The following is a 55499-nucleotide window of genomic DNA, read 5'->3' on the forward strand; positions in this document are numbered from 1 at the left end:
CGGGCCTGAGTCAGGCGAACAAACCATGTAGGTACCACGCGTGGGTGCGCAAGTCCTGATAGACCCACATTAAGGTGCCGTTGTGCCAGGCGACTTGATAGTCCCGGCGCACACCTTGGTCATGCCACCAGCGGCTTTCGATACGCTCGGGCCCACGCACGCAGTGCATTTGTTGGACTTGGTGTGGGTTTAACGGGCGTGGCTCGTCAAGTAACCAGGTGGGCCGAATCAGTGGTGTGCTGTGATGTTGGTCGGGCTGGGCGCCCCAGTGGTTGATTTGGTTGGCGTCTTCGGGCACCCACCCGCTGTTGCAGCTAAGGCCAAGCAAGGCGTCGTCACCTAAGCGTGCGCGCAGGGCATTGAGCAGGCTGGTTTGGGTGTCTTGGCTTTGCGGCGCCATTAGGTCTGGTGTTTGTGCATGCCAGGCTTGGAAGCTGCGGCTTTGCAAGCGCAAGTCACCGACTCGATCGCTTAGAGCCAGGGTCGGCAACTTTATTTTAAGCGGTTCCAGCAAGTCGCTGAGTTGGTTGCTGCCGCCGCCCAAATCAATGCGCAGCGTCAATTCGCTGCGGTTTTCTTGGCGGGCCGTTACGCTAAGCTGGGTGCATTGCAATTGACGCGCTTTGAGGTAGTCCTCGAATTGCTCTAGCAAGTGACGCAGCGGAAATATCAATGCGGTGCTGGTGCGACAGGGCTGTTGTAGGTGCAGCCAGGCATCGAAGTGTTCGCGCGGTTGCCATAACGGGCGTGGATCCGGGCGCTGGCCGAGTAAGCGCTGAAGGTAGTCAATTAAGCTGTGGGGGAAGCGCCGGGCTAAATCGGCGCCGCTGAAGGCCATCAGTTCGCCGACCGTTTTCAGCCCCATGCCCTGCAATTTTAGTAACAGGGGCGTTTCCAGCGGCAGGCTGTGCAGCGGAATATTAGGCAACCACTCGCGGGTTTGCTCGACATCCAAGGTCTGCCACTCCAAGGTCGCAAACTGTAGCGCGGCGGCGGGCGTCGGCCCTAAGCCCATGCGACAGCGCCCGATGCGGTGCAATACGCGGGTTTGCATGCGTTGCCATAGGGTTTCCAGGTCGCCGAATAATTTCAGGCTGCCGCCGACTTCCATGATCAAGTGTTGGTCGTGGCAGTGAACCCAGCTGCTGTGGCGGTAGGCCCAGTCGGCGCTGGCGCGCATCAATGAGCGTTCGGTGTTGCGGCAACGTGGTGACAATGTGATGTTGGCCAGTGCCAAGGCGGTGTCGGCGCTTTGTCCGGCCAAAATGCCCAGGTTTTCAGCCTCGGCATCGGCGGCAATCACATGGCGATTTTCGACCACCACACAGGGGCTGAGGGCGCCGCCTAAGCGGGCGGCGGCGAGAGCCAAGTCGTCGATGCACAGGGCTAGGTATAGGCTACTCATAGCTGCGCGTGCCGATGTGGCTCCAGCCATGACAGTTGCGCGTGGTCGGGTAGGTTGCTGGGTTTTGGCTTGGCGTGTTGGGCGGCTTGCAGGGCCAGCAGCGGCAGCCGGATCGGGTTGTAGCCGCGGCCATTGCGCTGGCGCTGTAGATGGACATCGACTTGGCCCATGGTTTCGCTGGGGTGCAGGTAAATGCGGGCGTGGGTGCCGGCATCCAGCTGCCAGTTGGCATGATGTATTAAGTGGCCAAGCGAATGTCCGCGTTCGGCGGCCATTTGCAGTCGCCGCAAGGCCGCGCTGGAGGGTGCGTGACGTAACCAGGCCATGGCGCTGTCGACGCAGCCGGACTGTAAGCATCGTTCAAAAGCCCACAGTGCATCGCCTGAGTTTTGAGTGCGGATAAGCAGGCAGTTGGCTAGATTAATACCCTGCGCGGCCAAGGCTTGTGGCATGGGGGTGTGTGGCGGATCGAGCCAGACCCAAAGTTTGTCGGTGTCGCCGCGTTTTTGCAGTCCCGGCAGTATCAGTTGAAGTTCGCCGGCGCCGGGTGTTTTGCTGTGTATTTCGGTGATGCCGTGCGCCGGCCAGCCGCCTTGTGCAAGCTGGTCGTCGAGCTGGGTGAATCCGCTGGGGCGCTTGCCCGCGGGCTTTGTGCGCAAGGACGAGCCGTCCGCGGTCCAGACCTGGCCTTGTTCAAGGATGGAACCGAGTGTGATGGTTTGCATACTGTCATTATATACAGTAATTGAGGGCGCGTGATATACCTGGGTCGGTGGTATAGTTAGATGTAGTAATAAAACAATATTTTAGAAGGTGAGTTCAGATGTCATTGCGCCGCACAAAAATCGTAGCCACTTTGGGACCGTCAACGGACTCGCCCGAGATGATCGATCGGATCATCAAGGCGGGCGTTAATTGCGTTCGCCTGAACTTCTCGCACGGCGAGCCGGAAGATCATCGCCAGCGCGCGGAGTGGGTGCGTAAAGCGGCCTCTGACAACCAAGTGCAGGTCGCGATTTTGGCCGACTTGCAGGGTCCTAAGATCCGTATTGCACGCTTTGCCGATGGCCACATTGAGCTGGCCCCCGGCGACACCTTCGTGTTGGATGCCAGCCTTGAACGCGATGCCGGCACACAAACCGAAGTTGGTATTGATTACAAGGCATTGCCCAGCGATTGCACCGCCGGCGACTTGTTGTTGCTAGACGACGGCCGTATCACCTTGCGCGTTCAGTCGATCAGTGGCGAGCGCATCACCACGGTGGTTGAGCGTGCCGGCACGCTGAGCAATAACAAGGGCATTAACCGCCAAGGCGGCGGTCTGTCGGCGCCTGCGCTGACCCAAAAAGACTTGAGCGACCTGCGCAGCGCGGTCGAAATCGGCATTGATTATATCGCCGTGTCCTTCCCTCGCAGCGCTGCGGACATGCGAGAAGCGCGCCGCGAAATGAAGGCCGTGGGCGGCACCGCAGGTTTGATTGCCAAAATCGAACGCGCCGAAGCGGTCGCCGACGAAGCCACCTTGGACGCGATTATTCGTGAATCCGACGGTGTCATGGTGGCGCGTGGTGATTTGGGCGTGGAAATTGGTGACGCCCACTTGGTCGGCGTTCAAAAACGCATTATCGCTCGGGCCCGTGCCTTGGATCGCATCGTCATTACGGCGACACAGATGATGGAATCAATGATTTCAAGCTCACTGCCGACGCGTGCCGAAGTGTTTGACGTCGCCAACGCGGTCTTGGACGGTACCGATGCGGTCATGTTAAGCGGTGAAACGGCCGCTGGCAGTTACCCGGTTGAAACTGTCGAGGCTATGGCGCGCACCGCCGAAGGCGCCGAAGTTGAACGCGAAGCGCGTATTTCCGAGGAGCGCCTACAGCAAGCCTTCACCAGCCATGACGAGGCGATTGCCTTGAGCGCCATGTATGCGGCCAACCGCCTCAAAGGCGTCGCGGCGATTCTGTGTTTGACCGAATCCGGTTCAACACCGCGTTGGATGAGCCGGATCGGCTCGCATTTGCCGATTATTGCGATGACCCGTGAGCCCTCAGCGCTGGGTCGGATGGCCCTGTATCGTGGTGTTTTCCCGGTTGCACTGGATTACCAGTCCACGCCGAGTCTGCGCGTTGACGAGCAAGCCATCCAGGCGGCCGCTACCTTGGGCTACCTTAAGGCCGATGATTTGGTGATCTTTACCAAAGGCGATCGCTTGGGGCTGCACGGCGGCACCAACACCATGAAAATTTTGCGCGTCGGCGATTTTCTCTAAGTCGCTGGAACCCATCACCTCTTTTGGGCTCTAATGGGCCCATGCGATGGCTCTTACTGATTGCTGCGGTTGTCCTTAGCACAACCGTTCGCGCCACTACCTTGCCCGCCGGCACCGTGCCGGCGTTGGTGTCTGAATCTGGCCAGTTAACGGCCGGCCAAACGCATTGGGTCGGTTTGCACCTGCGCTTACAGCCAGGCTGGCACACCTATTGGCGCAACGCTGGGGCGTCTGGTGCGCCCGCGCAGATCGATTGGGCGCTGCCGCCGAGTTGGATTGTCGGATCGACTCGCTGGCCGACCCCCGAGGCCAAAGTGTTTGCCGGGCTCAACGTATTTGGTTACGAATCCGAGGTGCTGTTGATGGCCCCGATTCAGGTCCCGTGGGACTACCAGGGCGCGTCGGTGACGGTATCGGCTGACGCTAACTGGCTGACCTGTCGTGACATCTGTGTGCCTGAATCCGCCACCCTTAGCTTGACCTTGGGGCCGGACGGTATTGGCCAGCCCCGCCTGTTTGCCCAGACCCGTGCCGCGCTGCCGGCCAGTGAGCCGCTGGACGCCGTGTGGGATGCCCGCGGACGGCTCGCGGTCAGCCTGCCGGCGGGTATCCCGTCGGGTTCGCGCTGGCAGCTATTCCCCTACAGCAACGACGTTATCGCCGCGGCGGATTTCGCCCCGGTTGCCGCCGTGGGTCAGCGCGCGGTGTTTTCGGCGTCGCCGGGCGATGTCCGTCCGCGGGCCTTGGTGGTCCACCAGGCCAGCGGCCAAAGTTGGCCGTTAGCGGTCAGCGCAGGCGCGGTCCAGCCCGCGCAGTCGCCGTGGCTGCAAATGTTGCTGTTTGCGCTGGTCGGTGGGGTGTTGCTGAATTTGATGCCCTGTGTGTTTCCAATTTTGTCGATCAAGGCGCTGGGCTTGGCTCAAAGCGCGGGCTTGTCACGCTCTGAACGCCTGACCAAAGGCCTGGTGTTTACCCTGGGCGTGCTGGTCAGTTTCGTAGTGTTGGCGGCGGGGTTGCTGAGCCTTCGTCAACTCGGCCTGAAAGTCGGTTGGGGTTTTCAGCTGCAATCGCCGTGGTTCGTCGGTGCGATGGCGCTGGTGATGCTTGCAGTCACCGCAGCGCTGGCGGGTGTGATCGAGTTGCGCGGATCGTGGGCCGGTGTTGGACAGGGGTTGACCCAATCTGCGGGCTGGCGTGGCGATTTTTTCACCGGGGTACTGGCGGTCGTGGTGTCCAGCCCCTGTACGGCGCCGCTGATGGGGCCGGCCATGGGCTTTGCACTGGCCAGCGGCACCGGCATGACCTTGGCGACCTTTGTCGCGCTTGGACTGGGGTTGGCTTTGCCGATGCTGTTGCTTCACCTAAGTCCGGCGCTGGCCCGCGCGTTGCCGCGACCGGGTCCTTGGATGCTGCGGTTTAAACAGTTCTTGGCGTTCCCAATGGGGCTGACCGGGCTGTGGCTAGTATGGATTTTGGGGCGTCAAATTGGCGTTGGCTTTGACTTCCGCTGGGCTTTGGGCGTGGTGGTGGTGGCGCTGATCGTCTGGGTGTGGCGCATTGCCGAGGCGCCACGTTTGGCGGTGGGCTTGGTGTTGGCTGCACTGATCTGGGCTGGCTTTGGCATCCAGGGCGCGCTGCAACCGCGCCTACAATGGGCCCCATATTCGGCGCAAAGCCTGGCCGATCATCGCGCTGGCGGGCGTACGGTCCTGACTAACATGACGGCGGACTGGTGCATTTCGTGCTTGGCCAATGAGCAGTTGGTATTTAGCCATCCATCGTTAGCGGGCTTGGATGTCAGTTGGCTCAAAGGCGACTGGACTGATTACGACCCGACTATTACGGCGTATCTTGACAGCTACGGGCGCATCGGCGTGCCACTGTACGTGGTCTATCGGCCCGCTGCTATGCCGCAAGTACTGGGCCAGGTGCTAACGCTGGATGGGCTTACCGAGGCGCTGTCAGCTGAGCCTTGATCCAGGCTTGCTCGCCGGGATCGGCCCAATTGCGCACGCCGTCCGCACGTGCAATTAATTGGCCGTCGCGGATTAAAAACGTGCTGGGCAAGCCACGCAACGCCAGTGCCCGCATTTCGGCAAACCCGACGCCCACGGTGATTTGGTCCCGGCGCCATTGAATGGCGGGGTTGTCGGCGGCAAACCGTTCAATTTGTTCGACGCTTTCGCCGACATTGACCAGCCACAGCGACCCCGCGCTGCCCAATGACTGTTCCAGCGCCAATAGGTCAGGCAGCTCTTTGACGCAGGGGGCGCACCAGGTCGCCCAGAAATTGATCACCCCGGTGCTGGGTTGCGGGGACTGCTGTGGGTCGCTGAGGCGTTGCCCAAGCGCGCCGGGGGCGAGGGCTTGTTGTTCAGGCTTTGTCCATTCCGAGGCCGCAACAGAGGGACCTATTGCCGCCAAAATCCAAAACAAAAGCTTCACACGCGTCGCGTTTTTGGGCCATTTCACTATCTTGTTTCCTATAAATGCTCTAGCGTCGCCTAACTTAATACGATTCAGGCCGACTGTAATGATTCTTGAACGAATCCAGGCGCAAGCACCGGGGCTCAGCAAATCAGAGCGGCGTGTGGCGGACGTCTTTTTGAACGAACCGCACGCGGCTATTCACCTGTCAATCGCTAAAATGGCCATCCAAGCCGGTGTTAGTCAACCCACAGTAAACCGTTTTTGCCGGCGGGTGGGGTGTCTCGGTTACCCGGACCTAAAACTAAAATTGGCCCAAGAGCTCTCGTCCTCGCAGGACTATAGGCTGCGCGACATACATGAAGATTTAACTGGCGTCGCGATTTTCGAGCGGATGTTTGAATCCCACCTGGCCTTGGTCCAAGACGCCCACCGCCGTGTCCGTGAATGGCCAATCCGCACCTTGGTTGATTGGCTTTTCATGGCCCAGCGGGTGTTTGTATTGGCTGGGAAAAACGAGCACGCCGCGGCCCTTCGTCTGGTCGAAGCCTTTCGTCATCAGGGCATTCAGGCCAGCCTGTCGTTGCCGACGCCGCGTGAGCCGCTGGGTGCCAGTGACATAGTGCTCGCTCTGGATTTGACCGGTACCAGCGCGGCTAATACTGCGCTTGAACCGTATCGGGTGCGCGGTGCCCGTTTGGTCGCGGTGGCGCCGGAGTCACTGCCGCTGGCGGCCAATGCCGACATGACGGTGGCGCTGGTGAATGCGCCGGTCGTGCACGACGCGGATTATTGGATTACGCAGTCGTTGCTGACGTTATTCGCTGATTCGTTGATAATGGCGGCCAGCGCGCGCTCGGATCGGTCCTCGATCGGCTCGGCGACGTCGCTTTATCTTAATCGCGCCTGACGCCATGTCTTGGCGCCCTGGAGGTGCTCTTGGCTAAGGCCAAAACCCTGTTTACCTGTTCCGGCTGCCGCGCCAGTTACCCGCGCTGGCAGGGTCAGTGTTCGACCTGTGGAGAGTGGAATCTGGTGTCCGAAGCGGCCGCTCCACTACTGTCAAAGTCAGCCACGTCCTGGACCGGGTCGGCACCGGCACGGATGAAGCTGTCGGACGTCAAAACCGCAGATATCGCACGCATTCAAACCCGCTCACATGAACTTAACCGCGTCCTGGGTGGCGGCTTTGTGCCAGGTTCAGTGGTGTTGCTGGGCGGGCACCCCGGGGCCGGCAAATCAACTCTGTTGCTACAAGTCACCAGTGCGCTGGCGGCCGAGCGCCCGGTGCTGTACGTCAGTGGCGAAGAGTCGCTGGAGCAAATTGCCGTGCGCGCTCAGCGTCTGGGGCTGGATCCGGCGCACCTGGAGCTGATGAGCGAAACCCGGGTCGAGGGCATTTTGGCGGCGGCCGAGGACATGCAACCGGCAGTGATTGTGGTCGATTCGATTCAGGTCACTCGGGTTGCCGAGTTAACCGCCACGCCCGGTAGCGTCACCCAGGTGCGCGAGTCGGCGGCGTTGCTGACCCGACACGCCAAGCAAACCGGACAGGTGGTGCTGATGATTGGCCATGTCACCAAAGACGGCAATTTGGCGGGGCCTAAAGTGCTTGAGCATATGATCGATGCGTCGTTGCTGCTGGACGGTGATGCGGACGGCCGTTACCGCACCTTGCGGGCGGTCAAGAACCGCTTTGGTACGGTCAACGAGTTGGGCATTTTTGCCATGACCGACAAAGGGTTGCGCGAAATTCGCGAGCCCTCGGCCATTTTTCTGGACCGCCCCGACGAGCCCTCTCCCGGCAGCGCCGTGTCGGTCACGCGCGAGGGCACGCGCCCGCTTTTGATCGAGATTCAAGCTTTGGTCGACACCGCGCATGGACCGCCGCGGCGGTTGGCGGTTGGCCTGGACCAGGCCCGTCTGGGGATGCTGTTGGCGATTTTGCACCGCCACGGCAATGTTCTGATCGGTGATCAAGACGTATTCGCCAACGTCGTCGGCGGTGTCCGGCTGACCGAAACCGGTGCGGACTTGGCCTTGGTGCTGGCCTTGGTCAGCAGTTTTCGCTCGATCGCGCTGCCGTCGGATTTGGCGATGTTTGGCGAGCTCGGGCTGGGCGGTGAAGTTCGCCCCGTGCCCGGCGGTCAAGAACGCATCACCGAGGCGGTTAAACACGGATTCAAACGCTTACTGGTGCCGGCCGGTAATGCCCCCAAGAAAGCCCCTGCGGGGGCTGATATTGTGCCGGTGCGCACCCTCAGCCAAGCGCTTGATGCGTTGGCCAACTGGAGTTGATATGAACCGAGAGCTGTCTGACTTGCGTCAGGATTACCGTGCCGGCGAATTGCACCGGGACGAACTGTTGGACGATCCGTTGGATCAATTTAACCGCTGGTTTGACCAGGCCAAGGCGCAATGCCGCGAGGCCAACGCGATGACCTTGGCGACGGTGGCGGATGGGCGACCGCAAGCGCGGGTCGTGCTGCTCAAAGATTTGGATGCCAGTGGCTTTAGCTTTTACACCAATAAAGACAGTGCAAAGGGGGTGGCGTTGGCGTCGACACCATACGCGGCGTTGGTGTTTTGGTGGGAGGCATTGGAGCGGCAGGTGCGCATCGAAGGGCGCGTCGAGCACGTTCCGGACGCGGCTGCGGACGCGTATTTCGCGTCACGCCCGCGGACCAGCCAGTTGGGCGCGTGGGCGTCGCAACAATCGCAGGTGTTGGGTAGCGAAACCCAGCTGCAACGCCAGTTCGATGAAGCGGCCGAGCGCTTCCCCGACCAGATTGAGCGCCCGGCGCACTGGGGGGGATATCGGGTGGTGCCAGAGGTTATTGAATTTTGGCAGGGTCGCTCGTCACGTTTACATGATCGCTTTGAGTACCGCCGTGCCGGTGGCGGCTGGACGATTGACCGAAAATCCCCTTGAAAATGAAATTCGCAGTCCTCAGGTAGTCAGTAGGGTGCTCAATGGAGGCCCTATTAATCGCCCGCTCCATGTGAGGGGCAAGACTAATCAATTGCTCAACTGAGGATTGCACCATGACAATAGACTTTACACCCCTGTACCGTAGCTCCGTCGGTTTCGACCGCCTGGCATCAATGCTCGAAAGCGCGTCGCGTCAGGACGTATCCAGCGGTTATCCGCACTACAACATCGAAATCACCGCGGAAAATAGCTACACCATTTCGCTGGCCGTGGCCGGTTTTGATCGGGCGGAACTGAGCCTTGAAACCCATCGTGACGAGCTGCTGATCAAAGGCAAAAAAGCGCTGGTCGAGGACGGTGATACGCCGCGAAATTTCCTGCATCGCGGTATTGCCCAGCGCAATTTCGAACGCAAATTCCAGCTGGCCGAGCACGTCCGAGTGACCGGCGCTAACTTGGAGCATGGTATTTTGCATATTGAGTTAGTGCGTGAAGTACCCGAGGCACTAAAGCCGCGCCAAATTGAAATCGCCGGACCCGGCAATGATCATTTGATTGAATCGAACTAACCTCAACAACGTCAGGGCGACCCGTCGCCCTGACGCCTGAACTTGACTAGACGTAGTCCGCCAAATCGTCGATTTTTTCCTGTCCCCAGAACAACTGCTCGCCAACCTGATAGAAGGGGCTGCCGAATACGCCCGCGTCGATCGCCGCTTGGGTCTCATCAGTCAGCAACTGCGCAGCATCCGCCGCGGCGCTGAGCCAGGTTGCATCCATGCCCAGCTGTTCCGAGATCGCCGCTAAGGTGTCGGCGTCGGCAATGTTTTTGTCTTCGGCCCAGACCGCGCTCAGCAGTGCCCGCGCTAACGCGCCGATGTCCGCGCCTGCGTTTCGCGCAACCAGCATCCACTGGCATGCCAGCGACGCATCAACCGGGAAAAACGCCGGCTTCAGATTGACCGGCAGCCCTGACTTTTTGGCTAAACGCTCGATTTCCTGAAGGCGATACGCTTGGCGCTGGGGGCTGCGCTGGGGTACCGGCACTCCACCAGTCGCAGCGAATACCGCGGGTATGTTAAAAGGGCGGTAGTTAATCGTCAGCCCGGTCTTTTCTAAGCGGTCGCCTGCAAAGTAGGTGAAGGGTGAAATCGGCGAAAACCAGTAGTCAACTTGTGCCATTGGGCGTAATCCTGAGTCGGCGAATGAATGCGCCAGAGTCTGACACCTCGGCTGGCCGATGGCGAGCTGTAACCCCCTCGAATGATCAATAAGGATGGCCGGTTTTGGCTGCGCTAGAAATACACTGGATCGGCCTGCTGCTGGCCATTTTCGTGGGCTCCTATGTCCAGACCCTGAGCGGCTTTGCACTGGGAATGTTGGTGATGGGGTTTGCGACCGGCTTTGGCTTGGCGCCGATCGCGTTTACCGCAATGTTGGTCAGTGCCTCGGCCTTTCTTAATTCTGCGCTGGGCTTGCAGCGTCATTGGCGGCAAATCCCGTGGCGCAGCGCGCTATGGCTGTTAGCACTGCAAAGCCCAATGATGGTCGCCGGTGTTTATGCGCTGAATGTGCTGTCGGGTGATTCGGTTGCCTGGCTCGAAATACTGATGGGCACCATCTTCATGCTGACCGCGGCGACTTCGGTGATGACGCCGCCGCGCAACGCACGCACCAGTGGCCCCGGGGTGATGGCGCTGACCGGCGCCTTGTCGGGTTTCTTGGGCGGGCTGTTTAGCACCGGTGGGCCGCCTTTGGTCTTTACCCTGTATCGCCAGCCCTGGTCGCTGCCGGTGGTGCGCGCCTGTTTGTTTTTGATGTTCAGCGTCAGCTCCATCGTGCGCCTAGCGGTAGTGGGAGTTAACGGTGATTGGTCGGTTGAGCTGGGTTACGCCATTGCCATTGCGTTGCCGGCCATCGCCGCGGGTGCGTTCGCCGCCCGCCGGTGGTCGCCCGCATTGAGCGACACAAACTTTCGCCGCGCAGCCTATGCGCTATTGTCGGCGCTGGGCCTTTGGCTAGTGGTCTCGGGTATTGGTTTGCTTCGTGCGATTTGATTGTGTACTAATAGGTTGCGACTTTAGTCGCGGTGCCAGGCTGGCGACATAGGGGCGGTAAGCATGACAATAAAAACAAATGCAGGACGTTATGGGCTGATCGTGCACTGCATTGCGGTGATGATTAGTTACGGTTTGCTGCGTGAAACGCAGGCTTTTGCATTCGCGTGGGCCGCGGCCGCGTTGGCCGGCAGTGCCCTGGGTTGGTTCGTCAGCTCGGGCGAATGGCGCGCCTTGGGCGGTGACCTGGTGGCGGCGCTGGTTGGCATCGTATGTCTGTTGTTTGGTGTGCTGCTGCCACTGATTGCGCTGAACAAACTGGCCGAGCCGGAGCTGATGGTCGCGGCCGCATTGGGTGTGCCGGTGGGTGTGTGGTTGGCACTGTGGGTGGCGCGGCGTCGTTCGCCGGCGACTGACTCGTCGATGCGCTCGGTCTGAGCGATTAAAGGTCTGGTGTTCAACGAGGCCGATCATTAACCTGCGTGCTGCAGCTCAGCATCTAGGACGTTCGCCTTGGCCCAACTCGACAACGATATTGAATCCATTAAAACACCGCCGCACTCGCTTGAAGCCGAGCGCGCCGTCTTAGGCGGCTTGTTGCTTGAACCCCGTGTTTGGGAAGACGTCAGCACGATTGTGGTGGCCGAGGATTTTTACACCCAAGCGCACCGCCTTATTTTTGATGCCATTGTCGACTTGACGCGCTACGACCAGCCGTTGGATGCGGTGACCTTAGTGGAAACGCTCAAGCGTCACGATACGCTGGCCGACTCGGGCGGCGCGGCGTACATCATGGAAATGGTCGAAGAGACCCCGGGTGCGAGTAACGTCAAGGCCTACGCGCAAATCGTTCAAGAGCGCTCGGTACTGCGCAATATGATTGCCACGGCGCGCAACATTGCCGACTCGGCCTACCGGCCACAGGGCCGCCTGGCTACTCAGATCTTGGAAGAAGCCGAGCAACAGATCCTGCAAATCGCCGAAAACCGGCCCGGTGTTGGCGAGGCCGTCAACGTTGACCGTATTTTGGAATCAGCGATCGCCAAGGTCGAAGAGCTGTTTAAAACCGAGGGCACCATTACCGGTGTCAGTACCGGCTTTAAAGACCTGGATGAAAAGACCGCAGGCATGCAGAAGTCCGATCTGGTGATCGTCGCGGGTCGTCCGTCCATGGGCAAAACCACCTTCGCGATGAACCTGGTCGAGGCCGCCTTTATGCGTGACGTACCGGCGGTCGTGTTCAGCATGGAAATGCCATCCGAGGCCATCGTGATGCGTCTGATGGCATCGTTGGGTCGTATCAACCAGGGCAAGTTGCGAACGGGTGACTTGCAGCCGGAAGATTGGGATCGACTGACCACCGCGGTCCGTTTGATGCAGGGCAAGCCGCTGTATATCGACGACACGCCGGCACTAACACCGACCGACATGCGCTCGCGCGCGCGTCGTGTTGATCGCCAGGTTCGGCAAAAATTCGGTCGCGGCGTTGGCATGGTCATGGTCGACTACCTGCAATTAATGCGAGTCGCCGGCGGCGGCGAAAATCGAGCCACGGAAATTTCTGAAATTTCGCGGTCGTTGAAGGCGCTGGCTAAAGAATTGGAGTGCCCGGTGATTGCGCTGTCCCAGCTCAACCGATCGTTGGAGCAACGCCCGAACAAGCGGCCGGTGATGTCTGATTTGAGGGAGTCTGGTGCGATCGAACAAGACGCAGACATCATTATGTTTATTTACCGCGATGAGGTGTACAACGAAAACACCGAGGACAAAGGCGTCGCCGAAATCATCATTGGTAAACAGCGCCAAGGATCGATCGGTACCGTGCGCCTAGCGTTCATCGGTAAATACACCCGTTTTGATGACCTGGCCCAGGGCAACTATGAGGACTACCACGCCTAATGCGCCCGTTGATTGCACACCAAAGTCGCGGCGCGTTACGCCACAACCTTAGTCGATTTCCTAAACCTAGCTGGGCCGTGGTTAAAGCCGACGGCTATGGCATGGGTGCGCTCGAAGTCGCCCGCTCGTTGGATCAGGCGCCGGGTTTTGCCGTGGCTTCGGTGGGCGAGGCCATGGTGTTGCGCGAAGGCGGCATCAGTGCGCCCATTTTGGCCCTTGAAGGTCCGTTTGATCTTGAAGATTGCCGCGACGCGGCGGCCTATCAGTTGGACCTGGTGATTCACGACCTTGCACAGTTGGATTGGCTCGAAGCACTCGATCGGCGCCAGTGGAGCGGGCTGTGGATCAAGCTGGATACGGGCATGCACCGACTGGGCATGTCCGAAACGGCGGCCCGTGAAACCGCTCGACGTATCGAAGCGCTGTCGGTCGGACGTAAGGTGTGGATGAGTCACTACGGCCGCGCCGACGAAGTCGAACTGGCACTGCCGGCGCTTGCGTCACCGCCGCCGGGTTGGTCGATTAGCCTGGCCAATTCGGCGGCGTCGCTGGGGCACGCGTTGCCGGCGAATATTGGGCGTGCGGGGATCGCACTGTACGGCGCCTCGCCGATCAGTGGCGACTTGGGTTTAAATGTGGTCCAGCGCCTGACCTCGCAGGTGGTGGCGGTGCGCCATGTGCCGGCGGGCGAGGGCGTCGGTTACGGGGCGCGCTGGGTGGCGCCGCGTGATAGCGTGATCGCGACCATTCCGGGCGGTTATGCCGACGGCTACCCCCGGGCCATGCCTGACGGTGCGCCGGTGTCGGTGGCCGGGGTTATCTGCCCTTTGGCGGGGCGCGTGTCGATGGATCGAATGACCGTCGATGTGACGCTGGCGGGTGACGCGGTCAAACGCGGTGCGCCGGTCGAGCTGTGGGGACGCGAAGTCCCGATCGAGACCTTGGCCAGCCTGGCCAATACCATCCCGTATGAACTGTTTTGTAACGTCGCCCCGCGTGTGGCGAGAATCTGGAGTTAACGTGAGTAAGTCCCTGTCAGACCAACTGCAAAATTTGGGGTTGGTCGATAAGTCCAAAGCTAAAAAAGCCGCCCACGACAAGCGCGTGACGAAAAAGAAAAAAGCCAAGTCCAAGATCCCCGATGGCCCCAGTACGCATGAATTAACCGCCCAGGCGATGGCCGAGGCGCAGGTCAAAAAAGCCGAAAAAGACCGTGCGATCGAGGCGCAGCGCAAGGCCAAGCGTGAGCAAGCGGAACGCTTGGCGCAGGCCCGCGACATCGTTAAGTCCAATGGCACCTTGGCCAAGGGTGACGACCGCAAGTACCGCTTTACGCTGGACAAAAAGATCAAAGAGTTTTGGGTCTCCAATGCCGACTTCGAACGCCTGGCCAAAGGCTTAATCGGCGTGGTCCAGATGGACAAGCGCTGGATGCTGATCGATCCGGAGGCACTGATTCGCGTTCGCGAGCGTGCCCCTGAGCTGGCCAGCTTCTTGGCGGCGCCTGAAGTGGCAGATCCGGATGATCCCTATGCGGACTACCAGATTCCGGATGACCTTGACTGGTGATCTATGAACTAGCCGCCCTGGCTGCTGCGGTGCTGTGGGCTTGCACGGCAATCATTTCGACCGGCCCGGCTAAGGCGTTGGGAGCCGTTCATTTCAACCTGTTTCGCATGGCGATGGTGTTTGTCGGCTTGCTGGTGGTGTCCTTAATGACCGGTGGCTTTGACGCCGTGCTGTGGGCCCAGGCCGGTCCGTTGCTGTTAAGCGGGGCGATCGGCATTTTCTTGGGCGACACCTTGATGTTTTCGGGGTTGCGCCGGCTGGGGCCGCGCCGCAACCAGGTCATCTTCGCGACCAATGCGCCACTGGCGGCCATTATTGGTTGGCTGTGGCTCGGTGAAACCTTTCAGTGGATCGGCATTGCCGGTGTCGCCTTGGTCTCGATGGGTGTCGCCACGGCGGTCTTTTTTGGTCGTCGCAAGGACGAAACCCATGCCTTGGAGTCGACCGACGGGCGGCTACTGGTTGGCATTTGTTTAGCGCTGGGCGCGGCCTTGTGCCAAGCAGTTGGCATTGTCGTGTCGCGACCCGCCATGGAAGCCGGCGTTGACCCGATCGCGGCCTCGGTTTTACGTGTCGGAATTGCGGTTTTAGGCCTATTTGTGTCGTATTTGATCCACCATCGCGCCCTGCCCAGCATTCCGTCACGCCCGTTGTTGGTTCAAACCGCCATCAGTGGGTTACTGGGAATGGGTGTCGGAATGACGTTGGTTCAGTACTCATTAATTGGCGCAAAGGCCGGCGTCGTTGCGACACTTTCGTCACTTTCGCCCGTATTGATTCTCCCGGTGCTTTGGATTATCTATCGCCGTCGACCCGCGCTTGGCGCGTGGGTTGGCGCGGCCATTGCAGTGTCGGGTTCGGCGCTTTTATTTGCCCGTTAGCCCGATGGTTGCCATCCACGGTAAATGACGTGTACGGTAATAGGGTTAAGCGTTCGTCATTTTTGTGATCAAGCGCGTTGACACCAACAAAATTAAAAACAATTCCCAGTTTTAGGAGATCCTATGAAACTGATCAAGAAAACTGCTGTAGCCGCGATCGCTGCAGTGACCGCGTCTGCGGCAATGGCTGGTCCTGTTTTGGACAAAATCGTTTCACAGGGCCACGTACAGTGTGGCGTCAGCCAAGGCTTGCCGGGTTTCTCTAACCCTGACGCAAATGGCGACTGGACCGGTTTGGACGTTGACCTTTGCCGCGCCGTTGCTGCAGCTGTTTTGGGCGACGCTGACGCCGTTAAATACTCTCCTTTGTCAGCCAAAGAGCGCTTCACTGCGCTGCAGTCTGGCGAAATCGACGTGCTGTCACGCAACACGACTTGGACTGCGACTCGCGACACCGCGCTGGGCTTGAACTTTGCTGGCGTTATGTTCTACGACGGACAGGGCTTCATGGTTCGTAAAGACTTGGGTGTTGATAGCGCTCTGGAATTGGACGGCGCATCAGTCTGCACCAACCAGGGCACCACGACTGAGTTGAACATGGCTGACTACTTCCGCAGCAACGGCATGAGCTACGAGCCTGTTGTATTTGAAAAGGCTGACGAAGTTGTCGCCGCGTACGACGCAGGTCGTTGCGACGTCTACACGACTGACACCTCGGGTTTGGCTGCACAGCGCACCAAGCTGGCGGACCCTAACGCTCACAAAGTGTTGCCTGAAGTGATCTCGAAAGAGCCGCTGGGGCCTGTGGTTGCTCACGGCGACGACCAGTTGCTGGACGTGGTTAAGTGGAGCATCTACGCCATGCTGGAAGCCGAAGAAATGGGCTTGAACAGCAAAAACATTAAGAACAAGCGTGCAACGACGACTAACCCCGCCGTCAAGCGTTTTGTCGGTGACGAAGCTACACTGGGCGAAGGCTTGGGCCTGAGCGCAGACTGGGCGTTCAACATCGTTTCTCAGGTCGGTAACTACGCTGAACTGTATGAGAAAAACATTACTCCGATCGAATTGCCCCGTGGCGTTAACAGCCTGTGGACAAAAGGCGGCCTGATGTACGCGATGCCGTTGCGTTAATCGCGATTTGGCATAGTGATAAGGGTGGGGCGGAAGCACCCACCCTTTTTTATATATAAAACCGCTTGAGGAAAATCATGAGTCAAGCAACCCCACCTGCAGGTCAACGGCCTGCCAAGCCACCGATGTGGCGAGACCCCGAGAAACGGGCGCTGTTGTTTCAGGCGCTGGCCCTTGGGTTTGTTTTCTACCTAGGCTACTCCTTGGTGGTGAACACGATGACCAACCTCGAACGCCAGGGCATTGCCTCGGGCTTTGGGTTCTTGTCATCCAATACTGGATTCTCGATCGCCGAGACGCTGATCCCTTACAACGAGGACAGCTCCTACTTTGACGCCTTTTTGGTGGGTCTGGCGAACACCATATTTGTCAGTATCGTCGGTATTATTTTAGCGACGCTGCTCGGCTTTACGCTGGGCGTGGCGCGGCTGTCTAATAACTTTTTGATTTCGCGTTTGGCGGCGGTTTACGTCGACACACTGCGTAACATTCCGCTGCTGCTGCAAATATTCTTTTGGTATTTTGCCGTGCTGCGGCCGCTGCCAAAGCCCAAGCAAGCGGTTGAGTTTTGGGACGCGGTGTTTTTGTCTAACCGCGGCCTGGTCGGACCCAAGCCTATTTGGGAGGACGGCGCCGGCTTAATTGGTGCCGCTGTTATCGCAGCGTTGGTCGGCGCGGTCATGATCGGTCGCTGGGCGCGCAAGCGCCAGGCGGAAACCGGCCAGCCCTTCCCCGTCTGGCGAACCGGCTTTGCGCTGTTGATAGCGTTGCCAGTTTTGGCAGCCGCGGTGACCGGCTTTCCGTTTACCTTTGAAGTGCCGGTGCTGAAGGGCTTTAACTTCCGCGGTGGTATGACCTTGACGCCTGAATTTGCTGCCTTGGTGTTGGCCTTGTCGACCTACACGGCGGCATTTATTGCCGAGATCGTTCGTAGCGGCATCATGGCGATCAACAAGGGCCAGACCGAAGCGGCCTATGCGCTCGGCTTGCAGCCTGGCATCACCATGCGCTTGGTGATCATTCCCCAGGCGCTGCGTGTGATTATTCCGCCGTTGACTTCGCAGTACCTGAACCTGACCAAGAACTCGTCATTGGCGGCGGCGATTGCCTACCCCGATTTGGTGGCGATCTTCTCGGGTACGGCGTTGAACCAAACCGGTCAAGCGGTTGAAATTATGGCCATGACCTTGGCGGTATACCTGTTCTTGAGCTTGCTGATTTCAGCTGGCATGAATTGGTATAACGACCGCATGGCATTGGTGGAGCGATAGTATGAGTGAGCAATCTTACACACCGGGTCAGCACCCGGACCTGCCGCCGCCCAGTAGCCTGGTCGGCCCGGTCGCTTGGCTACGTAGCAACCTGTTTGATGGCCCCATCAACAGCGCACTGACGTTGCTGGCGATCTACTTGCTGTACATCATCATTCCCCCGATGGCGAGCTGGCTGTTTATTTCGGCCGACTGGGTCGGCACCAGCCGCGATGACTGTTCCAAAGAGGGCGCCTGCTGGGTGTTTATCGATGTTTGGATGCAGCAACTCATGTACGGCCGTTACCCCAGTGAAGAGCTGTGGCGCATCAATTTGTCGTACATCATGGTGGTAGTCACGGCCCTGCCGTTGTTCTTTAAGGCGGTTCCGACCAAGGTCAAAAGCGCGCTGGCGGTCACCTTGTTGGTGATCTACCCAATCGTGTTCTTCTACCTGTATGTCGGTGGCAGCTTTGGCCTCGAGTTCGTCGAGACGCCGCGCTGGGGTGGCTTGTTCCTGACCCTGGTGATCGCAGTCACCGGTATCGTCGCGTCACTGCCCCTGGGTGTGGTGCTGGCGCTGGGCCGGCGCTCGAACATGCCGGTGGTCAAGTCGATCTGTGTTGTGTTTATCGAGTTCTGGCGTGGCATCCCGTTGATTACGGTGCTGTTCATGGCGTCGGTCATGTTCCCGCTGTTTGTGCCCGAAGACCTTAGCCCGGACAAGTTAGTCCGTGCACTGGTCGGTGTTGCGCTGTTCAGTTCGGCCTACATGGCCGAGGTGATTCGTGGGGGGCTGCAAGCCATTCCCAAAGGCCAGTACGAAGCGGCCGATGCCTTGGGTCTGAGCTACTGGAAGTCGATGTGTCTGGTGATTTTGCCGCAGGCGTTGAAGCTGGTCATTCCCGGTATCGTCAACACCTTTATTGGCCTGTTCAAGGACACCACCTTGGTCTTAATTATTGGTCTGTTTGATCTGTTGGGCATGGCCCAGGCGGCGGCGACCAACACCGATTGGCTTGGCTTTACGATCGAGGGCTATGTGTTTGCAGCCTTTGGATTCTTTGTTTTCTGTTTTGGTATGTCACGTTACAGCCAGCGCCTTGAGCGCGAGCTGGACACGGGTCATCGTTAATTTTTGGAGCCTCATATGAGTGAACAACAACGACAAGTCTCCGACGAGTCCGTGATCAAACTGATCGGCATGCACAAATGGTATGGCGACTTTCACGTCCTCAAGGACATCAACCTGGAAGTGAAGCGTGGCGAGCGCATTGTGATTTGTGGGCCTTCAGGGTCGGGCAAGTCGACCATGATTCGTTGCATCAATCGCCTCGAAGAACACCAGCAGGGTCAGATCATTATTGAAGACACCGAGCTGACCAACGATGTCAAAAACATCGAAGAAGTTCGTCGCGAAGTCGGTATGTGCTTTCAACACTTCAATTTGTTTCCGCACCTGTCGATCTTGGACAACCTGACGCTGGCGCCGATTTGGGTTCGCAAGATGCCCAAAAAAGAAGCCGAAGAACTGGCCATGCATTACTTGGAACGGGTCAAGATCCCTGAGCAAGCCGACAAGTATCCAGGTCAGCTGTCCGGTGGTCAGCAGCAGCGTGTCGCGATTGCACGCTCATTGTGCATGAAGCCAAACATCATGTTGTTTGATGAGCCGACCTCGGCGCTGGATCCGGAAATGATTGCCGAAGTGTTGGACGTCATGGTGACGCTGGCCGAAGAGGGCATGACCATGTTGTGCGTCACCCACGAAATGGGCTTTGCACGCAAGGTGGCGGACCGTGTGATCTTTATGGACGGTGGCGAAATTATTGAACAGAACGAGCCAGAGGCGTTCTTCAATAACCCTCAAAACGAGCGTACACAGCTATTTTTGAGCCAGATTCTGAACCACTAATAAGGTTTTGGATCACACAGGGCGGCTTCGGTCGCCCTTTTTTATGCGCGCGCAGCACGGTGCTGTTACCATGCGCGGATGAAAGACCCCTTCGAGGACCGAGAGTCCGAAAACTACGAGCGACCGATCGCGTCGCGTGAATTCATCATTCAAATTTTGACCGACGCCGGCAAGCCTTTGTCCTTTGACGACATCGCAGACGACGTTGAAATTCAATTGGATCAAGAAGAAGCCTTGCAGCGACGGTTGATGGCCATGTGCCGTGACGCCCAGATTGCATCGGACCGTGAAGGCCGCTTCATGTTGGTGGACAAAACCGACCTGATTGCCGGTCGCTTTTCGGCCCACCCGGACGGTTTCGGCTTCGTCATTCGCGATGACGGTGAAAAAGACCTGTTCGTGCACGACAAGCAAGCCATGAAAGTCTATGACGGCGACCGGGTATTGGTGCGCGCCGTGCAATTCCGCGGCCGTAATGATTACGAAGCCAAAATAGTTGAAGTCACCGACCGCGCGCATACCGCCTTGGTCGGACAATTAAAACGTAACAGCGGCGTCTGGATGGTCGAGCCGCGCAACCGAAAGTTGGTCCACCCCGTGATCATGCAGCCCGACCAGATCGGTCAGGCCGAAGAAGGTCAGTTCGTCAGTGTCGAATTGACGTCACAGCCCAGCCACCGCGCCAGTCCGACCGGCCGTATCGTTCAAATCATCGGTCACGACGATGATCCGGGCATCGAAATTGCGGTCGCCGTGGGCACGCATGATTTGCCCCACGAATTTAGCCAGCAGGCGATCGACCAAGCCGATGCCTACGGTGAGTTTATTGATCAGGGCATTGCGGCGACCCGCAAAGACCTGCGCGCATTGCCGTTTTGCACCATTGACGGCGAGGACGCCCGTGACTTTGATGACGCGGTGTTCGCACAGCGTACCGATGGCGGCGGCTGGAAGTTGTGGGTCGCCATTGCCGACGTAGCAGAATACGTCAAGCCCGGTATGCAGCTGGACACCGAGGCGGTTGAACGCGCCACCAGCGTGTACTTCCCGCGCCAGGTTATTCCGATGCTGCCCGAGGCACTGTCCAATGGCCTGTGCAGTTTGAACCCGGACGTTGATCGCCTGGCGATGGTCGCTGAAATTAACGTCAGCGCCCGCGGCGCTATGACGCGAGTTAATTTCCACGAGGGCGTATTTCGCTCCCACGCACGCCTGACCTATAACCAGGTCAACGATGCCTTGGAAGATGGCGCGGCGTTCGCGGCGATTCCGGGTGGTGCGGCCGTCCAAACCAACATCACCGATCTGTACAGCCTTTATCACGTGCTCAAGAAAGTCCGCGCGGAACGCGGGGCGATTGAATTTGAAGCGCCGGAACCGATGTTCCAAATGGACGCGAATGGGCACATTGCGGGTATCACCGGTCGCTGGCGTGGTGATTCGCATAAACTGATCGAAGAATGCATGTTGCTGGCCAACGTGGCCGCGGCTAAGTACCTGATCAAACACGAAAAGCCGTCGCTGTACCGGGTCCACGAGGGGCCGTCGGTGGACAAGCTGATTGCCACCCGTGCCGCCTTGGCGCCGATGGGACTGCACCTCCAAGGCGGAGACGAGCCAACACCCGAGGACTACCAAGCGGTGATGGAGCAGGCCCGAGGTCGTCCGGACGAGTCGTTGATTCAAGTGTTGTTGCTGCGTTCGATGTCCCAGGCACGCTACGAGCCGGATGCGAAGGGCGGCCACTTTGGCTTGGGTTACGAGGCCTACACCCACTTCACCAGCCCCATTCGCCGCTATCCGGATTTGATGGTCCACCGTGCGTTGAAGTCGATTTTGCGCAAGGACCCATCGGTCTACCCCTACGACCAGGCGCGCTTGGAAACCATGGGCGAGCACTGCTCTAACTGCGAGCGTCGTGCGGATGATGCCAGCCGGGATGTGAATGCCTGGCTGAAATGTCGCTTTATGACCCAGCACATTGGTTCGGAATTTACCGGCGTTGTGACCGGTGTGGCGCCCTTTGGGCTGTTCATTACCCTCAACGACATGTTCGTCGAGGGCATGGTCCACGTCACCGCGCTGCCGGCGGACTATTACCGACATGACGCCACCACCCACTCGATGGTGGGCGAGCAATCCGGTCAAACTTTCCGCTTGGCGGACGAGTTAAAAGTACGCGTGGTGCGTGTTGACATGGACACGCGGCGTATCGACTTTGATATTCCGGGTATGCAACCGGCGAAAGACAAAAAAGGCAAAAAGAAAAGTCGCAAGAAAGGCGATCGAGGGCCGCGCCGATGAATGAGAGCATTGTAGGCTGGCACGCGGCGATGGCGCTGATTGAACGGTCGCCGGCGCGTGTCCAGCAAGTGTTGGTATTGGATTCGCTGGCCCCGGCGCGATTTGAACAGCTGCAACAAGCTGGCGTGACCTTTACCGCGCTGCCCAAGGCTCAGTTTCTTAAGCAGGGCAATACCTACGAGGACGTTGCCCACCAAGGCATTGCGGTGATCGCATCGCCGTCGGCCGCGTTGCCCGAAGGCGCGCTGGCCGAATTGCTGGGCGGTGTCGACACGCCGCTGTTGCTGGCGCTGGACGGGGTCACCGACCCGCGTAACCTCGGGGCCATATTGCGAAGCGCCGAAGCGGCCGGTGTCACGGCGGTGATTCAGCCTAAAGACAACAGCGCGGCACTGAACCAGGCGGCACGTAAAACCGCTTGCGGGGCGGCCGAGTTGGTCCCGCTGGTGACCGTCACGAACCTTAAGCGCACCTTGGAAAAGCTGCGCAAGGATGGGTTTTGGGTCAGCGGCGCGGCCGGTGAAGGCGCGATTGATGCGTTCAAGGCCGACCTGACCGGTCCACGTGTGATCGTGGTCGGCAGCGAGGGTCGCGGCCTGCGCAAAGGAGTGCGCGATGCCTGTGATGAAATGGTTGCCATTCCTATGGTCGGCGCGATCAGCTCGCTGAATGTGTCGGTGGCCACTGGGGTCCTGCTGTTTGAGGCCCTGCGTCAACGCCGGAGTTAACCATGCGCTGCCCGTTTTGCTCGAACCCCGACACCAAGGTAATCGACTCTCGGTTGGTCGCCGATGCCTCGCAGGTCAAACGCCGGCGTGCGTGCAACGAGTGCAACGTGCGCTTTACGACCTTCGAGTCGGTCGAGCTGAGCTTGCCGCGGATCGTCAAGACCAACGGCGACCGTGAAACCTACGATTCCAGTAAGTTGCGCCGGGGCGTCATTCGAGCGTTGGAAAAACGCCCGGTATCGTCCGAACAGCTCGAGGCCATGCTGGACCGGGTTCAGCGCCGGCTGCAAGCGATCAGCGAGCGTGAGGTGCCCAGCCAGCGTTTGGGTGAAATCGTGATGTCCGAGCTGAAAACCTTGGATGCTGTGGCTTACGTGCGCTTCGCATCGGTTTATAAGTCATTCCAAGACGTCGCGGACTTCGTCAACGCGGTCAACGAGGCCAACGAGTGAGTGCGCTGGATGCCATGTACATGGCCAAGGCCATTATTTTGGCCAAATCCGTTCGTCATCTGACCCGAGCCAATCCGCGCGTGGGCTGTATTTTGGTTCGCGACGGTGATGTGATCGGCGCCGGTGCGACCCAGCCGCCAGGTGGTCCGCACGCTGAAATTGTGGCCCTGAATAGTTGTCCTGATGCGCGCGGCGCGACTGCCTATGTGACCCTTGAACCCTGTTCGCATACCGGTCGCACCCCGCCGTGCGTGGATGCCCTGATCAAAGCTGCGGTGATCCGGGTCGTGGTGGCTTGTGTCGACCCCAACCCGAAAGTCAACGGTGCCGGCCTGGAGCGCTTGCGCAGCGCCGGTATCCGCGTCGATATCGGCGTGCTCGAAAGCCAGGCCCGGGCCCTTAACCCCGGCTTTAACCGCCGCATGCGTGGTGGGCTGCCGTTTGTGCGGCTGAAGTTGGCGATGTCGCTGGACGGCGCGACTGCGATGGCCAACGGCCAGTCCAAGTGGATCACCGGGCCGATGGCACGGCGTCAGGTCCAGCGCATGCGCGCCCGCGCCGGGGCGGTGATTACGGGCGTCGGTACCGTCGTTGCGGATAATCCGAGCCTGAATGTGCGGTGGGATGAAACGGACCTGGATCCGGGTCCGCTGTTGCCGTCGGATCAGCCGCTGCGTGTGGTAATGGACCGCAGCGGACGCACGCCACTCGATGCCCAGCTTTTTAAAATACCTGGCCCGGTGATGATCATCAGCCAATCCGCGAGCGGCCCGACCCAGCAAGCCTGGGCCGATTGCGGTGCGCAGGTGGTGATGTTGACGGCGGTCACGCCGGCGACCGTGTTGGCTGAATTGGCCGATGCAGGCGTCAACGAGGTCATGGTCGAGGCCGGGCCGACCCTGGCGGGTGCTTGGATGGACGCGGGGTTGGTGGATCGTTTGGTGGTTTTTCAAGCGCCGCTCTTGATGGGAAGCCAGACAAGGCCTTTAATGCACACCCCCAATTGGACTGAGCTGTCCGACGCCGTCCGTTTACAACTGATTGAGTCCCGGGCCATCGGCACCGATCGCTGCCTAGAATACAGTGTGGAGAAAGCATGAAACTGAACAGCATTGAAGAGCTGATCGACGACATTCGCATGGGTCGAATGGTCATTTTGATGGATGACGAAGACCGCGAAAACGAAGGTGACCTGGTCATGAGCGCCTCGCATTGCCGTCCCGAAGATATCAATTTCATGGCCCGCGAAGGCCGTGGGTTGATTTGTTTGACGTTGACGCGTGACCGGTGTGAACAGCTGAACTTGCCGCTGATGGTGGGTGATAACGGCAGCGGCCATGGGACCAATTTCACGCTCTCGATCGAAGCGGCTGACGGCGTCACCACCGGCATCAGTGCAGCCGATCGTGCGCGCACGGTGTTGGCGGCCGTTGGCCCTAACGCAAAGCCTGCGGATATTGTCCAGCCCGGTCATATTTTCCCGCTGATGGCCCAGGACGGCGGCGTCTTGAACCGCGCCGGCCACACCGAAGCGGGCTGTGATTTGACGCGCCTAGCCGGTGTTGCTCCGGCCAGCGTTATCGTTGAGATCATGAACGAAGACGGCAGCATGGCGCGGCGGCCGGATTTGGAAGTGTTTGCTGAAAAACACGGCTTGAAGATCGGCACCATTGCGGACTTGATCCATTACCGCACGGTCCACGAACAGACCATCGAACGCGTGCGTGACGACAGCCTGGTCACGGTCTACGGCACCTTCCGAGCGATCACCTACAAAGACCATGTTCAAGGCGGCACGCACCTGGCTTTGATCAAGGGCGAGCCAAGTGCGGACACGCCGACGTTGACGCGGGTCCACGTGCCCGATCCGATTCGTGACCTGCTGTCGGCCGATCCGACCACGGTCAACAACTGGTCACTGTCGGCGGCGATGCAGGCGGTTCAGGCGGACGAAGGCCCGGGCGTGATTGTGCTGCTAGAAAATTGGGAAACCGAAAGCCTAGAAGAGCGCTTCGCCAACTACTTTGACAATACACCGAAGCCGGCGATCGCCCCGCGCGTGATGCCTTATTTGGGGATTGGCACCGGTTCTCAGATCCTTCGGGATGTCGGTGTCGGCAAGATGCGGTTATTATCGACCCCAATGAAATTCCCAGCGATTTCGGGCTTCGAGCTCGAAGTGGTTGAATACATTAAATGGCAGGAGCAAGACCCCTCATGAGCGAGATCCAAACGCTGAATGGCGACTTCACCAATGTTCAAGGCAACTACGCCATCGCAGTCGGCCGCTTTAACGAGTTTGTGGTCGACTCTTTGGTCAGCGGCGCCATTGACGCCCTGGTCCGCCATGGCGTTGATCGCGGTGACATCACCATCGCCAAAGCACCGGGCGCATACGAGCTGCCGCTGGTGTGTCAGAGCCTAGCGAACACCGGTAAATTCGACGCGGTGATTGCAATCGGTGCGGTCATTCGTGGCGGCACCCCGCATTTCGAATACGTGTCCGGCCCGGTCGCCGCCGCCCTCGGCAGCATCAGCCTGGACACCGGCGTGCCGGTTATCTTTGGCGTGCTAACCGTTGACAGCATCGAGCAGGCGATTGAACGGGCGGGCACTAAAGCCGGCAACAAGGGCGCTGATGCGGCCATGACTGCTATGGAAATGGTGTCGTTGCTGAGCCAAATTGATGACTGAGGGCGTAAAACCAGCAGCCCGTCACCGCGCACGTGAACTGGCCCTGCAGGCACTCTATCAATGGCAATTATCCGGTTATGACGCCAGCAATGCCGAAGCGCGTTTTCGTGCCCAAAATCATCTGGGCAAGGCCGACCCGGGCTATTTTCATGAAGTCTATAAAGGCGTATCGGGCGACAGCGCTAAGCTTGACGCCATTTTGGCGCCTTACCTTGAGCGGCCGGTCAAAGACGTCGATGCGGTGGCGCTGAACGTGCTGCGTATCGCGACCTGGGAGTTGTCCGAGCGGATTGACGTGCCCTACAAAGTGGTATTGAACGAGGCGGTCGATTTAACCAAGCGCTTTGGGGCCTCCGATGCCCACAAGTTCGTCAACGGCGTGCTCGATAAATTGGCGGCGCAACTGCGTCCGGTCGAGTTCAGCGCCAAATAATGCGGCTTATTCCCGCGCACCCGGTGCACTGGCTGGCGGTTGGGCTGGGCTCTGGCCTGACCAAAACCATGCCAGGCACCTTTGGCACCGTCGGTGGCATGGTCGCGTTTATACCGGCGCTGTGGTTGACCGATGTGTGGGTCGCTATTTGGGTCTTGTTGGGTGCCTTGGTGGGGCCGTGGATTTGTGGCAAAACCGCCCGCGACCTAAATTGCGGTGATCACGGCAGCATCGTCTGGGACGAGTGGGCAGGTATCTGGATCGCATTGGCGGTGGCGCCGCCATCGATTGGCGCTTGGATTGTCGCTTTTGTTCTGTTTCGAATTTTCGACATCTTTAAGCCCTGGCCGATTAATCGGCTCGAACGCCTCAAGCCGGTCGGCGTGGGGATCATGGCGGACGACCTGTTGGCCGGTGTTTTTGCCGCCGCCGGTGTCGTCGGACTAGCCCAATTGGGCCTGGTCTAGCCCCTCGGTCCGAGTCGGCGCCGGCACTGGCCGTCGACACTGACCGGATGACACTACCGAAGGCTGCCATCCTACTGGCACTCCCGATCGCGGGTATGGTCGCGGCGCAGCCTTTGTGGGTGGGCCAGCTGGGCGATGCGGCGCTGGTCGAACTGGACGGTACCTTGCATTCGTTGCAGCGTGGCGAGGTCGTGGCGGACATGGAGTTGCTGGCATTGGGCGAGCAACTGCAGCTGCGTTGGCAAGGCCAGTTACTGACGCTGGGACTGGCGGCGGCGCGTGCTCCGGCTGTGCAAAAAACGCGACTAACGTTGGAAAATCAAGGCGGCGGCTTTCAGGTCGCAGGCCGCATCGACGGGCGCGCGGTCGACTGGATGATCGACACCGGGGCGACCGAGGTGGTGATTAGTGAATCCTTAGCGGCGACGCTGGGCATTCAACCGCATCCGCGCGCCGCCCAGGTTAATACCGCCGCGGGCATGGTTCAGGGTCGACCGGCGTCGCTTGCGCGAATACAGATCGATCAGTGGGTGTTGACGGATGTGGCCGCGATCGTTTTGCCGGGTGATTATCCCGCGCGGCCGCTGTTGGGCCTCAGCGCATTGGCCCGATTTAAGATTCAGTTGCGTGCCAACAAGATGGTGCTGGAACCCATTCAAGGCAGTGGTATCATTCGCTCCCGCTAAAGGAGCTTGCGTTGATCACCTACGTCGAAACCTGCCAACTTCCCACCCAGTTCGGTGTCTTCGAGATGCACGGTTTTAGTGAGTCTGTGAACGGCCAGACCAAGGAACATGTGGTCTTGACCATGGGTGCCGTGAACACACCGGAGCCGGTGCTGGCGCGGGTTCACTCCGAGTGTTTGACCGGCGACGGCCTGTTTAGTTTGCGCTGTGACTGTGGCCCGCAACTGGAAGGCGCGATGGCGGCGATTGCTGAGGCCGGTCGTGGTGCGCTGTTTTACCTGCGCCAGGAAGGCCGCGGCATTGGTTTGATGAATAAAATTCGCGCGTATCACCTGCAAGACGGCGGAGCCGACACCGTTGAGGCCAACGAGGCGTTGGGTTTTGGCGCCGACCTGCGTGATTACGCCATTGTCGAACCCATGGCCTCGCATTTGGGTATCACCCAGGTGCGGTTGTTGACCAACAACCCGCGCAAGATTGATGCGCTGTCTGGGATGGGCATTGAGGTGGTCGCGCGGGTGCCGCTTAAAAAGGGCCACAACCGCCACAATGAACGCTATTTGGCGACCAAGGGCGACCGCCTAGGTCATCTGTTTAACGACTAAGTGCCGCCAAGCGCTGGTCGATGGCGGCGCTGATGCCGGCGCTGTCCAGGCCGACCGATGCGTACATGGCGTCGGCTTTGCCGCCTTCCAAGTAACTGTCCGGTAAACCCAGCACCAGGGTTGGCGTGTTCAGGTTCATCGACGCTAGGGCCTCGAGCACGGCCGAGCCGGCGCCGCCCATTTGGGCATGGTCCTCTAAGGTGACCAGCAAGTCGTGTGACGCCGCGGCGGCGCGCACGGCACCTTCATCCATCGGTTTGACCCAACGCATGTCGATCAGGCTGTAGCCGCGTGCTTGGCACAGCTGCGTGGCCTGGTGCAGCAAGGTGCCAAACGCCAACACGGCGACGCCGCGCCCGGACAGGCGTGTGATGGCCTCGCCGACCGCCAGGGCGTCCAGTGAGCTGCCGGCGGCGGCACCGATGCCGGCACCGCGCGGGTAGCGCACGGCGGCCGGGCCGGGGTGCTGGTAGGCCGCATTGAGCAAGCCGCGGGCATCGGTTTCGTCCGACGGCGTTGCGATCAAAAGCCCCGGAATCGTGCGCAAAAAAGCGGTGTCGTAAACGCCGGCATGGGTCGGGCCGTCCTCGCCGACCAGGCCGGCGCGGTCAATTGCAAAGGTCACATCCAGGTCTTGGATGGCGACATCGTGAATCAGTTGATCGTAGCCGCGCTGTAAAAAGGTCGAATAAATCGCCAGTACCGGCTTCAGCCCTTCGCAGGCAAAGCCGGCGGCCAGCGTGACGCTGTGTTGTTCGCAGATGGCGACGTCGTGGTAACGCTTGGGGTAGCGCTCGCTAAATGCGACCAAGCCCGAGCCCTCGCGCATGGCCGGCGTGATCGTCAGCAAACGCGGATCGGCGGCGGCTTGATCCAGCGCCCATTGGCCGAACACCTGACTGAAAGTCGGCTTGCTCGGCGCGCTGTCGGCGGCCGGCTTGGGGTCGATTTTGGTGATGGCGTGATACTTGATCGGGTTGCTTTCGGCGGGTTGGAAGCCGCAGCCCTTTTGCGTCACCAGGTGTAAAAAATTCGGTCCCGGACGGTTAGTCAGCGTATCAATCGCATTCAGCAGTTGGCCCATGTCGTGGCCATCGATCGGGCCGATGTAATTCCAGCCCATGGCTTCGAACAACGACGCCGGCGAAATCAGGCTTTTGACCTGTTCTTCGGTTTTCTTGGCCAACTCGGCTGCCGGTGGAATGATTTCCAGCAGTTTGCGGGCGTCATCGCGCATGCGGCTGTAGGCTTTGGAGCTCAGCAGTTGGGCCAGATAATTCGACAACCCGCCGACACTTTGGCTGATCGACATATCGTTGTCGTTAAGCACCACTAGCATATTGGCCCGTGTCGTGCCGCCGTGGGCGAGTGCTTCAAAGGCCATGCCCGCGGTCAGTGCGCCGTCGCCAATCACCGACACCACACGCCGCGGTTCGCCTTTTTGCTGGGCGGCCAAGGCCATGCCCAGTCCGGCGCTGATGCTGGTGGACGAATGACCGACGCCAAAGGTGTCGTACTCGCTCTCGTGGCGCGCGGGGAATGCCGCCAAACCGCCGGACTGACGAATGCTGGGCATCTGTTCACGGCGGCCGGTCAAAATTTTGTGCGGGTAGGCTTGGTGGCCGACATCCCACAGCAGTCGGTCGTGCGGGGTATCCAGCAAGTAATGCAGCGCGACCGTCAGTTCGACCACGCCGAGGCCGGCACCAAAGTGACCGCCGGATTGGCCGACGCTATACAGCAGGTAGGCGCGCAGCTCGTCGGCTAGGGTACCAAGTTGGGCACGTGACAATGCCCGCAGCGCATCCGGGGTCGAGGCTGAGTCAAGCAATGGCGTCGATGGACGCTGAAGTGGTATCTGGTGAAAGATCCGCATAGTTTCCTTCCGATCAGGGCGCGATGGTACCTAAATGCGCCCCAAAGATCAGGCGTTGCGTTGCGATAATCGCGCAACAATCGCCAGTATCGGAGCAGGATTGGGCAGGCTAGAGGCCAGGCTGTTGACCCCGCTTAGCATGTCGTCAACCAAGGCCTGGGATTCAGCCACACCTAACAAGGTCACAAAGGTTGATTTGTTTTGATCGTGATCCGACCCGGCCGGCTTGCCCAGCGCCTCGGTGCTGGCGGTGACGTCCAAAACATCGTCCTGGACTTGGAACGCCAGACCCAGTGTTTGGCCGATTTGGATCAGCGTATCCAGTTGCATGGGGTCCGCATTGGCACTGAGTCCACCGATTTCACAACAGGCCCGGATCAGTGCGCCGGTCTTACGGCTGTGCATCAGTTCTAGTTGATCCAGCCCAGTGGACTGGTTTTCGGCCAGTAAATCCAACGACTGTCCGTCGACCATGCCGGCGCCACCGGCAGCGCGCGCAAGCGCGGTAACGCTGGCGGCCAGTTGGCCTTGGGCCAGCAGCGGCCAGGCCGGGTCGGCCAGGGCTTCGAAGGCCAACGCCTGCAACGCATCCCCGGCCAAAATAGCGTGCGCCTCGCCGTGGGCGATATGGCAGCTGGGTTGACCACGGCGCAAATCGTCATCGTCCATGGCCGGCAAGTCATCGTGAATCAGTGAATAGGTGTGGATGCACTCAATCGCGATCGCAGCGCGATCGCCCAAGGCCGGGTCCATGCCCAAGGCTTGGCAGCTGGCCCACACCAGCGCCGGGCGCAGCGCTTTGCTCGGCGCCTGCAGGCTGTATTGGATCGCATCGCCAAGCGCCAGTGACTGGTTGCCCAGGCGCCCCAACGCGGCCGTCAACAGCGGCGCAATGCGCTGCTGCGCGAGGGCCAAGGGGTCTGTGTTATTCACTGGGTGCGTCGTCGCCTTCGTTCATCAACTGGCTGATGCGCTGCTCGGCTTGGTTGAGCAGCGTCGAACACTGCTTTGACAGCGCCATGCCTTGTTCAAAGGCGGCCATGGCCTCGGCCAGCGGCACGTCGCCGCTTTCTAGGCGCGTCACCAAGCTTTCTAGTTGATCAAGTTGTTGTTCAAAACTGGGCTCGCTCATGCGGATTCCTGCGCTAAAAAATCTGCGCACACAGTAGCCGCTTTGGTCTGAGCGCTCAACGCGCGGACTTCAGATTTTGGCGTGCCGGCCGATAGCCTAACTAATTGCTAAAACCAACTAGACTGTTGTGGCATCAACAACGAAGGGAATAATCAGTGGACATAGCCTCCTTACTTGGCATGTTAGGTGCTTTTGCGATCGTCTTGGCAGCCATCTTTTTGGGTGGTTCGGCCGGTATGTTTATGAACATCCCCTCGCTGCTGATCGTGATCGGCGGCTCGCTGTTTGTGGTTTTGATTAAATTTCCGTTGGGCCAGTTTTTGGGCGCAATCAGCGTCGCCGCGAAAGCCTTCATGTTTAAAATGGCGACGGTTGAAGAGCTGATCGACGAAGTCGTTGAGTTGGCGAACTTGGCGCGCAAGGGCGGTTTGTTGGCGCTGGAATCGGTCGAGGTCTCGCACCCCTTTATGAAAAAAGGCGTCCAGATGTTGGTCGACGGTTTCGACGAGGCCGTGGTCCGAGAAATGTTAGAAAAGGACATCCGCCTGTCCGCCGACCGCCACGGCTGGGGCAGCAAGGTATTTTTGGCGATCGGCGACGTCGGCCCAGCCATGGGCATGATTGGCACCTTGATCGGGCTGGTTCAAATGCTGGCCAACATGTCGGACCCCAAATCGATCGGTCCGGCGATGGCGGTGGCGCTGTTGACGACCCTGTATGGCGCGATGCTGGCGACCATGGTGGCGCTGCCGATGGCGGATAAGCTGGAGCTGCGTCGGGACGAAGAAAAACGTGCAAAAACCTTGATTCTGGATGGCTTGCTGGCGATTCAGGCGGGTCAAAATCCGCGCATTATTGAGTCGCTGCTGCGCACCTACTTGCCCGGCAAGAAACAAGAAGCCCAGGAAGCCGCGGCTTAATGGCGACCGAAGAAGAATGCGATTGCCCCGCGGGCATTCCAGCCTGGGTCATGACCTTTGCCGATCTGATGTCGCTGCTGATGTGCTTTTTCGTGCTGTTGCTGTCGTTTTCCGAAATGGACGTGCTCAAATTTAAGCAGCTGATGGGGTCGGTCAAATTCGCCTTTGGTGTCCAGTCCGAGATCGAAGCCAAGGCCATCCCCAAAGGCACCAGCATCATTGCTCAGGAATTCTCGCCGGGCACGCCGCGGCCGACCCCGGCGCCCACCGTTCAGCAGCAAACCACGCGAACCGACTTATCGACGCTGGACATTCCGCCGCCGACGTCCGAGACCGCGCCCAAGCAAAGTGAAAAAGCCAGCGCCGAAGATTCGGCGGACGGGCGCGAGAGCAAGTCGCCAAACGACAGCGAGGTGCCGGTGGACAGTGTCGAAAGCAGCACGGCCGCGGCCGAGGGTGCGGCGCCTTCGGTGCTAGACGTCGACACCACCGACCCCGAATCCGAAGAGTTAGAACGTGGGGGCTTGCGCAAACAACTGGTGTTGCAGACCGAAACCGATAAGAAAGCGATTGACCAAGCCTTGAGCCAGGAAATCCGTGATGGCTTGGTCGAAGTCGAAACCGAAGGTCGAAAGATCATTATTCGCGTCAACGAGCGAAATTCGTTTGACCCGGGGCGAGCGGACGTCAACCCGCGCTTTATTCCGGTGCTGCGCAAGATCCGCGAGATGCTCGGCATTACGCCGGGCACCGTGCGTATCGAGGGCCACACCGATGGCCGTTCCAGCACCGGCGTTTTTCGCAACGAGCTGGAACTGAGTGCGATGCGCGCGAATGCGGTCGCCGGCGAACTGTTGGCTGGCCGGGTACTGGATGTGACGCGCTTCTCGGTGGTCGGCCAAGGCAGTTCGTTACTGCGCGCGAATGGCCTGGGACCGGATGCCTTGGCGGCCAACCGCCGGGTTGAAATTATCGTTGATCAGGGCATTGGGGTCGGCAATATTCGCGGGCAAAATATTGACGCGGCGGCGTCCACCGACCGCCGTATTCGTGACGACCAAGACCCGCGCCTACGCAGCCGCTTTCAGCTCGGATCCGACGAAATATTCTAGCCTAGCCGACCTCGGCGGCCAGCCATTGGGCCACTCGTTGGCGCTCGGACTCGCTCAAGAACAAGCCCATTTTCGAGCGGCGGTACAGCACATCGTCCAAGGACCGCGCCCACTCTTGGTGGCACATATGGCGGACTTCGGCTTCATATAGCCCGGCGCCGAAATGTTCACCCATGCTGTCGATGCCGGTGCCGACGATGTCCCGGGCGATGGTGCCGTAGCCCCGAACCAGACGGCGTGCTAAGCGTGCGTCCAGCCCCAGCGTCATCAGTTCAGCCTGTAAGGCGTCGACATCGAGCCCTTCGGCGCCGGGCAGTGTGGCGGTTTGCGTCCACTGCGGACCCATCGCCGGAAATACCTCGGCTAACTTATCCACCGCCTTTTCAGCCAAGGTTCGGTAGGTGGTCAGCTTGCCCCCGTGCACGCTCAACAGCGGCGCGCGGCTGCGATCCAAAATCAGCCGGTAGTCGCGGGTGACCTTTTGCGCACTGCCGTCGCCGTCGTCCATCAGCGGTCGCACCCCGGCATAGTCCCAGACCACGTCGTCGGCGCTGGGGGCATTGGTGAAAAAGCGTGCCCCCGCGGCCAACAGGTAATCGCGCTCGTCGTCCGAGCAACGGGCGGCGCCGGGGTCACCGTGGATTTCGATGTCGGTGGTGCCGATCAGGCTAAAGTCATCCAGCCACGGCAGCACGAACACCACGCGGCCGTCGTCGTTGGGTAAAATGTAGGCGCGCTCGTCGTCGTATAGCTTTGGCACCACGATGTGGCTGCCTTTGACTAGCCTTGCGGGGTGTGGCGACTGGCCATCCAGACCACGAAAGACCTGGTCAACCCAGGGTCCGGCGGCATTGACCACGGCCCGTGCATGCAGTGTTTCGTCGCCGTTCGGCCCGCTGATACTGACCACCCAGCCGTCGTCGTTTGCGCGCGCTTCAACAAATCGAGTGCGGGTACGGATATGCGCGCCGTGATCCGCGGCCTGGATCGCATTCAGCGTCACCAGGCGGGCGTCGTCGACCCACAAATCTGAGTACTCAAAGCCGCTGCGCGCGTGCGCCAGTAACAGGTCGTCATGGCTTTTCCAACTGCGGGTGCTGGGTAAGCTGACGCGCTTGCCCAAATGGTCATATAAGAACAGGCCGATGCGGACCAGCCAGGCCGGACGGCCGTTTCGCTGGTGCGGCAACCGAAAGCGCAACGGCCAGGCAATGTGCCCGGCTTTGGCAAGCAATACCTCGCGCTCTTTGAGGGCCTCGTGGACCAGCCGAAACTCGTAGTGTTCGAGGTAGCGAAGGCCGCCGTGAATGAGCTTGGAGCTGTTGGAGCTGGTCGCCTGAGCCAAGTCACCTTGCTCGACCAAGGTCACCGATAGGCCGCGACCGGCCGCGTCGTTGGCAATGCCAACCCCGTTAATGCCACCACCTATGACCAAAAGATCAATCATCATGAAGTTCGCTAAAGTTCGAATATGCTTGGAGTATATTCAAAGCGAACATAAAAGAAAGTGTTTGACCGCTCAGTCGGCTAAACTTGCCGTATGAATTTACAGCCACGCGAACGCGCTATTTTGGCCCAGGCCCGGGAACTCGGTTTTGTCTCGGTCGAGGGCATTGCCCAGGAATTTGAGGTGACCTTGCAAACTGCTCGGCGCGATCTGGGGCGCTTGGCCGAGGCTGGCTGGTTGGAGCGGGTACGTGGCGGCGCGATTCCGCTGGGCGAGAGTGAGTCGAGCGAGTACATCCGGCGCAAGCAGAGCGGGCGTGCGGCCAAACGGGCGATTGCCAAGGCGGTGGCCGAGCGCATCCCGGACAGTGCGTCGTTGTTTATCAACATTGGCACCACCAACGAGGCGGTGGCCGAAGCGCTGATTGGGCACCAAGGTTTGCAGGTGGTGACCAATAACATTCATGTGGCGGCGATTCTTTCGTCGCGCTCGGACGCACGCGTGGTCATTGCCGGTGGTGAAGTGCGCAGCGAAGACGGCGGCGTGGTTGGCGAAGCGACCCGGGATTTCATTGATCAGTTTCGGTTGGATTTTGCCGTGCTGGGGATCAGTGCAGTGGACGCTGACGGCGTGTTACTGGAACACGATTACCGTGAAGCGCGCGTCGCCCAAGGCTTGATTCGCAATGCGCGCTGCCGAATTTTGGTCGCCGAGGGGGTCAAGTTTGAACGCACAGCGATGACCCGCGTGGCGTCATTGGCAGACATGAGCATGGTTGTCAGTGACGTCGCGATGCCGCCCAATTTGCCAAAGTTCAGCCAGCTAGAGTGGATTACAGCAGCTGGCTCAGCAAGCTAAGCACGACCCCGGCAATCATTAGCGCAACACCTGAGCGGTGGACTTTAAACTCGGTCGGGCTCATGTCCACGCGCGGCTGCCAGAACTTAATCAGTCCAACCCAGTTGCGTGTGCGCGCGGCATTCATCACCAGCGCGCCAATAAGCACGATAATGCCGGTGACAAATACCACGCGGTGCAGTGTTTCGAAATCCATGTCTAGGGGCTCGTTGCAGCGAAAACGGGTTGCATCCTATCGGAAAGACGGGCGCTTCGGCCACTTAGTCGGTAGTCGTACAAAACCGCGGCGTGCATGACTTTTTGAACATAACCGCGGGTTTCCTTGTAGGGAATGGTTTCGGCCCAGCGCGCGCCGTCGATCGACCCGCCGCTGGGGCGCCAGCGCTCAACCGCGTTCGGGCCGGCGTTGTAGGCGGCAGTGGTCATCAGCTGATTCCCGGCAAAGCGCTCCAGTAGCGCGTTTAGGTAGTGGACGCCGAACTGCACATTGACCGCCGGTTCCAGCAACATTGCGCTGCCGCGCCACTGGGTTTTGAGCTGGCGCGCCAGGTTGCGCCCGGTGGTCGGCATGATTTGCATCAGCCCAAGGGCACCGGCGCCGCTTTGAACATCGCTCTGAAATAGGCTTTCGGAGCGGGTTAAGGCCAGTGCCCAAGCGGTGTCGACGCCGCCGGGGACCGCATGCTCGTTAATCAGTCCGCCAAGACTGGCCGGGTGGGTGTAAGTCAGTCCGCGCAGCCCGGTGTTGACCGCGCCGCGAATGACCTCACTGTCCCAGCCCCAGCGGCGCGCCAATTCAGTCGCATCGCTGCGCTGGTCGCGGTTGAGGGCGCGCCAGTCCGCCCGCCATTGCAGGCGTGCCCGGCCGACCAAGCCTGCGAGCCACAGCTCGCGCGCGATCTGCTGACCGACCGTTAGGCTGCGATTGGCGCGCGGTTTGATCGGGCTGGTGGGGTGTGCGTAGGACAGTCCAAGGGCGTCGGCGGCCAAAAAACCGTAGTAGCTGTTGGACCGCGCCGCCGCACGGTAGTGCTCTAGAGCGGGCGTTTCCTGGCCGCTCTGCTGCAGCGCCCATCCGCGCCAATACTGCCAGCGCGGTGAGGCTTGCCGCGCGCTTGGCAAGCGATCAATTTCGCGCAGTACCTGTGCCGGCTGATTGCGGGTCAGGTAGTAGCGCACGGACCACTCGTCCAGCCCGGCGGTTTGGTAGGGCCGGTTAAGGGCCTGTAAATAGCCTTCGGCACGGTCGCTACCGTCCAAGATAGCGTGCAGGGCTTGTAACTCTTTGACTTCGGTAGTCACCTTTGGATCCAGCGACAGACGTGGCCAGATGGCCTCCAGCGCATCGGGGTCACGCTTGGCCAAGGCCTGTGCGGCGACCGTCATAAACTCACCACCTGCTCGTAGGTAGTCGTCGGGCTGTGTGCGCGCTCGATGCCAGTTCTCGACACGCGTTTGGTTGAGCGGGCCGAGCTCCGCAGCTAGCGACCGCGCGAGGCCAATTTGACCGGCGTCCAAGGCCAAATCCAGGCGCTGACGCATCACCCAGGCACTGATCCAGCCGCGCTCTCGCATGGCGTCGAACAGGTCGTCGCAGGCGACCGGGCGGCTGCGCGGGTGGCGGTACAGCGCCAGCGCTTTGGATTGGCTGCCACGGCCCAGTGCCAGGCGGGCCTGTTCCAACCGGCACTGGGTCGCGACGTCGGCACTGCGCGGCGCCAGAGCGATGGCATCGGTCCAGCGTTGGCTGGCAACGGCGCGTTCGACCCAGTGCGCACGCAGCCGCTGCTGGCTGTGATGCTGGCTAACACCGGCCAAAAATGCCTCGGCCTGAGCCAGTGCTGGAACGGTGTCGTGGCGCCGGGCGGCCTCGATTTCCAGTTCCGGGTACAGCCGGTACTCTTGAATTGATGAGGCCAAGGCCTCCCAAGGCTGGTCGCGTTCCAGTGCCTGCCAGGCCTGTGCGAATGTTTGTCGCTGCTGGATCAGCGCGTCACTGGCAAATGCCGGCGGCGCCCCCACCCATAGGGAAAGGTAAATTAAGGAAGCACGCAGATGTCGAAGCATTGGTTAGTCACCGGTGGCAGTGGATTTGTCGGTCGCGCGTTTATTCAGTCGCGTCTGGCCGCAGGCGATCAAATTACCGCCTTGACGCGTCGGACGGGGGATGCCCGTGCGGCGCTGGATCAAAATGTGACATGGGTGTCCCACTGGGCGCAAATTAAAACGCCGGTCCAGCGGGTCATGAATCTGGCCGGTGAGGGCATTGCCGATGCACGCTGGACCCAGCGCCGTCGCGACCAGCTGCTGGCCAGTCGGGTCGAGTTGACGCGGGATTGGATTCAGGCCCTGGCCGCGCACCCGATCGAGCACGTTATCAGCGCCTCGGCGATTGGTTGGTACCCAACAGGTGCCGATCCACTGGATGAACAGTCGCCGCCAGGGACCGGGTTTGCCAGCGAGCTGTGTCAGCAATGGGAGGCCAGTCTGGCCGGTTTGGATTGTCCGACCGCGATTGTACGTATCGGGGTGGTGCTGGGGCCGGGTGGCTTTTTGGCGCGGATGTTGCCGCTTTTCAAGGTCGGTCTGGGCGGGCCATTGGGCTCGGGCATTCAAGGCTTTAGCTGGATCCAGCGCGATGATTTAGTGGCGCTGTTTAATTGGTTGTCGGCCTCGGACCGCGTCGGTGTGTTCAATGGTGTGGCGCCCGGTGCCGTCACCCAAAAAGCCATGGCCCAAGCCTTGGGCCGCGTGCTAGGGCGTCCGGCGCTGATGCCGACACCGGGTTTTGCGATGAAGCTGGCGTTTGGACAAATGGCCGACGAGTTGCTGCTTAGCGGCCATTTTGTCGAACCCAAGGCGGCCTGCGCCGCGGGTTTTGAATTCGCCCACCCCGAGATCGAGGGTGCGATTGCCCACAGCCTGCCTTAGTAGGCGACGGCGGCGCGCGAGCGCGCGCTATCGATCAGGTCGAGGCTAAATTCGGGGCTTAGCGACAGGCTTTGGCCGAGCACCTCAAAGGCCGGGCTGTCTAGCCAGGGCTGGGGTGGCTGGGTCGGATCACAGGCTTGGGCGTGCAGGCACGCTAGCTGCATCACCTGCTCCTCAACGGTGGCGTCCTCGGGCAAGGGGTGCCCGCCTCGAAGCTGCGCCAGGCGCTGGGTCTGGGTTCCCAGTCCCCATTCACGAATCATTAGCAAATTGGCTTCGGCGTGGCATTCGGCCAGCGCCGCACGGGCGGCGTCGATGTCCCGCCCCAGCTCGGTGTCGGCGTCTAGGTAGCACAGCATGATCAGCTCGCCGACCCCGGTCCACATGACCCGCGTCGCCAGATCCGCCGGCGCCGTTACGTGCGCGCGTTCGGCCAGTGTTCGCGCCAGCGCCGCCACCAACGCCGAGTGCTGGTAGCGCTCCTTCCACAGCTCGGCAATCGCGGGGTTCATGAAATCCTGCACAGCCTGCACTTCGACGATATCGCGCAAGGTTGCCGGATCCAGCGATTGCAGGGCAGCACGCAATTCACCGCTCGGTTCGACTGGGGGGTCGATTAACTGGGCGCAGCGAAAAATCCGCGCGGCAATCAGCGGCTCCGTCAGCAGCACACCGGGTAGCGCAGCTTCGTTGGCGGCGGCAACGGTGCGTTTGAAGTTGGCGCCCATTGCGTTCGGCATAAACCAGCGCAGGGCCCGGGCCGACAAGTCCGCGGTCATGCTCAGGTAAAATGGGTAGGCCGACAGGTGCGGGTCGTTTACGTCAAACACACGAATTTCGTCGCTGACCTGGACCTGGTCCAGCAGGCGTTTGAGCGCGGCCCGGTCGATACTCAAAATTGCGCTGGGCAGGACCACCTCGGCTTTAAACTTGCGTGGTCGCAAGCGCGCAATGGCTTTGGCTGCGCGCGGCGAACCGGCTGGGATTTCGGTGCGCTTGCCGTCATCAGCGACCAGGTCGATCTGGCCGTCAAGCAACAGATAATCGCGGTTGTCGTTAGCGCCCAGGTCAAACAGGATCGAGCCCGGTCGCATGCGTTCGATTTCAAAGTGCGGCGCAATCATCGCCAGATCGTCCAGCGCCATCTGGTCAAACACCTCGAATGCGCGCAGTTGCTGGGCACTGACACGGTCCTGGAACTGGCTGATTGAGGTTGTTTCAGGTGTTTTTTGTGTACGACTGAACCGCATGTGTCTTGTCCAAAATAGAGTCCGATGCGTTAAGCCTAGATCAGTTTGGCAACTTTGCAGGGACATTGGTTCAGGCCCGTGCGATCACTAACCAGGCCTCGATGATATGGCCCTCGGCGCTAAGCTGATCGTGGGCTTGGCGCAGGCTGTGCCCGCTGGCCATCAGGTCATCGACCAGCCACAGTCGTCCGAGTGGCTGTGGCTGGTAGCGAAACCCCTTGGCGGCTTGGCGTTGGCCGTGGTGCCGAGTGCGGCTGTGGATCCGCCAGGGTGGCTGTAAGGTTGGCACTACCGCAATACCGCGTCCGCGACCGATCGCGATGGCCAGACCGGCTGCGGTATCGCCACCGCGGCGCAGTCGGCTAAGGCGTTGGCTGGGGATGTAGGTCAGGGCATCGGGGCGCATGAGGTGGCGCGACTGGATTGCCAGTTGCTGTCCGCACCAATCGTTTAAACGTTGGTCACGCCCGTGCTTGACGGCTAACACGATGCGCCGCAGGGCGCCGGCAAAGGGACCCAGCGAAAACACCCGGACGCCCAATGGGATGCTGGTGTCGAGTGTGTCTGGCGGCTGCGCATGCGCGCGGATGTGGCGCCGGCAATGGCAGCACAGGGGCTGGTGCCGAGTGGGCCCAAGGCACAGAGGGCATTGACCGGTTAATCGCATGGCTCGGTTATGCGCGGCTGACCGCTCCGGCGCAAGCGCAGGGACAGGCTTGTCCGCTGCGACTGACCACGATGTCAGAAAAAACGCCTGGGATTGTTCAAATAATGCACGCGGGTAAAGCTCGCGTCACATTTTGAATTGACGCCGCCGCCGGCGGCGCTAGACTGCCTCGACGCTAGGGAGAACCGTATGAGCACAGCCGAAATTCGCAACGACTGGACGCGCGACGACATCGCCGCCATTTTTAATCAGCCTTTGATGGATCTGCTGATGCAGGCTCAAACGGTTCACCGCGAACACCACCACGCCAACCAGGTCCAGGTGTCGACCCTGATGTCGATTAAAACCGGCGCCTGCCCGGAAGACTGCGCGTATTGCCCGCAGGCCGGCGTCTATGACACCGGTTTGGACAAGGAAAAACTCGCCGCGATCAGCGCGGTGGTCGAGCAAGCGCGCGCGGCCAAGGCCACCGGCGCGACCCGGTTTTGCATGGGGGCGGCGTGGCGTGAACCGCCGGCCAAAGCCATGCCGGTGATCACCGCGATGATTACAGAGGTCAAAGCGCTGGGGCTGGAAACCTGCATGACCCTGGGGATGCTGGACGAGCAACAGGCCGACACTTTGGCTAGCGCTGGGTTGGACTATTACAACCACAACTTGGACACCTCGCCTGAGCACTACGGCAACATTATTACCACGCGCACATTTGACGACCGCTTGGACACCCTGTCACGGGTTCGCGACGCCGGCATGAAGGTCTGTTCGGGCGGCATTTTGGGCATGGACGAGTCGGCCGATGACCGTTACGGTTTGCTGCAATCGCTGGCCAACTTGCCGCAACATCCGGACAGCGTTCCGATCAACCAGTTGGTTCGGGTCGCCGGCACGCCGCTGGAAAACGCGCAAGACCTGGACCCCTTGGATTTCGTTCGCACGGTGGCGACCGCCCGGGTGTTGATGCCCAAATCCGTGGTCCGTTTGTCCGCTGGGCGCGAAATCATGAGCGATGAAATGCAGGCGCTGTGCTTTATGGCGGGCGCCAATAGCCTGTTTTACGGTGAAACCTTGCTGACCACGCCCAACCCCGAAACCCAGCGTGATCAGGCCCTGTTCAAACGCATGGGCATTAACACCACCCAGCAGGGTGATCCGGTCAAGACCTGGGCGCCGCGCCAGCGCACCCAGTGGGAACAGCAGGTCGACGCGTTGGCAACCGATGCGACCGCTGCGCGAGTATGAGCTGGGCTGAACACCTGGGGCTGCGCATGGCCCAGGCCCAACAGCAGTCCTTATTGCGCTCCCACACCCGGTTGGCGACCCCGCAGCGGGTGGATACCCAGATCAATGGCCATTCGGTCCTGAATTTTTCCTCCAATGACTATTTAGGTTGGGCCAGCGACGAATTCACCATCCAGGCCCTGAAGCGTGGGGCCGACCGTTACGGCGTCGGCAGCGGCGCCTCGCACTGGGTGGTGGGCCACAGCGGCGCCCACGACGACTTAGAGACCGCCGTCGCCGACTGGCTAGGGGTCGAGGCGGTGGCACTTTTTTGCACCGGGTACTTGGCGAATTTGGGCGTCATTAGTGCGCTGGCCGATGCCGACACACTGATTCATCAAGACCGCCTTAATCACGCCTCGCTGCTGCAGGCCGGCACCTTAGCCGGTCAATCACGACGGTTTGGCCACGCTGATGTCGACCAGTTACGCCGGCGCTTGGCGCGCGGCCATGATCGCCGCCAATGGGTTGTTAGCGACGGCGTTTTTTCAATGGACGGAGATGTTGCGCCGGTTCAGGCCTATGTCGATGCCGCCGGCGCCGCCGGTGCCTTGTGTTTGATTGACGACGCCCATGGCCTTGGCGTGCTCGGCGATCAAGGGCGCGGCAGCACTCACGGCTGTAATCCGGACTTGATCATGGGCACCTTGGGCAAGGCGCTGGGGTGTGGCGGTGCTTTTATTGCGGGCGCCGGCTGGCTGGTGGACGCGATTCGCCAGTTTTCCAAGCCCTACACTTACACCACGGCGATGTCGCCGGCGCTGGCGTATGCCGCGGCCGAGAACATTCGCCGATTGCGGACACAGCCCCATCACCAGGCCAAGTTGCGCTCGAATATTGACTATTTTCGCGCCCAGGCGATCGCGCGAGGGGTCGACTTGATGACCAGTGACAGCGCGATACAGCCGTGGTTGCTGGGCAGCAATGAGCGCGCCTTGGCCGCCAGCGAACGTCTGAAATCGGCCGGACTTTGGGTCAGCGCAATTCGACCGCCGACTGTGCCGGCGGGGACCGCGCGGCTGCGCATCGCACTCAGCGCGGCACACACCCAATCCCAACTGGACCAGCTGTGTGATGGCTTAGTGACATGCATACCCGGGTAATTGGCGGCTGGGGGTTTGACAGTGCCGTGCTGGCGCATCTGGGCGCGGCCCAGCCGTGGTACCAAACGCTCGAACTGACCGAGCCGACCGTGCTGATCGGCTGGAGCCTGGGCGGTGTGGTCGCCACGGAGGCCCTGGATCATCCGCTGGTGTGCGGCCTGGTGACCCTGGCCACGCCGGGCCACTTTGGCGCTCAGGTCGACCCGCGCTTTTTCCACCGCTTGCAGCGCTCGGTTCAGCGCGATCCGGGCGCCGCGCTGGCGCGTTTTCATCCGTGGATTGTCGGCGAACCCTTTGACGGCAAGCGTGCCGACACCGTGCAGCTCGACCAAGGGTTGGCGCGACTGGCCGCCAGCGATTGCGCGGGGTCCTGGGCGCAGTCGCCGGTGGCGCAGCTGCACCTGGTCGGCCGCGATGATGTGCTGTTTAGTGATACCGATCAGCACGCGATTGACGGTGGCCATGGCTTTGCCTGGCAAAATCGAGGTGACACCACTAACGCGATTGAGGCCTTCATTGATGCACTTTGAACGGCGTGCGGACCAGTACTCCGGTTTGGCCGGGTTTCAGCGCGCCTGTGCGGCTGAGTTGGTGGCCGATTTTGAACCCGCTGGGCTGGGTCTGGACGTCGGCGCCGGCACCGGTTTTGTCGCCCGCGCGCGCCCGCTACCGGGGCTGATCCAAGTCGACCTGTCCGGTGCCATGCTGGCGCACGCTTCGGGCCCGCGGGTGGTGTGCGATGCCCGCCAGCTGCCGTTTGCCGACGACAGCTTTGACTACGCGGTATCGAACATGGCGCTGCAGTGGATTTGCGATCCCAGCGACCTGATTCGGGTGCTGCGCCCCGGCGGCGTGCTGCGCGCTTGTGTGGTGCTGTCCGGATCGGTCCCGGAATTAGCCGCGGCGCGTGTGGCTGCGGGTTTGGCGCCGGTGGCGAACTTGCCCGACTTTGCGTTTTGGCAGGCCCAGTTTGCCGGGGCCCGGATGCGCCAGCAAACTCGGCACCTGGACTTTGCCAGCGCCGCGGATGCGCTGCGTTCGGTGCGCGGTGTCGGTGCGGTCGCCGCCAGCGAGCAATCGGTGACGCCATCCCAATACCGTGCGTTGCTGGCCCAGGTTGGTTGCCAGCTGAGTTACCACCTGCTGTGGATCGAGTGGCATAAATGAAGTGTTTTCTAACCGGAACCGACACCGACGTCGGCAAGACCGTGGTCAGTGCCGGGCTGCTCGCACGGGCGCGTTTGGACGGGCTCAGTTGTATTGGGTTAAAGCCGGTGGCCGCCGGCGCCGAATCCGGTCCCGACGGCGATTATTCCGACGATGCCTTGCGCCTGGCCCAGGGTGCTGGTTACCGAGGCCCGCTGGCGGCGATTAATCCGGTGCTATTGGCGCCGCCGATTGCGCCCCATGTGGCGGCGGCGGATGCCGGCATCACATTAGAGGCACTGGCTCTGGCGAATTGGGCGCGCGACCAGGCCGCTGACTATCAGGCCGTGATCGTCGAAGGGGCCGGCGGCTGGCGCGTCCCGATCAATGCCGGCGAGGGCTTTGACAGCATCGCTAAACACCTTGGGTGGCCGGTTATTTTGGTGGTCGGCATGCGCCTGGGCTGTATCAATCATGCGCTGTTGACGGTCGAGGCGATCGCCGCCGATGGCCTGTGCTTGGCGGGTTGGGTGGCCAATCGGGTCGACCCCGGCCAGCTGGCCTATGCCGATAACCTGGCGGCCTTAAAAGCGCGCATCAGAGCGCCGCTGTTGGGGGTGGTGGAGTGGTCCGATAACCCCGCACCCGACGCCGTTGCAGCGCAGGTGCGGTGGCCGGACTAGGCGTATTGCGCGCGCAGCTCTGCGTAGCGCGCTGGGGTCAGGCGCGGGCCAAAGGTTTCGACCACTTCGGCGGCCACGGCACAGGCAAAGCTGGCGCTGCGTTGATGGCTCCAGTCGCTTAGTAGCCCGTGTACAAAGGCGCCGGCAAAGGCGTCACCGGCACCGTTGGTGTCGATCGCGTTAGCCGGTTTGCCGGCAATTTCTGTGCGTGTGCCACCGTGCATCACCAAGGCACCGCGTTCGCCCAAGGTCACCACTAAATCTTGGGTCCATTCGCGGATCGCGGCGATGCCTTTGTCCAAGTCCGATTCGCCGGTAAAAATCGCCAGCTCTTCTTCGTTACAAAACAACAGGTCGACGCCGCCGTGGAACAGTTCTTCCAGTTGCGGCTTAAAGTACTGAGTCAGGCCCGGATCAGAAAAGGTCCCAATCACCATGACGCCGTTTTCACGGGCAATCTGCTTGGCCTGAACCGCGGTGGCGCGGCTGACCGGCGAGGTGATCAGGTAGCCCTCGAGGTAGATCGCGCGGCTGTTGGCGATGATGTCCGTGTTTAGGCTGTCGGATTTAAGGTCGCCGGTAACCCCCAGCGAAGTGTTCATGGTGCGCTCCGCATCCGGTGTCACCATTACGAAACAGCGGCCGGTGACGCCCTCGACCATGTGATCACTTGCGTGCGTGTCGACGCCTGCGTCAAGCATGTCGTTGACGTAAAAATGGCCGTTGTCGTCGTCGCCTAACTGGCAGGTGTAGTACGCGCTGGACCCCATGCAGGCGGCCGCGATTACGCTATTGGCACCACTGCCACCACAGGCTTTGGAGGCGGCACCGGCGCGCGCGCTCAAGGTGTCCAGCACCAGGCTGGCGCGGTCCGGTTCGATCAAGGTGGTCAGGCCTTTCTCGATGCCCAGGTCGCTCAACATGTCGTCGGTGACGTGGAACTCGTGGTCCACCAGCGCATTGCCGAGGCCAAACAGGTCGTAACGGCTCATAGCACCGCCGCGATGGCGTCGCACAAGGGATCGAGGTTGGTCGGGGTGATCGCGGCGACGTTGATGCGGCCGCTGCGCACCGCGTAAACGCCAAACTCGCTGCGCAGACGGTCAACCTGTTCAGGGCTGATGCCGGCAAAGCTAAACATGCCGTTTTGTGACTGGATAAAGCTGAAATCACGGTCGACGCCGCGTGCAGCCAGGCCTTGGGTCAGCCCGGTACGCATGTCGGCGATGCGTTCGCGCATTTGCGTCAGCTCGGTTTCCCACTGATTGCGCAGCTCACTCGAACCCAACACGGTCGCGACGATGGCGCCGCCGTGTGCCGGCGGGTTGGAATAGTTGGCCCGAATCGACAGCTTAATGTGGCTGAATGCAGCCTCCGCGGTGGCGGCGTCCTGGTCGATCAGCGTCAGTGCGCCGATGCGTTCGTTGTAGAGGCCAAAGTTCTTAGAGAACGAGGCCGCGACCAGTAACGACAGGTCTTTTTTCAGCAGCTCCAACAAGCCTTGACGGTCGGCATCAATGCCGGCGCCGAACCCTTGGTAGGCAAAGTCAACCAACGGCATCCAGCCTTTGTTGGCGGCGATGTCGGCAATTTTGGCCCAAGTTTGTGCGCTCGGATCGACGCCGGACGGATTGTGACAGCAGCCGTGCAAGACCACGACGTCATTGGCAGCGACGCCCTGCAAGTCCTCAAGCAGGCCGGCCTCGTCCAGTGACTGAGTGCTGGCATCGTAGTAGCGGTAAACCGCGGTGGTCAGCCCGGCCGCCTCAAAGATGGCGTTGTGGTTGGCCCAGGTCGGGTTAGACACCCACACGGTCGCGCCGGGATTGGCCTTGGCGATGAAGTCAGCGGCCACACGCAAGGCGCCGGTTCCGCCTGGTGCCTGTGCGGTTTTAACCCGCGGGTTGCCCAACAAGGGGTGATCGTTACCCAGCAATAGAGCCTGGGCCAATGCCGGCAAGGCCGCGTTGCCGGTAATGCCCAAATACGACTTAGTGGTTTCGTCGTTCAACAGGATGCCCTCGGCCGCTTTGACCGCGGTCATGATCGGCGTGCGGCCCATGGCGTCTTTGTAAACACCGACCCCCAGGTTGATCTTGTCGCTCCGTGGATCGGCATTGAAGGCGTCGTTCAATCCCAAAATCGGGTCGGCGGGGGCTAGATTAAGGTGATACATACACGCTCCAGAGTGAGTACGGGTCGAAAAACCGGCAAAGTTTACAGCGCGTTGGCCCTAGAGGCGAGGTTAGGGGTGTAAAATTTTGCTAGCCTAGGGGCCAACGGTGAACAGCGTTCCGAGGTGTGCCATCTAGCGGTATCTGCACTGATCGAGTCGGTCTACGATTTAACCAAAGGAAGACAGCGTGTCAGAGAACGAAGTGGCGAGTAATAAACCGTCCCATGTGGTAGGCATTGGTGCCTCGGCCGGCGGCCTCGAGGCGTTGGAAAAGCTACTCAGTGAGATGCCCGCGGATTTGGGCTTCGCGTTCGTCATTGTGCAGCACCTGTCGCCGGACTTTGAATCCTTGATGGACGAATTGTTGGCGCGCCACACGCCGATGCCTATTCATCGAGTAGTTGATGGTATTGAGGTGCTGGCAAATTCGGTTTACCTAATCCCGCCACGCAAAGAAATGATCATTGCTGACGGTAAATTACTGCTCACCGATCGCGACCCGGCGCCGGCATTTACGTTGCCGATCGATATGTTTTTCCGCTCGTTGGCCGACGATTTTGGCACCCGGGCAATTGGTATCGTGCTCTCCGGCACCGGCACTGACGGCACACGCGGTGTCCTGGAAATCAAGAAATCCGGTGGCTTGGTATTGGTCCAGGCCCCGGCCTCGTCTAAGTTTGATGGCATGCCGCGCAGTGCGGTTGGCACCGGCGTTGCCGACAAGGTGCTGGACCCGGAAATGATGGGCGCAACCTTACAGGCGATCTCGTCGGCATCACCCAGCTTTTCCAGCCTGACGCTACTTGAAGAAGAAGCCGAGGCAACGCCGCATTGGCGCATTCTGATCGTGCTGCGCGAGCGCTACGACATTGACTTTACCCTATACAAACCCGGCACCATTGGGCGCCGGATTGAGCGGCGCATGGCGATTGGCAATATTGGTTCGTCCGGCGATTACTTGACTCGCCTGCGTCAAGACGGTGATGAACTGGAAAACCTGTACCGCGACCTGTTGATCGGTGTCACGGAATTTTTCCGAGACCCCCAAGCCTTTGAAATTCTGTACAAGAATGTGCTCGATGACATGGCCAACAAGCTGTCGAACGAACGTAGCTTGCGGGTCTGGACACCGGGCTGCGCGACCGGCGAAGAAGCCTATTCGTTAGCGATCATGCTGCACGAATTGGCAACGCTGAAAAATAAGCCACTTAACGTCAAGATATTTGCCACGGACTTGCACCCCGGCGCGCTCGAAGCCGCCGGCGCTGGGTTGTACCGCAAGGAAACCCTGAGCAATGTGTCGGACGAACGCCTAGAACGGTACTTCATCGCCCAGTCCGACAATCGCACCTACCGGGTATCGCCGGAACTGCGCCGGATGGTGGTGTTTGCGCCGCAAAACGTGACCAAGGATCCGCCGTTCACCAAAATTGATCTGGTCAGTTGCCGTAACTTGTTGATTTACTTGCAGCAGCCCATCCAAGATAAAATTTTGTCGCTGTTCCACTTCTCGCTCAATAAGGGCGGCGTGATGTTCTTGGGGCCGTCGGAAACGGCGGGCGTGGTGGAATCTGAGTTTGACGTGGTCGATCGCCACTGGCGGCTCTATCGCAAGCGCCGGGATGCACGTTTGACCAGCGTCAGTCGCTTTCCGGTGTCGTCTATGTCGCCGGTAGCGCCAATGATCCCGACCGGGCAAATACCCATGGTCAGCGATTCGGCCGAGATGCCCAGCATCCCACCTTCGCCGCAGTCGGAAACCATTCGGTTATTAAAGACCTACGACGCGCTGTTAGACATGTACATGCCGGCGGGTTTCTTGGTCGACATCCGCGGCAATGTGATTCATGTGTTTGGCGATGTCGCGCCCTACACGCGATCGTTGATGGGGCGGCCGACCATTGATTTGTTGGACATTGTGGTCGATGCCCTGAAAATCGCGGTGGGTGCCGGTATTCAGCGGGCGGCCAAAGAACGCAGCTTAATTTCGTACGGCGGGATTCGCCTCGGCGATGACGAGAACGGTCAGATCGTGACGGTCACTGCGCGCCGTGTTCAAACCAGTCAGGTTGTAGACACTTCGCGCCCCGAACATATCCTGCTGACCGTTGCGCCCCAGCAAGACCCGCCGCTGCAGGTGAGCCCGCAGGGTCATGGTGAGAATATTATCCCCGTCGAGGCGCTGGATATTTCCGTCGAGGCGCGTGAGCGCATTCGTGCGCTGGAATACGAGCTGCGCTATACGAAAGAGCATTTGTTGGCGACCAACGAAGAGTTGGAAACCTCGAACGAAGAACTGCAAGCCACCAACGAAGAGATGATGGCCTCGAACGAGGAGCTGCAAAGCACCAACGAAGAACTGCACTCGGTCAACGAAGAGCTGTATACGGTTAATGCCGAGTACGAGCGCAAGATCGCCGAACTGACCCGATTGACCGCCGACATGGACAATCTGCTGCAAAGTACGGATCTGGGCACTGTGTTCGTTGACACCGAAGCGCGTATTCGTAAGTACACGCCTGCGGTGGCATCGACCTTTAGCTTGATTCCACAAGACGTTGGCCGACCGATCGATCACTTTGCGCACCGTATTCGCGATCCACACATGATGGACCATATTCGCCAGGTCTTGGAAACGGGCGAGCGTATCGAGCGCGAAGTTCAAAACCGCGCCGGCGACTGGCTATTGATGCGCATTTTGCCGTACCGCACCGAGGAGGCGTCAATTGAGGGCGCGGTCGTGACCTTGGTTGACGTCACTCAGCTCAAGGGCACCGAAGAGCAGCTCAACCAATCCTTGCGCGATTTGCGCGTGTCCAACCAAGAGCTGCAACAGTTCGCGCACATTGTCAGTCACGATTTGAAAGCGCCGATCCGGCACATTCATGCGCATTGCCTAAAAATGCGCGGGCTGATCGGCGACAGCAACGCGGAAGTCGCCGGCTTGTTGGATCGCACCACGACCAGCGTCAAGCACATGAACGGTTTGATCGAAGGCCTGCTGGCGTACTCTCGGATCGGTGCCGGCGGTGCTGAAATGACGCCGACCGACTTAAACAGCGTGTTCCAGACGGTCGTGCAACAGGCCCAGGAGGAAATCGACGGCGCCGATGCCGTGGTTGTGGCGGATCCACTGCCGACCGTGCTTGGGGATCGAATTCAGTTGGTTCAGCTGTTCCAAAACCTGATTGAAAACGCCATAAAATTCCGCGCGGCGTCGCGTCCTCGGGTTTACGTTGCGGCCAAGCCACGTGGCCAACATTGGGTGTTGTCAGTCCAGGACAATGGCATTGGTGTGGACCCCAAGTTCGCCGAAAGCATTTTCGAAGTGTTCCGCCGCCTGCACGACTCCGAGACCTATCCGGGTACCGGTATGGGCTTGGTGATCTGTCGCAAGGTGGTTGATCGCCACGGCGGCCGAATTTGGTTGGACCGCCGCGGCGGCATGGGATCGACCTTTTACTTTACCTTGCCGATGATGGAAGCGGACTTCACAGACGAGGCGATCCAGATTGAGCAAACCTTGGATGAACTGGTCGGCTCTTTGCAGCTTGAGAACGGTGCGCCGGCACCGAAATTGGGCGACTGAGCGTGCGGGTGTTATTGGTCGAGGATAGCCCGGATGACCGCTTTTGGTTGAGTCGTCTGTTGCGCGAAAACACGGTGGGCATCGATTTGGTCGAGTCGGGCACCGCCGAAAGTGCTCTGACGCTGGCGCAGTCCAGTCAGTTTGATTTGATCGTGACGGATTATAATTTGCCCGGCCAAACCGGTGTCGAATTTTTGGAAGGGTTGCGGGCGACCAACAACTGGACCCCGGTTATGGTGGTGACTGGCAGTGCCGACATCAGCGCAGCCCAGGGTTCGGTCGACGCCGGTGCCGCGGCCTTTCTGGCCAAGGAATCGCTAGATAGTGATGCCCTGCAGCGCGGCATCGAACGGTCGCTGGAACCGCTGTTTGTCGTGGTTGATCCGTCACTGTTGACTTTGTCGGCGAGTGACACGGCCCGTTGGCTGTGCGAGCGCCTGAGTCGTCCTCTGGACGCCTTGGACAGCGACATGCGCGCGATTCGCGAGCGCCCGTCGAGCCAAGTGGGGATTGACGAGCAGCGAGCGCTGGACGCGCTCGAGTCCAAAATTGTGGCGATTCAGGACCGCATGCGCCGTGCCCTCAAAGACTACCAAGGTGAGGCCGAGCTGGTCTAACGGCAGATCAGCGTCGCGCGTAACGGCGCAGGGTGTCCTTCTAATGTGCGTGACGGATCGCTTGGATCCAGTGCGCCGGCCAAGCTGTTACCGCCGATCCAATCCGTCGAGCGTTGCTCGTCACCGGTGGTGGCGGTTAGGTCAACGCAATCGACCTGTTCGAAGCCGAGTTTGCGGCACCACACCTGTAGCGCTGCGACCGACGGAATAAACCAACAGTTTTTCATGCGCGCATATCGATCCGGCGGCACCAGGACGCTGTTTTCGTCGCCGTCGATGACCAGCGTTTCCAGCACCAAGGTCGCGCCGGGCGCCATTTGCTGGCGCAGCTGGGTCAGGTGCTCGATCGGTGAGCGGCGGTGGTACAGCACACCCATGCTGAGGACCAAATCAAAGTGCTGTGACGGCGCCAAGCTTTCGAGCGGCACCGGCCAGTATTCAATGGCAGGGTGGCGCAGGTAGTGCTGGATTGCGGCAAACTGAATCGCGAATAGCAGCGACGGATCAACCCCCAGTACCGAGTCCATGCCGTGCTCCAACAGCCGCCACATGTGGTAGCCGTTGCCACAGCCGACGTCCAGCGCGTGACCGCCGGCGGGGGGCAAATGCGGGACAATGCGGTCCCATTTCAAATCCGAGCGCCATTCACTGTCGATTTCGCTGTCAAACAGGCGATACGGTCCCTTGCGCCAGGGTTTGAGCTGGCGCAGCGCGTCCGCCAAGGCCGCCGGATCGGAGCACTGCCCGCGCGGCCCGACCCAGCGATCGAGGTGAATCTGATCCACGGTCGCCGTCGGCAGTTGCGCCAGGCTGTTGAGCCAACGCGGCAAGTTGCCGTGCTTCAACCAAGGTTCGAAGTCAATGCCCTCGCGCAGCAGCGCCAAGTGCTCCATCGGTGCGGGCCAGTCGTCACGCTGCCACGGTAGCCTCATTTGATCGCGATCCAGGCCATGAAATTGAGCGTTTGAAGCCACACTCGAGTGGTTTCGAAGCCGGCCGCGCGTAGCCGGCTTTCGTGGGCGCCGGGGGTCTCGGGAAACATCACGTTTTCCAGTGCCGTGCGCTTTTGGGCGATTTCGAGCTCGGAATAGCCGTTGGCGCGCTTGAAGTCCCAATAGACTTCCTGGACCCACTGGGCGTGGTCGGCGTCGTCAAAGGTGACTTTTTCGGCCAGCAGCAAAATGCCACCGGGCAGGGTCGCGTCGTAGATCTTTTTGATCATCAGGTCGCGGTCGCCCATGGGCAGAAATTGCAGGGTTAAATTCAGGCAGCTGACGCTGGCGCGATGCATGGGCAGCGTGCGTATGTCGCCCTCGACCAGATCAACCGGGCGGTCTTGCGCGGTGCGCCCTTCGATCAGCAACCCGCGGGCGCGTTCGATCATGGCGCTGGAGTTATCGACGCCGATGACTCGGGTGCCGTCCGCGCGAACGTGGCGCGACAGGCTTAAGGCCGTGGCACCCAATGACGTACCCAAGTCGTAAAGGTTGCTGTCGGCGAGGGCGTGGCGCGCCGCGAGCAAGCCGGCGCCGCCCACCAGTTGCCCATAACCGGGCACTGATCGGCGAATCATGTCGGGGAACACGCTGGCGACGTCGTCGTTAAAGGCGAACGGTCCTAGCGACTCAAAAGGGTTGGCATAGACGGCATCTTTCATGTCGCCATTCTATGCCGGGCAGGGCGGGGTGTCAGAAGTTTTTCGGGCGCAGTGCATCCAAGGTGCGGCTGGTGTCATTGACCACGGCCACTTGTTTTTGAATCTCCTGCATCAGACCGTTCAGACGCTCGCCGACTTTTGCGGCGCGCTCGCCAATGGTCATCAAGCTGCCTTCGATGGCTTCAATTTTGCTGGACCCGTCTTCGACTTCGCTGGACAAGCGACCGATCTGCTCGACCACGGTGCGCGTGCCTTTGGCCATTTCCTCGACGATCGCGTTGACCTCTTCGGTCGCGTGGGATGTGCGTCCCGCCAGGTTTCGGACTTCGTCCGCCACCACCGCAAAGCCACGGCCTTGCTCGCCGGCGCGGGCCGCCTCGATCGCCGCGTTCAGCGACAACAGCCCGGTCTGTTCGGCAATGTCGTTAATCACACGGGTCACGCTCTGAATTTTTTCGCTGCGGGTATCTAGCGCCTGAATTTCTTGCAACGCCTGGCTGGTCGAGCCGCTGATACGACGTACCTGATTGACCGCTTCTTTTAAGGCTTCGCGCTGGGCTGACGAGTCGCTGCGGTTGGCTTGGGCGAACTCAAGCGTGTCCCGGGCTTCGTTGCTGACGCTTTCCAGCGATGCAATCAGGGTTGTCATGCTGTGCGACGCGCCGCCGAGTTGGTTGCAGATATTGTCGACCGCCATTTGCGCAGCCTGGGCTTGATTCTCAACTTCAGACACGCGGGACTGTGCTTGGTTGAACTGCATCATTGCCGCTTGTGTCGCATTGCTCTGCTCGTCCAGCGAGTCGACCATCGGGGCCATCCATTCAGGCAGGTCGCGACGCCCAGCCTGCCATGTCATGACGGCGTTTGCGATTGCCTGCTGGCTGCGTTGCTGGGTCCAGATGACGCCGGCAATGCCACCGACCGCGGCCAACGCGACGCCAATAAAACCGCCGATATCCGGCAGGCCAAAGCTAATGCCCAGCCCGGCAACCGCGCCGATCACGCCTGGCGCCAGAGTCAAAAAGCCTTTCATTTAACGTCCCCTAAAAAATAACTCGTAAAGTTGAGTGTGCATGGCTGTAACGGCCGTGGCGCTAAAAGCTAAAGCGCTATCGCGCCAGGATCAGCATAGTTAACCAGCGCACGTTTTGCCGTTCAGCCCGGTGCTAGGGTCGTTGAATGAATGATTTGCAGTGGTTGTATTGGGATGAAGACAGTGCGCGCGTCAACCCGCGTAAGTGCCGTGTCATGGACGTTATTCGAACCTTGGGCCTTGGCCCGACTCAAACTGAACAGACGTTGCTGTTGCAGTCGGGCGAATTGGTGCCCTGGTGCAAAGGCGAACTGGCTAACCGCTACGCGGCCATGCGGCTGGTCCGGATTCATCGTGTTGTCGTGCGCAACCGGCCACACTTGCCGGCGCGCTTCCAAATGGGCGAATGGCTGTCACGACCCCTGCTGAATGGACAATCGGCATTCGCAGTGTTGTGCGATCCATACTTTTTGGAGCATCGACTGGAACGCGCCCTGTTAATCATTTCACGGCTGACCGGTCAGTCGCCGAAATCGACGACCGGAAAGGCAATCGCTGCCAATGTGGTGTTGCTGACGCCTTAGAGCTTGGGGATCACGTAGGTGACACCGTCCATGGAGGGTGTCACGACAATTTGGCAACTCAGGCGACTGGCATCCGTCAACGCATCGGCAAAATCAAGCATGTCTTTTTCCATGTCGCTGGGGGCTGGCAAGGCCGCTCCGTCCGGTGCGTAGACGTGGCAGGTTGCGCAACTGCAGCCACCCCCGCAATCCGCATCGATACCGGGCACGCGATTGCGCGCCGCCGCCATCATTACGCTTTCGCCGATTTCAGCGGTGACCTCGAAGGTCTCGTCACCGTATTCAAATTTTACTGTGGGCATGGTTTCTCCAGTTAGGTACAGGTCCAGCCGCCGTCCAACACCAAGGCTTGGCCGGTCATATTTCGCGCAGCCGGGCTCATTAGATAAGCACAGGTCCCACCGAGTTCCTCAAAGCTGATAAAGGCTTTTTTCGGCATCGGTTTGAGCATGACCTGCTCGACGACTTCTTGGGCGGATATCCCGCGCGTGCGGGCTTGGTCCGCAATCTGTTTTTCGACCAGAGGCGTTTTCACGTAGGCCGGACAGACGGTATTGATGGTGATGTCAGTATCGGCGGTTTCAAGTGCCACGGTTTTACTTAGTCCTAATAAGCCATGTTTAGCGCTGATGTAGGCGCTTTTATAGGGGCTGGCGATCAGGCCGTGGATGCTGCCGAGGTTGATAATGCGGCCGTAGCCCTGGCTGCGCATGCGCTTAACGGCGACCCCGGTGGTAATCGCCGGCCCCACCAACATAATTTGAATCAACTGCGCCCAACGGTCTTTGGGGAAGTCTTCGATGGGGTCGATGTGTTGGACCCCGGCGTTGTTAATAAGACCGTGGACTGGGCCGACTTGGTCAAACACCGCCTGGGTTTGTGCTTCGCTTGTCACGTCCATGGCAAAGGCTCGCGCACGGCCGCCCGAGGCGGTAATAGCGTCGGCGGTGGCTTGGGCGCTGTCTAGTTGCAAGTCAGTCGCGACAATGTCAAAGCCGTGCTCGGCCAAGTATTGGGCAATGCCCTGGCCGATGCCGCTGCCGGCACCCGTGATTAAAACAGTTTGTTGGGACATGATGGCCTCAAATTAGTGCGGAATAGGAAGCAGTCTGTTGCGCGCGGACGGCTTGCGGATACTGTACGCAAAAAGCATATTGCAGTGCAAAACAAGGAGCTCGAAATGCGGCGACAGCTAGTCAAGAAAGTTACCGGGATGCCCACCAGCGATGGGGCAGGGGTGCAACTCAAGCGTGTTATCGGCCAGCCGGCGATGCCCGATTTGGATCCGTTTATGTTGCTGGACGACTTTCGCAATAACGATCCTAAGGCC

General features: G+C 60.1%; 59 protein-coding genes (2 of these 59 running past the window's edge). 40 read left to right on the forward strand and 19 right to left on the reverse strand.

Annotated elements, in window-relative coordinates:
* Positions 1–9, forward strand: partial view of a putative bifunctional diguanylate cyclase/phosphodiesterase gene (locus tag GH975_RS01985; RefSeq protein WP_153712903.1) — the final stretch only. The gene continues 1704 nt to the left of window position 1, outside the view; 9 of the gene's 1713 nt are visible here — the last part of the coding sequence; its start codon lies beyond the left edge, outside the window; the stop codon is at positions 7–9.
* A 1-nt stretch (position 10) separates the two neighbouring features.
* Here GH975_RS01985 and GH975_RS01990 read toward each other — a convergent pair whose 3' ends face one another.
* Together GH975_RS01990 and imuA are read right to left on the reverse strand one after the other, a co-directional pair.
* Positions 11–1405: a Y-family DNA polymerase gene (locus GH975_RS01990; RefSeq protein ID WP_153712904.1), complete on the reverse strand. Its 1395-nt coding sequence runs from the start codon at positions 1403–1405 to the stop codon at positions 11–13.
* Positions 1402–2130: a translesion DNA synthesis-associated protein ImuA gene (imuA, locus tag GH975_RS01995; protein ID WP_153712905.1), complete on the reverse strand. Its 729-nt coding sequence runs from the start codon at positions 2128–2130 to the stop codon at positions 1402–1404. The genes GH975_RS01990 and imuA overlap by 4 nt, the downstream gene beginning before the upstream one ends.
* A 98-nt stretch (positions 2131–2228) precedes the next feature.
* Between imuA and pyk the strand changes: the two genes are divergently transcribed.
* Both pyk and GH975_RS02005 read left to right on the forward strand, forming a co-directional pair.
* Entirely contained in the window at positions 2229–3677 is a 1449-nt protein-coding gene (gene pyk, locus GH975_RS02000; RefSeq protein WP_153712906.1) for a pyruvate kinase, read from the forward strand.
* A gap of 41 nt (positions 3678–3718) precedes the next feature.
* The gene (locus GH975_RS02005; RefSeq protein WP_153712907.1) at positions 3719–5653 is read left to right on the forward strand and encodes a protein-disulfide reductase DsbD family protein; all 1935 of its coding nucleotides are present in this window, start codon (positions 3719–3721) and stop codon (positions 5651–5653) included.
* On the opposite strand, the gene GH975_RS02010 is transcribed toward GH975_RS02005, so the two are convergent.
* A complete protein-coding gene (locus GH975_RS02010; protein ID WP_211365825.1) occupies positions 5625–6149 on the reverse strand; it encodes a TlpA family protein disulfide reductase in 525 nt (174 codons plus the stop codon). The genes GH975_RS02005 and GH975_RS02010 overlap by 29 nt on opposite strands.
* Before the next feature lie 61 nt (positions 6150–6210).
* Between GH975_RS02010 and GH975_RS02015 the strand changes: the two genes are divergently transcribed.
* The 4 genes from GH975_RS02015 to GH975_RS02030 all read left to right on the forward strand — a co-directional run bounded on the left by GH975_RS02015 (position 6211) and on the right by GH975_RS02030 (position 9605).
* Positions 6211–7014 carry a MurR/RpiR family transcriptional regulator gene (locus GH975_RS02015; protein ID WP_153712909.1) on the forward strand — a complete coding sequence of 268 codons (804 nt, stop codon included), beginning with the start codon at positions 6211–6213 and terminating at the stop codon, positions 7012–7014.
* A 29-nt stretch (positions 7015–7043) separates the two neighbouring features.
* On the forward strand, positions 7044–8402 hold the full coding sequence (radA, locus tag GH975_RS02020) for a DNA repair protein RadA (RefSeq protein WP_153712910.1): 1359 nt from the start codon (positions 7044–7046) through the stop codon (positions 8400–8402).
* A gap of 1 nt (position 8403) precedes the next feature.
* Positions 8404–9036: a pyridoxamine 5'-phosphate oxidase gene (pdxH, locus tag GH975_RS02025; protein ID WP_153712911.1), complete on the forward strand. Its 633-nt coding sequence runs from the start codon at positions 8404–8406 to the stop codon at positions 9034–9036.
* Between the two features lie 113 nt (positions 9037–9149).
* Positions 9150–9605, forward strand: coding sequence for an Hsp20 family protein (locus GH975_RS02030; protein WP_153712912.1), 456 nt, complete (start codon positions 9150–9152; stop codon positions 9603–9605).
* Between the two features lie 46 nt (positions 9606–9651).
* On the opposite strand, the gene GH975_RS02035 is transcribed toward GH975_RS02030, so the two are convergent.
* The gene (locus GH975_RS02035) at positions 9652–10218 is read right to left on the reverse strand and encodes a 2-hydroxychromene-2-carboxylate isomerase (RefSeq protein ID WP_153712913.1); all 567 of its coding nucleotides are present in this window, start codon (positions 10216–10218) and stop codon (positions 9652–9654) included.
* A gap of 104 nt (positions 10219–10322) precedes the next feature.
* Here GH975_RS02035 and GH975_RS02040 point away from each other — a divergent pair, with 104 nt between their 5' ends.
* The 20 genes from GH975_RS02040 (at position 10323) to ribA (ending at position 28110) form a co-directional block, all read left to right on the forward strand.
* On the forward strand, positions 10323–11093 hold the full coding sequence (locus tag GH975_RS02040; RefSeq protein WP_153712914.1) for a sulfite exporter TauE/SafE family protein: 771 nt from the start codon (positions 10323–10325) through the stop codon (positions 11091–11093).
* Between the two features lie 63 nt (positions 11094–11156).
* A complete protein-coding gene (locus GH975_RS02045) occupies positions 11157–11531 on the forward strand; it encodes a hypothetical protein (protein WP_153712915.1) in 375 nt (124 codons plus the stop codon).
* A 75-nt stretch (positions 11532–11606) separates the two neighbouring features.
* Entirely contained in the window at positions 11607–12992 is a 1386-nt protein-coding gene (gene dnaB, locus GH975_RS02050) for a replicative DNA helicase (protein WP_153712916.1), read from the forward strand.
* A complete protein-coding gene (gene alr / locus GH975_RS02055; protein WP_153712917.1) occupies positions 12992–14011 on the forward strand; it encodes an alanine racemase in 1020 nt (339 codons plus the stop codon). Before dnaB ends, alr begins: the two co-directional genes overlap by 1 nt.
* Before the next feature lies 1 nt (position 14012).
* A complete protein-coding gene (locus GH975_RS02060) occupies positions 14013–14561 on the forward strand; it encodes a DUF2058 domain-containing protein (protein ID WP_170272513.1) in 549 nt (182 codons plus the stop codon).
* Positions 14558–15442, forward strand: coding sequence for a DMT family transporter (locus tag GH975_RS02065; RefSeq protein ID WP_153712919.1), 885 nt, complete (start codon positions 14558–14560; stop codon positions 15440–15442). The genes GH975_RS02060 and GH975_RS02065 overlap by 4 nt, the downstream gene beginning before the upstream one ends.
* A gap of 123 nt (positions 15443–15565) precedes the next feature.
* A complete protein-coding gene (locus GH975_RS02070; protein WP_153712920.1) occupies positions 15566–16576 on the forward strand; it encodes an amino acid ABC transporter substrate-binding protein in 1011 nt (336 codons plus the stop codon).
* A 77-nt stretch (positions 16577–16653) separates the two neighbouring features.
* Positions 16654–17847, forward strand: a complete 1194-nt coding sequence (locus tag GH975_RS02075) for an amino acid ABC transporter permease (RefSeq protein ID WP_153712921.1) — start codon at positions 16654–16656, stop codon at positions 17845–17847.
* 1 nt (position 17848) lies between these two features.
* On the forward strand, positions 17849–18961 hold the full coding sequence (locus tag GH975_RS02080) for an amino acid ABC transporter permease (RefSeq protein WP_153712922.1): 1113 nt from the start codon (positions 17849–17851) through the stop codon (positions 18959–18961).
* Positions 18962–18976: 15 nt separating this feature from the next.
* Positions 18977–19741 (forward strand): amino acid ABC transporter ATP-binding protein, encoded by a 765-nt coding sequence (locus GH975_RS02085; RefSeq protein WP_153712923.1) that lies wholly within the window; start codon positions 18977–18979, stop codon positions 19739–19741.
* A 78-nt stretch (positions 19742–19819) separates the two neighbouring features.
* A complete protein-coding gene (rnr, locus tag GH975_RS02090) occupies positions 19820–22045 on the forward strand; it encodes a ribonuclease R (RefSeq protein ID WP_153712924.1) in 2226 nt (741 codons plus the stop codon).
* The gene (gene rlmB, locus GH975_RS02095) at positions 22042–22773 is read left to right on the forward strand and encodes a 23S rRNA (guanosine(2251)-2'-O)-methyltransferase RlmB (RefSeq protein WP_153712925.1); all 732 of its coding nucleotides are present in this window, start codon (positions 22042–22044) and stop codon (positions 22771–22773) included. The genes rnr and rlmB overlap by 4 nt, the downstream gene beginning before the upstream one ends.
* Before the next feature lie 2 nt (positions 22774–22775).
* Positions 22776–23225 carry a transcriptional regulator NrdR gene (gene nrdR, locus GH975_RS02100; RefSeq protein WP_153712926.1) on the forward strand — a complete coding sequence of 150 codons (450 nt, stop codon included), beginning with the start codon at positions 22776–22778 and terminating at the stop codon, positions 23223–23225.
* Positions 23222–24325: a bifunctional diaminohydroxyphosphoribosylaminopyrimidine deaminase/5-amino-6-(5-phosphoribosylamino)uracil reductase RibD gene (gene ribD / locus GH975_RS02105; RefSeq protein ID WP_246164746.1), complete on the forward strand. Its 1104-nt coding sequence runs from the start codon at positions 23222–23224 to the stop codon at positions 24323–24325. Before nrdR ends, ribD begins: the two co-directional genes overlap by 4 nt.
* Complete coding sequence (ribBA, locus tag GH975_RS02110; RefSeq protein WP_153712927.1) at positions 24322–25446, forward strand: bifunctional 3,4-dihydroxy-2-butanone-4-phosphate synthase/GTP cyclohydrolase II; 1125 nt, start codon at positions 24322–24324, stop codon at positions 25444–25446. Before ribD ends, ribBA begins: the two co-directional genes overlap by 4 nt.
* The gene (gene ribH, locus GH975_RS02115; RefSeq protein ID WP_153712928.1) at positions 25443–25919 is read left to right on the forward strand and encodes a 6,7-dimethyl-8-ribityllumazine synthase; all 477 of its coding nucleotides are present in this window, start codon (positions 25443–25445) and stop codon (positions 25917–25919) included. The genes ribBA and ribH overlap by 4 nt, the downstream gene beginning before the upstream one ends.
* Positions 25912–26352, forward strand: coding sequence for a transcription antitermination factor NusB (gene nusB, locus GH975_RS02120; protein ID WP_153712929.1), 441 nt, complete (start codon positions 25912–25914; stop codon positions 26350–26352). Before ribH ends, nusB begins: the two co-directional genes overlap by 8 nt.
* The gene (locus tag GH975_RS02125) at positions 26352–26819 is read left to right on the forward strand and encodes a phosphatidylglycerophosphatase A family protein (RefSeq protein WP_153712930.1); all 468 of its coding nucleotides are present in this window, start codon (positions 26352–26354) and stop codon (positions 26817–26819) included. The genes nusB and GH975_RS02125 overlap by 1 nt, the downstream gene beginning before the upstream one ends.
* A 47-nt stretch (positions 26820–26866) precedes the next feature.
* A complete protein-coding gene (locus GH975_RS02130; protein WP_153712931.1) occupies positions 26867–27505 on the forward strand; it encodes a retropepsin-like aspartic protease family protein in 639 nt (212 codons plus the stop codon).
* A gap of 11 nt (positions 27506–27516) precedes the next feature.
* On the forward strand, positions 27517–28110 hold the full coding sequence (gene ribA / locus GH975_RS02135) for a GTP cyclohydrolase II (RefSeq protein WP_153712932.1): 594 nt from the start codon (positions 27517–27519) through the stop codon (positions 28108–28110).
* Here ribA and dxs read toward each other — a convergent pair.
* The 3 genes from dxs to xseB are packed head-to-tail and all read right to left on the reverse strand — an operon-like array spanning position 28100 to position 31118.
* Positions 28100–29986: a 1-deoxy-D-xylulose-5-phosphate synthase gene (gene dxs, locus GH975_RS02140; protein WP_153712933.1), complete on the reverse strand. Its 1887-nt coding sequence runs from the start codon at positions 29984–29986 to the stop codon at positions 28100–28102. The genes ribA and dxs overlap by 11 nt on opposite strands.
* Positions 29987–30034: 48 nt before the next feature.
* The gene (locus GH975_RS02145; protein ID WP_153712934.1) at positions 30035–30919 is read right to left on the reverse strand and encodes a polyprenyl synthetase family protein; all 885 of its coding nucleotides are present in this window, start codon (positions 30917–30919) and stop codon (positions 30035–30037) included.
* The gene (gene xseB / locus GH975_RS02150; protein ID WP_153712935.1) at positions 30912–31118 is read right to left on the reverse strand and encodes an exodeoxyribonuclease VII small subunit; all 207 of its coding nucleotides are present in this window, start codon (positions 31116–31118) and stop codon (positions 30912–30914) included. Before xseB ends, GH975_RS02145 begins: the two co-directional genes overlap by 8 nt.
* A gap of 155 nt (positions 31119–31273) precedes the next feature.
* Here xseB and pomA point away from each other — a divergent pair, with 155 nt between their 5' ends.
* Positions 31274–32038 carry a flagellar motor protein PomA gene (gene pomA, locus GH975_RS02155; RefSeq protein ID WP_153712936.1) on the forward strand — a complete coding sequence of 255 codons (765 nt, stop codon included), beginning with the start codon at positions 31274–31276 and terminating at the stop codon, positions 32036–32038.
* Positions 32038–33150 carry a MotB family protein gene (locus GH975_RS02160; RefSeq protein WP_153712937.1) on the forward strand — a complete coding sequence of 371 codons (1113 nt, stop codon included), beginning with the start codon at positions 32038–32040 and terminating at the stop codon, positions 33148–33150. The genes pomA and GH975_RS02160 overlap by 1 nt, the downstream gene beginning before the upstream one ends.
* A gap of 1 nt (position 33151) precedes the next feature.
* On the opposite strand, the gene glpD is transcribed toward GH975_RS02160, so the two are convergent.
* Positions 33152–34597: a glycerol-3-phosphate dehydrogenase gene (glpD, locus tag GH975_RS02165; RefSeq protein WP_246164747.1), complete on the reverse strand. Its 1446-nt coding sequence runs from the start codon at positions 34595–34597 to the stop codon at positions 33152–33154.
* Positions 34598–34690: 93 nt separating this feature from the next.
* Between glpD and GH975_RS02170 the strand changes: the two genes are divergently transcribed.
* Entirely contained in the window at positions 34691–35455 is a 765-nt protein-coding gene (locus GH975_RS02170) for a DeoR family transcriptional regulator (RefSeq protein ID WP_153712939.1), read from the forward strand.
* On the opposite strand, the gene GH975_RS02175 is transcribed toward GH975_RS02170, so the two are convergent.
* Both GH975_RS02175 and GH975_RS02180 read right to left on the reverse strand, forming a co-directional pair.
* Positions 35430–35651, reverse strand: coding sequence for a hypothetical protein (locus GH975_RS02175; RefSeq protein ID WP_153712940.1), 222 nt, complete (start codon positions 35649–35651; stop codon positions 35430–35432). The genes GH975_RS02170 and GH975_RS02175 overlap by 26 nt on opposite strands.
* Positions 35652–35653: 2 nt before the next feature.
* Positions 35654–37522 (reverse strand): lytic transglycosylase domain-containing protein, encoded by a 1869-nt coding sequence (locus GH975_RS02180; RefSeq protein WP_153712941.1) that lies wholly within the window; start codon positions 37520–37522, stop codon positions 35654–35656.
* Here GH975_RS02180 and GH975_RS02185 point away from each other — a divergent pair.
* Complete coding sequence (locus GH975_RS02185; protein ID WP_153712942.1) at positions 37511–38386, forward strand: TIGR01777 family oxidoreductase; 876 nt, start codon at positions 37511–37513, stop codon at positions 38384–38386. The two genes, GH975_RS02180 and GH975_RS02185, sit on opposite strands and share 12 nt — an antisense overlap.
* Here the strand turns inward: GH975_RS02185 and GH975_RS02190 are convergent.
* Positions 38383–39636, reverse strand: coding sequence for an HDOD domain-containing protein (locus GH975_RS02190; protein ID WP_170272514.1), 1254 nt, complete (start codon positions 39634–39636; stop codon positions 38383–38385). The genes GH975_RS02185 and GH975_RS02190 overlap by 4 nt on opposite strands.
* A 70-nt stretch (positions 39637–39706) precedes the next feature.
* The gene (locus GH975_RS02195; protein WP_170272515.1) at positions 39707–40165 is read right to left on the reverse strand and encodes a ComF family protein; all 459 of its coding nucleotides are present in this window, start codon (positions 40163–40165) and stop codon (positions 39707–39709) included.
* A gap of 327 nt (positions 40166–40492) precedes the next feature.
* Here GH975_RS02195 and bioB point away from each other — a divergent pair, with 327 nt between their 5' ends.
* From bioB to bioD, 5 genes are read left to right on the forward strand one after another with little or no spacing between them, the layout of a single operon-like run.
* Positions 40493–41542, forward strand: a complete 1050-nt coding sequence (bioB, locus tag GH975_RS02200) for a biotin synthase BioB (protein ID WP_153712945.1) — start codon at positions 40493–40495, stop codon at positions 41540–41542.
* The gene (locus GH975_RS02205) at positions 41539–42684 is read left to right on the forward strand and encodes an aminotransferase class I/II-fold pyridoxal phosphate-dependent enzyme (RefSeq protein ID WP_153712946.1); all 1146 of its coding nucleotides are present in this window, start codon (positions 41539–41541) and stop codon (positions 42682–42684) included. The genes bioB and GH975_RS02205 overlap by 4 nt, the downstream gene beginning before the upstream one ends.
* Positions 42669–43214: an alpha/beta fold hydrolase gene (locus GH975_RS02210; RefSeq protein ID WP_153712947.1), complete on the forward strand. Its 546-nt coding sequence runs from the start codon at positions 42669–42671 to the stop codon at positions 43212–43214. Before GH975_RS02205 ends, GH975_RS02210 begins: the two co-directional genes overlap by 16 nt.
* Positions 43204–43851, forward strand: a complete 648-nt coding sequence (locus GH975_RS02215) for a methyltransferase domain-containing protein (RefSeq protein ID WP_170272516.1) — start codon at positions 43204–43206, stop codon at positions 43849–43851. Before GH975_RS02210 ends, GH975_RS02215 begins: the two co-directional genes overlap by 11 nt.
* The gene (gene bioD, locus GH975_RS02220; protein WP_153712949.1) at positions 43848–44513 is read left to right on the forward strand and encodes a dethiobiotin synthase; all 666 of its coding nucleotides are present in this window, start codon (positions 43848–43850) and stop codon (positions 44511–44513) included. The genes GH975_RS02215 and bioD overlap by 4 nt, the downstream gene beginning before the upstream one ends.
* On the opposite strand, the gene GH975_RS02225 is transcribed toward bioD, so the two are convergent.
* Together GH975_RS02225 and GH975_RS02230 are read right to left on the reverse strand one after the other, a co-directional pair.
* A complete protein-coding gene (locus GH975_RS02225) occupies positions 44510–45505 on the reverse strand; it encodes an adenosine kinase (RefSeq protein ID WP_153712950.1) in 996 nt (331 codons plus the stop codon). The two genes, bioD and GH975_RS02225, sit on opposite strands and share 4 nt — an antisense overlap.
* Positions 45502–46689, reverse strand: a complete 1188-nt coding sequence (locus GH975_RS02230) for an amino acid aminotransferase (protein ID WP_153712951.1) — start codon at positions 46687–46689, stop codon at positions 45502–45504. The genes GH975_RS02225 and GH975_RS02230 overlap by 4 nt, the downstream gene beginning before the upstream one ends.
* 187 nt (positions 46690–46876) lie before the next feature.
* On the opposite strand from GH975_RS02230, the gene GH975_RS02235 reads away from it, so the two are divergent.
* Positions 46877–50278 carry a chemotaxis protein CheB gene (locus GH975_RS02235; protein WP_153712952.1) on the forward strand — a complete coding sequence of 1134 codons (3402 nt, stop codon included), beginning with the start codon at positions 46877–46879 and terminating at the stop codon, positions 50276–50278.
* A gap of 2 nt (positions 50279–50280) precedes the next feature.
* A complete protein-coding gene (locus GH975_RS02240) occupies positions 50281–50895 on the forward strand; it encodes a response regulator (RefSeq protein WP_170272517.1) in 615 nt (204 codons plus the stop codon).
* Here GH975_RS02240 and cmoB read toward each other — a convergent pair.
* The 3 genes from cmoB to GH975_RS02255 are packed head-to-tail and all read right to left on the reverse strand — an operon-like array spanning position 50892 to position 53585.
* On the reverse strand, positions 50892–51827 hold the full coding sequence (gene cmoB, locus GH975_RS02245) for a tRNA 5-methoxyuridine(34)/uridine 5-oxyacetic acid(34) synthase CmoB (RefSeq protein WP_211365826.1): 936 nt from the start codon (positions 51825–51827) through the stop codon (positions 50892–50894). The two genes, GH975_RS02240 and cmoB, sit on opposite strands and share 4 nt — an antisense overlap.
* Complete coding sequence (gene cmoA, locus GH975_RS02250; protein ID WP_153712954.1) at positions 51824–52552, reverse strand: carboxy-S-adenosyl-L-methionine synthase CmoA; 729 nt, start codon at positions 52550–52552, stop codon at positions 51824–51826. Before cmoA ends, cmoB begins: the two co-directional genes overlap by 4 nt.
* Before the next feature lie 31 nt (positions 52553–52583).
* The gene (locus tag GH975_RS02255) at positions 52584–53585 is read right to left on the reverse strand and encodes a methyl-accepting chemotaxis protein (protein ID WP_153712955.1); all 1002 of its coding nucleotides are present in this window, start codon (positions 53583–53585) and stop codon (positions 52584–52586) included.
* Positions 53586–53731: 146 nt separating this feature from the next.
* Between GH975_RS02255 and GH975_RS02260 the strand changes: the two genes are divergently transcribed.
* Complete coding sequence (locus tag GH975_RS02260; RefSeq protein WP_153712956.1) at positions 53732–54169, forward strand: hypothetical protein; 438 nt, start codon at positions 53732–53734, stop codon at positions 54167–54169.
* On the opposite strand, the gene GH975_RS02265 is transcribed toward GH975_RS02260, so the two are convergent.
* On the reverse strand, positions 54166–54471 hold the full coding sequence (locus GH975_RS02265; RefSeq protein WP_153712957.1) for a 2Fe-2S iron-sulfur cluster-binding protein: 306 nt from the start codon (positions 54469–54471) through the stop codon (positions 54166–54168). The genes GH975_RS02260 and GH975_RS02265 overlap by 4 nt on opposite strands.
* Before the next feature lie 11 nt (positions 54472–54482).
* Complete coding sequence (locus tag GH975_RS02270; protein WP_153712958.1) at positions 54483–55244, reverse strand: 3-hydroxybutyrate dehydrogenase; 762 nt, start codon at positions 55242–55244, stop codon at positions 54483–54485.
* A gap of 105 nt (positions 55245–55349) precedes the next feature.
* Between GH975_RS02270 and GH975_RS02275 the strand changes: the two genes are divergently transcribed.
* Positions 55350–55499, forward strand: partial view of a pirin family protein gene (locus GH975_RS02275; RefSeq protein ID WP_153712959.1) — the 5' portion only. It continues 717 nt past the right edge of the window; only the first 150 of its 867 coding nucleotides appear in the window; it begins with the start codon at positions 55350–55352; its stop codon lies beyond the right edge, outside the window.

It is taken from the genome of Litorivicinus lipolyticus, from assembly GCF_009650135.1.
GTDB classification, from domain to species: domain Bacteria; phylum Pseudomonadota; class Gammaproteobacteria; order Pseudomonadales; family Litorivicinaceae; genus Litorivicinus; species Litorivicinus lipolyticus.

Coding starts and splice junctions, on each gene's coding strand:
- GH975_RS01990 (WP_153712904.1), bottom strand. CDS start 1,405: ATGAGTAGCCTATACCTAGCCCTGTGCATCGACGACTTGGCTCTCGCC.
- imuA (WP_153712905.1), bottom strand. CDS start 2,130: ATGCAAACCATCACACTCGGTTCCATCCTTGAACAAGGCCAGGTCTGG.
- pyk (WP_153712906.1), top strand. CDS start 2,229: ATGTCATTGCGCCGCACAAAAATCGTAGCCACTTTGGGACCGTCAACG.
- GH975_RS02005 (WP_153712907.1), top strand. CDS start 3,719: ATGCGATGGCTCTTACTGATTGCTGCGGTTGTCCTTAGCACAACCGTT.
- GH975_RS02015 (WP_153712909.1), top strand. CDS start 6,211: ATGATTCTTGAACGAATCCAGGCGCAAGCACCGGGGCTCAGCAAATCA.
- pdxH (WP_153712911.1), top strand. CDS start 8,404: ATGAACCGAGAGCTGTCTGACTTGCGTCAGGATTACCGTGCCGGCGAA.
- GH975_RS02030 (WP_153712912.1), top strand. CDS start 9,150: ATGACAATAGACTTTACACCCCTGTACCGTAGCTCCGTCGGTTTCGAC.
- GH975_RS02035 (WP_153712913.1), bottom strand. CDS start 10,218: ATGGCACAAGTTGACTACTGGTTTTCGCCGATTTCACCCTTCACCTAC.
- GH975_RS02045 (WP_153712915.1), top strand. CDS start 11,157: ATGACAATAAAAACAAATGCAGGACGTTATGGGCTGATCGTGCACTGC.
- alr (WP_153712917.1), top strand. CDS start 12,992: ATGCGCCCGTTGATTGCACACCAAAGTCGCGGCGCGTTACGCCACAAC.
- GH975_RS02070 (WP_153712920.1), top strand. CDS start 15,566: ATGAAACTGATCAAGAAAACTGCTGTAGCCGCGATCGCTGCAGTGACC.
- GH975_RS02075 (WP_153712921.1), top strand. CDS start 16,654: ATGAGTCAAGCAACCCCACCTGCAGGTCAACGGCCTGCCAAGCCACCG.
- GH975_RS02080 (WP_153712922.1), top strand. CDS start 17,849: ATGAGTGAGCAATCTTACACACCGGGTCAGCACCCGGACCTGCCGCCG.
- GH975_RS02085 (WP_153712923.1), top strand. CDS start 18,977: ATGAGTGAACAACAACGACAAGTCTCCGACGAGTCCGTGATCAAACTG.
- rnr (WP_153712924.1), top strand. CDS start 19,820: ATGAAAGACCCCTTCGAGGACCGAGAGTCCGAAAACTACGAGCGACCG.
- rlmB (WP_153712925.1), top strand. CDS start 22,042: ATGAATGAGAGCATTGTAGGCTGGCACGCGGCGATGGCGCTGATTGAA.
- nrdR (WP_153712926.1), top strand. CDS start 22,776: ATGCGCTGCCCGTTTTGCTCGAACCCCGACACCAAGGTAATCGACTCT.
- ribBA (WP_153712927.1), top strand. CDS start 24,322: ATGAAACTGAACAGCATTGAAGAGCTGATCGACGACATTCGCATGGGT.
- ribH (WP_153712928.1), top strand. CDS start 25,443: ATGAGCGAGATCCAAACGCTGAATGGCGACTTCACCAATGTTCAAGGC.
- nusB (WP_153712929.1), top strand. CDS start 25,912: ATGACTGAGGGCGTAAAACCAGCAGCCCGTCACCGCGCACGTGAACTG.
- GH975_RS02125 (WP_153712930.1), top strand. CDS start 26,352: ATGCGGCTTATTCCCGCGCACCCGGTGCACTGGCTGGCGGTTGGGCTG.
- GH975_RS02130 (WP_153712931.1), top strand. CDS start 26,867: ATGACACTACCGAAGGCTGCCATCCTACTGGCACTCCCGATCGCGGGT.
- dxs (WP_153712933.1), bottom strand. CDS start 29,986: ATGCGGATCTTTCACCAGATACCACTTCAGCGTCCATCGACGCCATTG.
- xseB (WP_153712935.1), bottom strand. CDS start 31,118: ATGAGCGAGCCCAGTTTTGAACAACAACTTGATCAACTAGAAAGCTTG.
- GH975_RS02160 (WP_153712937.1), top strand. CDS start 32,038: ATGGCGACCGAAGAAGAATGCGATTGCCCCGCGGGCATTCCAGCCTGG.
- glpD (WP_246164747.1), bottom strand. CDS start 34,597: ATGATTGATCTTTTGGTCATAGGTGGTGGCATTAACGGGGTTGGCATT.
- GH975_RS02170 (WP_153712939.1), top strand. CDS start 34,691: ATGAATTTACAGCCACGCGAACGCGCTATTTTGGCCCAGGCCCGGGAA.
- GH975_RS02175 (WP_153712940.1), bottom strand. CDS start 35,651: ATGGATTTCGAAACACTGCACCGCGTGGTATTTGTCACCGGCATTATC.
- GH975_RS02185 (WP_153712942.1), top strand. CDS start 37,511: ATGTCGAAGCATTGGTTAGTCACCGGTGGCAGTGGATTTGTCGGTCGC.
- GH975_RS02180 (WP_153712941.1), bottom strand. CDS start 37,522: ATGCTTCGACATCTGCGTGCTTCCTTAATTTACCTTTCCCTATGGGTG.
- GH975_RS02190 (WP_170272514.1), bottom strand. CDS start 39,636: ATGCGGTTCAGTCGTACACAAAAAACACCTGAAACAACCTCAATCAGC.
- bioB (WP_153712945.1), top strand. CDS start 40,493: ATGAGCACAGCCGAAATTCGCAACGACTGGACGCGCGACGACATCGCC.
- GH975_RS02205 (WP_153712946.1), top strand. CDS start 41,539: ATGAGCTGGGCTGAACACCTGGGGCTGCGCATGGCCCAGGCCCAACAG.
- GH975_RS02210 (WP_153712947.1), top strand. CDS start 42,669: ATGCATACCCGGGTAATTGGCGGCTGGGGGTTTGACAGTGCCGTGCTG.
- GH975_RS02215 (WP_170272516.1), top strand. CDS start 43,204: ATGCACTTTGAACGGCGTGCGGACCAGTACTCCGGTTTGGCCGGGTTT.
- bioD (WP_153712949.1), top strand. CDS start 43,848: ATGAAGTGTTTTCTAACCGGAACCGACACCGACGTCGGCAAGACCGTG.
- GH975_RS02225 (WP_153712950.1), bottom strand. CDS start 45,505: ATGAGCCGTTACGACCTGTTTGGCCTCGGCAATGCGCTGGTGGACCAC.
- GH975_RS02230 (WP_153712951.1), bottom strand. CDS start 46,689: ATGTATCACCTTAATCTAGCCCCCGCCGACCCGATTTTGGGATTGAAC.
- cmoB (WP_211365826.1), bottom strand. CDS start 51,827: ATGAGGCTACCGTGGCAGCGTGACGACTGGCCCGCACCGATGGAGCAC.
- cmoA (WP_153712954.1), bottom strand. CDS start 52,552: ATGAAAGATGCCGTCTATGCCAACCCTTTTGAGTCGCTAGGACCGTTC.
- GH975_RS02255 (WP_153712955.1), bottom strand. CDS start 53,585: ATGAAAGGCTTTTTGACTCTGGCGCCAGGCGTGATCGGCGCGGTTGCC.
- GH975_RS02260 (WP_153712956.1), top strand. CDS start 53,732: ATGAATGATTTGCAGTGGTTGTATTGGGATGAAGACAGTGCGCGCGTC.
- GH975_RS02265 (WP_153712957.1), bottom strand. CDS start 54,471: ATGCCCACAGTAAAATTTGAATACGGTGACGAGACCTTCGAGGTCACC.
- GH975_RS02270 (WP_153712958.1), bottom strand. CDS start 55,244: ATGTCCCAACAAACTGTTTTAATCACGGGTGCCGGCAGCGGCATCGGC.